The 54,919-nt window shown below is 63.3% G+C and carries 60 protein-coding genes and 1 pseudogene (2 of these 61 only partly in view); 36 read left to right on the top strand and 25 right to left on the bottom strand.

Annotated features, from left to right (window positions below):
• The 7 genes from kdpA to NKI19_RS23870 all read left to right on the top strand — a co-directional run.
• On the top strand, positions 1–392 hold the 3' end of the coding sequence (gene kdpA, locus NKI19_RS23900) for a potassium-transporting ATPase subunit KdpA (RefSeq protein WP_352488663.1). Its footprint begins 1,312 nt before the window's first position; only the last 392 of its 1,704 coding nucleotides appear in the window; the start codon falls outside the window, past its left edge; its stop codon occupies positions 390–392.
• 213 nt (positions 393–605) lie between these two features.
• Positions 606–2,699: a potassium-transporting ATPase subunit KdpB gene (gene kdpB, locus NKI19_RS23895; RefSeq protein ID WP_352488662.1), complete on the top strand. Its 2,094-nt coding sequence runs from the start codon at positions 606–608 to the stop codon at positions 2,697–2,699.
• A 12-nt stretch (positions 2,700–2,711) separates the two neighbouring features.
• Positions 2,712–3,281 (top strand): potassium-transporting ATPase subunit KdpC, encoded by a 570-nt coding sequence (gene kdpC / locus NKI19_RS23890; RefSeq protein WP_352565611.1) that lies wholly within the window; start codon positions 2,712–2,714, stop codon positions 3,279–3,281.
• 52 nt (positions 3,282–3,333) lie between these two features.
• The gene (locus NKI19_RS23885) at positions 3,334–6,075 is read left to right on the top strand and encodes a DUF4118 domain-containing protein (protein ID WP_352488659.1); all 2,742 of its coding nucleotides are present in this window, start codon (positions 3,334–3,336) and stop codon (positions 6,073–6,075) included.
• A complete protein-coding gene (locus NKI19_RS23880; protein WP_352488658.1) occupies positions 6,072–6,764 on the top strand; it encodes a response regulator transcription factor in 693 nt (230 codons plus the stop codon). Before NKI19_RS23885 ends, NKI19_RS23880 begins: the two co-directional genes overlap by 4 nt.
• Before the next feature lie 119 nt (positions 6,765–6,883).
• The gene (locus NKI19_RS23875) at positions 6,884–7,189 is read left to right on the top strand and encodes a hypothetical protein (RefSeq protein WP_352488657.1); all 306 of its coding nucleotides are present in this window, start codon (positions 6,884–6,886) and stop codon (positions 7,187–7,189) included.
• Between the two features lie 130 nt (positions 7,190–7,319).
• Positions 7,320–7,829, top strand: coding sequence for an NUDIX hydrolase (locus NKI19_RS23870; protein ID WP_352488655.1), 510 nt, complete (start codon positions 7,320–7,322; stop codon positions 7,827–7,829).
• Positions 7,830–7,904: 75 nt separating this feature from the next.
• Here the strand turns inward: NKI19_RS23870 and NKI19_RS23865 are convergent, their stop codons facing one another.
• From NKI19_RS23865 to NKI19_RS23840, 6 genes are all read right to left on the bottom strand, one after another.
• A complete protein-coding gene (locus NKI19_RS23865) occupies positions 7,905–8,756 on the bottom strand; it encodes a citryl-CoA lyase (protein ID WP_352488654.1) in 852 nt (283 codons plus the stop codon).
• A gap of 19 nt (positions 8,757–8,775) precedes the next feature.
• Positions 8,776–9,960: a CaiB/BaiF CoA transferase family protein gene (locus NKI19_RS23860; protein ID WP_352488653.1), complete on the bottom strand. Its 1,185-nt coding sequence runs from the start codon at positions 9,958–9,960 to the stop codon at positions 8,776–8,778.
• Between the two features lie 15 nt (positions 9,961–9,975).
• Positions 9,976–11,499, bottom strand: a complete 1,524-nt coding sequence (locus tag NKI19_RS23855; RefSeq protein ID WP_352565610.1) for a tripartite tricarboxylate transporter permease — start codon at positions 11,497–11,499, stop codon at positions 9,976–9,978.
• Positions 11,500–11,503: 4 nt separating this feature from the next.
• Positions 11,504–12,037: a tripartite tricarboxylate transporter TctB family protein gene (locus tag NKI19_RS23850; protein WP_352488650.1), complete on the bottom strand. Its 534-nt coding sequence runs from the start codon at positions 12,035–12,037 to the stop codon at positions 11,504–11,506.
• A gap of 152 nt (positions 12,038–12,189) precedes the next feature.
• Positions 12,190–13,167: a Bug family tripartite tricarboxylate transporter substrate binding protein gene (locus NKI19_RS23845; RefSeq protein ID WP_352488649.1), complete on the bottom strand. Its 978-nt coding sequence runs from the start codon at positions 13,165–13,167 to the stop codon at positions 12,190–12,192.
• A gap of 207 nt (positions 13,168–13,374) precedes the next feature.
• Positions 13,375–13,914 carry a GNAT family N-acetyltransferase gene (locus NKI19_RS23840; protein ID WP_352565608.1) on the bottom strand — a complete coding sequence of 180 codons (540 nt, stop codon included), beginning with the start codon at positions 13,912–13,914 and terminating at the stop codon, positions 13,375–13,377.
• A 227-nt stretch (positions 13,915–14,141) separates the two neighbouring features.
• Here NKI19_RS23840 and NKI19_RS23835 point away from each other — a divergent pair, with 227 nt between their 5' ends.
• The 4 genes from NKI19_RS23835 to NKI19_RS23820 all read left to right on the top strand — a co-directional run bounded on the left by NKI19_RS23835 (position 14,142) and on the right by NKI19_RS23820 (position 17,818).
• Positions 14,142–14,597, top strand: coding sequence for a DUF2214 family protein (locus NKI19_RS23835; protein WP_352488648.1), 456 nt, complete (start codon positions 14,142–14,144; stop codon positions 14,595–14,597).
• Positions 14,598–14,774: 177 nt separating this feature from the next.
• On the top strand, positions 14,775–15,752 hold the full coding sequence (locus tag NKI19_RS23830) for a tripartite tricarboxylate transporter substrate-binding protein (RefSeq protein WP_352488646.1): 978 nt from the start codon (positions 14,775–14,777) through the stop codon (positions 15,750–15,752).
• Positions 15,753–15,829: 77 nt separating this feature from the next.
• Entirely contained in the window at positions 15,830–16,297 is a 468-nt protein-coding gene (locus NKI19_RS23825) for a tripartite tricarboxylate transporter TctB family protein (protein ID WP_292663247.1), read from the top strand.
• Between the two features lie 9 nt (positions 16,298–16,306).
• Positions 16,307–17,818, top strand: a complete 1,512-nt coding sequence (locus NKI19_RS23820; RefSeq protein WP_352488645.1) for a tripartite tricarboxylate transporter permease — start codon at positions 16,307–16,309, stop codon at positions 17,816–17,818.
• Positions 17,819–17,852: 34 nt separating this feature from the next.
• Here NKI19_RS23820 and nth read toward each other — a convergent pair whose 3' ends face one another.
• Complete coding sequence (gene nth, locus NKI19_RS23815) at positions 17,853–18,674, bottom strand: endonuclease III (RefSeq protein ID WP_352488643.1); 822 nt, start codon at positions 18,672–18,674, stop codon at positions 17,853–17,855.
• A 22-nt stretch (positions 18,675–18,696) separates the two neighbouring features.
• On the opposite strand from nth, the gene NKI19_RS23810 reads away from it, so the two are divergent.
• Entirely contained in the window at positions 18,697–19,191 is a 495-nt protein-coding gene (locus NKI19_RS23810) for a DUF2244 domain-containing protein (protein ID WP_352488641.1), read from the top strand.
• Between the two features lie 9 nt (positions 19,192–19,200).
• On the opposite strand, the gene NKI19_RS23805 is transcribed toward NKI19_RS23810, so the two are convergent.
• On the bottom strand, positions 19,201–20,016 hold the full coding sequence (locus NKI19_RS23805; RefSeq protein WP_352488640.1) for a class I SAM-dependent methyltransferase: 816 nt from the start codon (positions 20,014–20,016) through the stop codon (positions 19,201–19,203).
• A gap of 114 nt (positions 20,017–20,130) precedes the next feature.
• On the opposite strand from NKI19_RS23805, the gene NKI19_RS23800 reads away from it, so the two are divergent.
• From NKI19_RS23800 to NKI19_RS23775, 6 genes are all read left to right on the top strand, one after another.
• A complete protein-coding gene (locus tag NKI19_RS23800; protein ID WP_031211349.1) occupies positions 20,131–21,021 on the top strand; it encodes a methylated-DNA--[protein]-cysteine S-methyltransferase in 891 nt (296 codons plus the stop codon).
• 109 nt (positions 21,022–21,130) lie between these two features.
• Positions 21,131–22,039, top strand: a complete 909-nt coding sequence (locus tag NKI19_RS23795) for a ribokinase (RefSeq protein ID WP_352488639.1) — start codon at positions 21,131–21,133, stop codon at positions 22,037–22,039.
• 6 nt (positions 22,040–22,045) lie between these two features.
• Positions 22,046–23,506, top strand: coding sequence for an amidase (locus tag NKI19_RS23790; protein ID WP_352488638.1), 1,461 nt, complete (start codon positions 22,046–22,048; stop codon positions 23,504–23,506).
• A gap of 103 nt (positions 23,507–23,609) precedes the next feature.
• Positions 23,610–24,224: a LysE family translocator gene (locus NKI19_RS23785; protein WP_023675274.1), complete on the top strand. Its 615-nt coding sequence runs from the start codon at positions 23,610–23,612 to the stop codon at positions 24,222–24,224.
• A gap of 52 nt (positions 24,225–24,276) precedes the next feature.
• The gene (locus NKI19_RS23780; RefSeq protein ID WP_352488637.1) at positions 24,277–24,429 is read left to right on the top strand and encodes a hypothetical protein; all 153 of its coding nucleotides are present in this window, start codon (positions 24,277–24,279) and stop codon (positions 24,427–24,429) included.
• 304 nt (positions 24,430–24,733) lie between these two features.
• The gene (locus NKI19_RS23775) at positions 24,734–25,012 is read left to right on the top strand and encodes a hypothetical protein (RefSeq protein WP_352488636.1); all 279 of its coding nucleotides are present in this window, start codon (positions 24,734–24,736) and stop codon (positions 25,010–25,012) included.
• A gap of 9 nt (positions 25,013–25,021) precedes the next feature.
• Here NKI19_RS23775 and NKI19_RS23770 read toward each other — a convergent pair whose 3' ends face one another.
• The gene (locus NKI19_RS23770) at positions 25,022–25,963 is read right to left on the bottom strand and encodes a nucleoside hydrolase (RefSeq protein WP_352469434.1); all 942 of its coding nucleotides are present in this window, start codon (positions 25,961–25,963) and stop codon (positions 25,022–25,024) included.
• Between the two features lie 144 nt (positions 25,964–26,107).
• Between NKI19_RS23770 and NKI19_RS23765 the strand changes: the two genes are divergently transcribed.
• Both NKI19_RS23765 and NKI19_RS23760 read left to right on the top strand, forming a co-directional pair.
• A complete protein-coding gene (locus NKI19_RS23765) occupies positions 26,108–26,533 on the top strand; it encodes an Hsp20 family protein (RefSeq protein WP_023675270.1) in 426 nt (141 codons plus the stop codon).
• A 63-nt stretch (positions 26,534–26,596) separates the two neighbouring features.
• Positions 26,597–26,854, top strand: coding sequence for a BQ00720 family protein (locus tag NKI19_RS23760; protein WP_023675269.1), 258 nt, complete (start codon positions 26,597–26,599; stop codon positions 26,852–26,854).
• Positions 26,855–26,946: 92 nt separating this feature from the next.
• On the opposite strand, the gene ptsN is transcribed toward NKI19_RS23760, so the two are convergent.
• The 6 genes from ptsN to lptC form a co-directional block, all read right to left on the bottom strand.
• Positions 26,947–27,411 (bottom strand): PTS IIA-like nitrogen regulatory protein PtsN, encoded by a 465-nt coding sequence (gene ptsN / locus NKI19_RS23755; protein ID WP_023675268.1) that lies wholly within the window; start codon positions 27,409–27,411, stop codon positions 26,947–26,949.
• Between the two features lie 59 nt (positions 27,412–27,470).
• On the bottom strand, positions 27,471–28,055 hold the full coding sequence (hpf, locus tag NKI19_RS23750) for a ribosome hibernation-promoting factor, HPF/YfiA family (RefSeq protein ID WP_352565606.1): 585 nt from the start codon (positions 28,053–28,055) through the stop codon (positions 27,471–27,473).
• 291 nt (positions 28,056–28,346) lie between these two features.
• A complete protein-coding gene (gene rpoN, locus NKI19_RS23745; protein ID WP_352488635.1) occupies positions 28,347–29,873 on the bottom strand; it encodes an RNA polymerase factor sigma-54 in 1,527 nt (508 codons plus the stop codon).
• A 197-nt stretch (positions 29,874–30,070) separates the two neighbouring features.
• Positions 30,071–30,889 carry an LPS export ABC transporter ATP-binding protein gene (gene lptB, locus NKI19_RS23740; RefSeq protein ID WP_292664962.1) on the bottom strand — a complete coding sequence of 273 codons (819 nt, stop codon included), beginning with the start codon at positions 30,887–30,889 and terminating at the stop codon, positions 30,071–30,073.
• On the bottom strand, positions 30,889–31,497 hold the full coding sequence (locus NKI19_RS23735; RefSeq protein WP_292664963.1) for an LptA/OstA family protein: 609 nt from the start codon (positions 31,495–31,497) through the stop codon (positions 30,889–30,891). Before NKI19_RS23735 ends, lptB begins: the two co-directional genes overlap by 1 nt.
• On the bottom strand, positions 31,484–32,197 hold the full coding sequence (gene lptC / locus NKI19_RS23730; protein ID WP_352488633.1) for an LPS export ABC transporter periplasmic protein LptC: 714 nt from the start codon (positions 32,195–32,197) through the stop codon (positions 31,484–31,486). Before lptC ends, NKI19_RS23735 begins: the two co-directional genes overlap by 14 nt.
• Before the next feature lie 308 nt (positions 32,198–32,505).
• Here lptC and sppA point away from each other — a divergent pair, with 308 nt between their 5' ends.
• From sppA to lhpI, 4 genes are all read left to right on the top strand, one after another.
• A complete protein-coding gene (gene sppA, locus NKI19_RS23725) occupies positions 32,506–33,462 on the top strand; it encodes a signal peptide peptidase SppA (RefSeq protein WP_352488632.1) in 957 nt (318 codons plus the stop codon).
• An 81-nt stretch (positions 33,463–33,543) separates the two neighbouring features.
• Positions 33,544–33,828 (top strand): integration host factor subunit beta, encoded by a 285-nt coding sequence (locus NKI19_RS23720; RefSeq protein ID WP_023675261.1) that lies wholly within the window; start codon positions 33,544–33,546, stop codon positions 33,826–33,828.
• A gap of 47 nt (positions 33,829–33,875) precedes the next feature.
• On the top strand, positions 33,876–34,208 hold the full coding sequence (locus NKI19_RS23715; protein WP_352488631.1) for a LapA family protein: 333 nt from the start codon (positions 33,876–33,878) through the stop codon (positions 34,206–34,208).
• Positions 34,209–34,260: 52 nt separating this feature from the next.
• Positions 34,261–35,229, top strand: coding sequence for a bifunctional Delta(1)-pyrroline-2-carboxylate/Delta(1)-piperideine-2-carboxylate reductase (gene lhpI / locus NKI19_RS23710; protein WP_352488630.1), 969 nt, complete (start codon positions 34,261–34,263; stop codon positions 35,227–35,229).
• 98 nt (positions 35,230–35,327) lie between these two features.
• On the opposite strand, the gene NKI19_RS23705 is transcribed toward lhpI, so the two are convergent.
• On the bottom strand, positions 35,328–35,696 hold the full coding sequence (locus tag NKI19_RS23705) for a VOC family protein (RefSeq protein WP_352488629.1): 369 nt from the start codon (positions 35,694–35,696) through the stop codon (positions 35,328–35,330).
• Between the two features lie 86 nt (positions 35,697–35,782).
• Positions 35,783–36,455, bottom strand: a pseudogene (locus NKI19_RS23700) (helix-turn-helix transcriptional regulator).
• Positions 36,456–36,578: 123 nt separating this feature from the next.
• Here NKI19_RS23700 and NKI19_RS23695 point away from each other — a divergent pair.
• The 7 genes from NKI19_RS23695 (at position 36,579) to olsB (ending at position 44,025) form a co-directional block, all read left to right on the top strand.
• Positions 36,579–37,064: an anthrone oxygenase family protein gene (locus NKI19_RS23695; protein WP_352488626.1), complete on the top strand. Its 486-nt coding sequence runs from the start codon at positions 36,579–36,581 to the stop codon at positions 37,062–37,064.
• 89 nt (positions 37,065–37,153) lie between these two features.
• Entirely contained in the window at positions 37,154–38,215 is a 1,062-nt protein-coding gene (locus tag NKI19_RS23690; protein WP_352488625.1) for an RsmD family RNA methyltransferase, read from the top strand.
• Positions 38,216–39,079, top strand: a complete 864-nt coding sequence (locus tag NKI19_RS23685) for a TrmH family RNA methyltransferase (protein ID WP_352488623.1) — start codon at positions 38,216–38,218, stop codon at positions 39,077–39,079.
• Between the two features lie 26 nt (positions 39,080–39,105).
• A complete protein-coding gene (lspA, locus tag NKI19_RS23680; protein WP_352489105.1) occupies positions 39,106–39,582 on the top strand; it encodes a signal peptidase II in 477 nt (158 codons plus the stop codon).
• A gap of 51 nt (positions 39,583–39,633) precedes the next feature.
• Positions 39,634–40,623: an acrylyl-CoA reductase (NADPH) gene (gene acuI, locus NKI19_RS23675; RefSeq protein WP_352488622.1), complete on the top strand. Its 990-nt coding sequence runs from the start codon at positions 39,634–39,636 to the stop codon at positions 40,621–40,623.
• Positions 40,624–40,711: 88 nt separating this feature from the next.
• Entirely contained in the window at positions 40,712–43,000 is a 2,289-nt protein-coding gene (locus tag NKI19_RS23670) for a hybrid sensor histidine kinase/response regulator (protein ID WP_352488620.1), read from the top strand.
• Positions 43,001–43,149: 149 nt separating this feature from the next.
• Complete coding sequence (gene olsB / locus NKI19_RS23665; RefSeq protein WP_292664606.1) at positions 43,150–44,025, top strand: l-ornithine N(alpha)-acyltransferase; 876 nt, start codon at positions 43,150–43,152, stop codon at positions 44,023–44,025.
• Between the two features lie 9 nt (positions 44,026–44,034).
• On the opposite strand, the gene NKI19_RS23660 is transcribed toward olsB, so the two are convergent.
• Entirely contained in the window at positions 44,035–44,667 is a 633-nt protein-coding gene (locus NKI19_RS23660; RefSeq protein WP_352488618.1) for a trimeric intracellular cation channel family protein, read from the bottom strand.
• A 110-nt stretch (positions 44,668–44,777) separates the two neighbouring features.
• On the opposite strand from NKI19_RS23660, the gene NKI19_RS23655 reads away from it, so the two are divergent.
• Together NKI19_RS23655 and NKI19_RS23650 are read left to right on the top strand one after the other, a co-directional pair.
• The gene (locus NKI19_RS23655; protein WP_352488616.1) at positions 44,778–45,389 is read left to right on the top strand and encodes a TetR/AcrR family transcriptional regulator; all 612 of its coding nucleotides are present in this window, start codon (positions 44,778–44,780) and stop codon (positions 45,387–45,389) included.
• Between the two features lie 53 nt (positions 45,390–45,442).
• Complete coding sequence (locus tag NKI19_RS23650) at positions 45,443–46,222, top strand: cupin domain-containing protein (RefSeq protein ID WP_352488614.1); 780 nt, start codon at positions 45,443–45,445, stop codon at positions 46,220–46,222.
• A gap of 124 nt (positions 46,223–46,346) precedes the next feature.
• On the opposite strand, the gene grpE is transcribed toward NKI19_RS23650, so the two are convergent.
• The gene (gene grpE / locus NKI19_RS23645) at positions 46,347–46,982 is read right to left on the bottom strand and encodes a nucleotide exchange factor GrpE (protein ID WP_352488613.1); all 636 of its coding nucleotides are present in this window, start codon (positions 46,980–46,982) and stop codon (positions 46,347–46,349) included.
• Positions 46,983–47,220: 238 nt separating this feature from the next.
• On the opposite strand from grpE, the gene NKI19_RS23640 reads away from it, so the two are divergent.
• Together NKI19_RS23640 and NKI19_RS23635 are read left to right on the top strand one after the other, a co-directional pair.
• Positions 47,221–47,424, top strand: coding sequence for a hypothetical protein (locus NKI19_RS23640; protein ID WP_023675249.1), 204 nt, complete (start codon positions 47,221–47,223; stop codon positions 47,422–47,424).
• Positions 47,425–47,550: 126 nt separating this feature from the next.
• A complete protein-coding gene (locus NKI19_RS23635; protein WP_023675248.1) occupies positions 47,551–48,573 on the top strand; it encodes a fatty acid desaturase in 1,023 nt (340 codons plus the stop codon).
• A 44-nt stretch (positions 48,574–48,617) separates the two neighbouring features.
• Here NKI19_RS23635 and NKI19_RS23630 read toward each other — a convergent pair whose 3' ends face one another.
• From NKI19_RS23630 to cysG, 6 genes are all read right to left on the bottom strand, one after another.
• Positions 48,618–49,238, bottom strand: a complete 621-nt coding sequence (locus NKI19_RS23630) for a DJ-1/PfpI family protein (RefSeq protein ID WP_352565603.1) — start codon at positions 49,236–49,238, stop codon at positions 48,618–48,620.
• Between the two features lie 136 nt (positions 49,239–49,374).
• Positions 49,375–49,911 (bottom strand): DUF934 domain-containing protein, encoded by a 537-nt coding sequence (locus tag NKI19_RS23625; protein ID WP_352488612.1) that lies wholly within the window; start codon positions 49,909–49,911, stop codon positions 49,375–49,377.
• Between the two features lie 189 nt (positions 49,912–50,100).
• On the bottom strand, positions 50,101–50,865 hold the full coding sequence (locus NKI19_RS23620) for a phosphoadenylyl-sulfate reductase (RefSeq protein WP_352565601.1): 765 nt from the start codon (positions 50,863–50,865) through the stop codon (positions 50,101–50,103).
• Positions 50,840–52,510 carry a nitrite/sulfite reductase gene (locus tag NKI19_RS23615; protein WP_352488610.1) on the bottom strand — a complete coding sequence of 557 codons (1,671 nt, stop codon included), beginning with the start codon at positions 52,508–52,510 and terminating at the stop codon, positions 50,840–50,842. The genes NKI19_RS23620 and NKI19_RS23615 overlap by 26 nt, the downstream gene beginning before the upstream one ends.
• A 73-nt stretch (positions 52,511–52,583) precedes the next feature.
• Positions 52,584–52,889, bottom strand: a complete 306-nt coding sequence (locus NKI19_RS23610) for a DUF2849 domain-containing protein (protein ID WP_352488609.1) — start codon at positions 52,887–52,889, stop codon at positions 52,584–52,586.
• Positions 52,886–54,337 carry a siroheme synthase CysG gene (gene cysG, locus NKI19_RS23605; protein WP_352488608.1) on the bottom strand — a complete coding sequence of 484 codons (1,452 nt, stop codon included), beginning with the start codon at positions 54,335–54,337 and terminating at the stop codon, positions 52,886–52,888. The genes NKI19_RS23610 and cysG overlap by 4 nt, the downstream gene beginning before the upstream one ends.
• A 440-nt stretch (positions 54,338–54,777) precedes the next feature.
• Here cysG and NKI19_RS23600 point away from each other — a divergent pair, with 440 nt between their 5' ends.
• Positions 54,778–54,919 carry the 5' end (the start) of a baeRF12 domain-containing protein gene (locus tag NKI19_RS23600; RefSeq protein WP_352488606.1) on the top strand. The gene runs 308 nt beyond the window's last position, so the window shows 142 of its 450 coding nt (coding positions 1–142); the start codon lies at positions 54,778–54,780; the stop codon falls past the right edge of the window.

Genomic DNA, 54,919 nt, shown 5'->3' with positions numbered 1-54,919 from the left:
CGGTGGTGCTGCCGACCGGCGTTGCTTCCATCGCCAATACCGGTCCACATGGCTTCTCCGAAGTTCTCTATGCCTACACCTCGGCCGCGGCGAACAATGGCTCCGCCTTTGGCGGTCTCAGCGGAAACACGCCCTGGTACAACATAACGCTCGGCATCGGCATGCTGATGGGCCGCTTCCTGGTCATCATTCCAGCGTTGGCGATTGCTGGCTCGCTGGTTGCGAAGAAGACGGTCCCTGCCTCCGCCGGCACCTTCCCGACCGACGGTCCACTGTTCGTCGGGCTGCTGGTCGGGGTCATCCTGATCGTCGGTGGCCTGACCTTCTTCCCGGCCCTGGCGGTCGGACCGATCGTCGAGCACCTGGCGATGATTCACGGTCAGACATTCTGAAACGGCCATGCCCTGGTTCAAGATCATACCTCGAAAGGTCCGGCATCGCCCCGAGCCGGAGGGGGAGAAAACGCCCCCTCCTTTCCCGACGTTGTCCACATTCCTCGCTATTGCGGCAGCCTTGATCGTGATCTGGCTGCTGGCTTACGGGCCGCCGCACCTTCGTTCGGCACACGATCGACCGGTCAACAACATCGACACTGGAGCCACCAAATGAGCCCGTCGAAATCCGTGAGCATCATGGATACCCGCATTCTGTGGCCCGCTATCGCCGGTTCCTTCAGAAAACTGAACCCGCGCACCTTGATGCGGAACCCGGTGATGTTCGTCGTCGCCGTCGTCTCGGCGCTAACCACCGTGCTGTTCGTCAAGGATCTCGTTACCGGCGGCGGCGATCTTGGCTTCACGCTGCAGATCATCATCTGGCTGTGGTTCACCGTGCTCTTCGCCAATTTCGCCGAAGCGGTGGCCGAAGGCCGCGGCAAGGCGCAAGCTGACTCGCTGCGTCGGGCGCGCACCGAGACGCAGGCCAAGCTGTTGAACGGCGGCGACCGCCGCAAGTTCAAACTGGTGCCCGGCACCAGCCTGAAGGTCGGCGACATCGTGCTTGTCGAAGCCGGCGACATCATCCCCTCGGACGGCGAGGTGGTCGAAGGCGTAGCATCGGTCAACGAGGCGGCCATCACCGGCGAATCCGCACCGGTCATCCGCGAATCCGGAGGCGATCGTTCGGCGGTGACTGGCGGCACGCAGGTCTTGTCCGACTGGATCCGCGTGCGCATCACTGCGGCTGCCGGCCATACATTCCTCGACCGCATGATCTCGTTGGTCGAGGGCGCCGAGCGCCAGAAGACACCCAACGAGATCGCGCTCAACATCCTGCTCGTCGGCATGACGCTGATCTTCGTGCTGGCGACGGCGACGATCCCGAGCTTCGCCTCGTATTCGGGCGGCTATATCTCGGTGACCGTGCTGGTCGCCCTGTTCGTCACGCTGATCCCGACCACGATCGGCGCCCTGCTGTCAGCGATCGGCATTGCCGGCATGGACCGCCTGGTGCGCTTCAACGTGCTCGCCATGTCGGGCCGCGCCGTCGAGGCGGCCGGCGACGTCGACACGCTGCTGCTCGACAAGACCGGAACCATCACGCTGGGCAACCGCCAGGCGACGGCATTCCGTCCGGTCAAGGGCGTCACCGAACAGGAACTGGCCGACGCGGCCCAGCTTGCCTCGCTTGCCGACGAAACGCCGGAAGGCCGCTCGATCGTCGTCCTGGCGAAGGAAAAATACGCCATCCGCGCCCGCGACATGGCAAGCCTTCACGCGACGTTCGTGCCCTTCACCGCGCAAACCCGCATGAGCGGCGTCGATCTGGAAGGCTCCACGGTTCGCAAGGGCGCAGTCGATGCGGTGCTTGCCCACGTCAACCTCTCGACCGTTGCCACAGGCAGTACGCGCCCCGGCAGCGACACCGTCCGCGACCTCCAGGGGATCGCCGACGAGATCGCCAAATCCGGCGGCACCCCACTGGCCGTCGAGCGCGACGGGCGCCTGCTCGGCGTCGTCCACCTGAAGGACATCGTCAAGGGCGGCATCGCAGAACGCTTTGCCGAATTGCGCCGCATGGGGATCCGCACGGTGATGATAACCGGCGATAATCCGATGACCGCGGCGGCGATAGCGGCGGAAGCCGGCGTCGACGACTTCCTTGCCCAGGCGACGCCCGAGGACAAGCTGAAGCTAATCCGCGACGAACAGGCCAAGGGAAAGCTGGTCGCGATGTGCGGCGACGGCACCAACGATGCGCCGGCCCTTGCCCAGGCCGATGTCGGCGTTGCCATGAACACCGGCACGGTTGCGGCGCGCGAGGCCGGCAACATGGTCGACCTCGACAGCGATCCGACCAAGCTGATCGAGGTCGTCGAAATCGGCAAGGCGCTGCTGATGACGCGGGGGTCGCTGACCACCTTCTCCATCGCCAACGACGTGGCCAAGTATTTTGCCATTATCCCGGCAATATTCGCAGTCTTCTACATCGCCCCGGGCCAGACTGCCGGGCCACTGCAAGCGCTCAACGTCATGCATCTGGCGACGCCGCAGAGCGCTATCCTCTCGGCCATCATCTTCAACGCGCTGATCATCATTGCGCTGATCCCGCTGTCGCTGAGGGGCGTCAAATACCGCGCGGTCGGCGCCGGTGCCCTGCTCAGCCGCAATCTCATTGTCTATGGCCTCGGCGGCGTCGTCGTCCCCTTCGTCGGCATCAAGGTGATCGACATGGCCATCACTGCTCTCGGTCTCGCATAAGGAACCACGTCGATGCTCAATCAAATCAGGCCCGCGATCGTCATGATCGTCTTCTTCACCGTTCTGACGGGTTTGGTCTATCCGATCGGCATGACCGGCATTGCCCAGGCGCTGTTTTCGTGCCAGGCCAATGGCAGCCTGATCGAGAAGGATGGCAAGCTCGTCGGTTCCGAGCTGATCGGCCAGGCTTTCGCCAGCGACCGCTATTTCCATGGCCGCCCGTCGGCTGCCGGCGACGGCTACAATGCCGCCGCCTCCGGCGGCTCGAATCTCGGCCCAACCAACCCGAGGCTCATCGACCGTATCAAGAGCGACGCCGAACAGTTGAGAGCAGAAAACCCGAACCAGCCGGTGCCGATGGATCTGGTCACCACGTCCGGCAGCGGGCTCGATCCGCATATCAGCCCCGATGCGGCCTATTTTCAGGTTGCCAGGGTGGCCAAGGCCAGGGGCGTCGATGAATCCAGGATCAAATCGGTTGTCGACAGCCAAGTCGAGGACCGCGAGTTGGGCTTCATCGGCGAGCCGGTGGTCAATGTGCTGGCCCTCAACCTTGCACTGGACGATGCGATGAAACAATGAAAGGCGGCGCCGGGATCGACACCGAAGCCGGCGCCGTTCATGATTGACCCTTATGCCAGACGACAGCCGCACCGCCGAAACCAGGCCGTCTCCCGACGCGCTGCTCGCGCATGCCGAGCGGGAGGAGCGCGGTCGCCTGAGGATATTTCTCGGCGCCGCCCCCGGTGTCGGCAAGACCTACGAGATGCTGATGTCGGGCCGCGCCAGGCTGGCCGACGGAGTCGACGTGGTGATCGGCATCGTCGAGACGCACGGCCGCAAGGAAACCCAGACGCTGGTCGAAGGCTACGAGGTCATTCCTCGCCTTGAGATCGACTACAAGGGGCGGGTCCTCGAGGAGATGAACCTCGACGCCATCCTCGCCCGGCGCCCGGCGCTGGTACTGGTCGACGAACTCGCCCATACCAACGCGCCAGGCAGCCGTCATCCCAAGCGCTACCTCGACGTCCAGGAAATCCTGACGCACGGCATCGACGTCTACACGACTCTCAACATCCAGCACGTCGAGAGCCTGAACGATGTCGTGGCGCAGATCACCCGCATCAGGGTGCGGGAAACTATCCCCGACTCCATCATCGACCAGGCCGACGACATCGAGATCGTCGACCTCACCCCCGACGACCTGATCAAGCGGCTTGAGGAAGGCAAGGTCTACATCCCCAGCACCGCCCAGCGCGCCATCGAGAACTACTTCTCGCCGGGTAACCTGACGGCGCTTAGGGAACTGGCGCTGCGCCGCACCGCCCAGCGTGTCGACGAGCAGTTGCTCAACCATATGCAGGCCCACGCCATTCCGGGACCGTGGGCGGCGGGGGAAAGGGTACTCGTCTGCGTCGATGCGCGTCCGGGCGGGGCGGCCCGTGTACGCTATGCGCGGAGGTTGGCCGACCGGCTCCGCGCCCCCTGGACGGCGCTTCATGTCGATACCCCTCGTTCAGCTGCCATGCCCGAGGAGGACAAGGATCGGCTGGCGACGCAACTGCGCCTTGCCGAGCAGCTCGGTGCCGAGGTGACGACCATTCCGGGTCAGAACGTCGCGCAAGACATCGTTCGCCACGCGACGGCGAACAACTTCACCCATATCGTGATCGGCAGGCCGACCCGATCGCGCTGGCGCGAATTGATCGAAGGCTCGCTCACCTATGATCTCATCCGCGACGCCGGCAACATCAGCGTCCATGTAATTTCGGGAACCGACAAGGGCACCGACGCACCCTCGAAAAATGTCAGCGCGGCAACCGAGCAGAAGCAGTTTCAGGTTAGGCCCTACCTGCTAGCCACAGCCTATGTCATGGGCTCCCTCGCCTTCAGCACTGTTCTCGACCAGTTTCTCGACGTTCGCAATCTGGCCATTGTCTTTCTACTGGCGGTGCTCACATCGGCTGTAACGAGCGGGCTCTGGCCAGCCTTGTACGCCTGTGTCGTCAGCGCCCTTGCATTCAATTACTTTTTCCTAGAGCCGCGCTACACACTGACGATCAGGGAGCCGGAGAGCATCGTTGCGCTTGCCGTGTTCCTTGTTGTCGCCGTTATCGCCAGCAATCTGACGGCGCGGGTGCAGCGTCAGGCGATCGCCGCCAGCTCACGGGCGCGCGCCACGGAAGACATCTATAAGTTTTCAAAGAAGCTCGCCGGCGCCGGCACCTTGGACGACGTGCTATGGGCCACTGCCTTCCAGATCGCCTTGATGCTGAAGCTGCGCGTGGTGCTGCTTTTGCCTGAGGACGGCACAATCGCGGTCAAAGCCGGCTACCCGCCCGACGACACGCTGGCCGAGGCCGATATCGCAGCAGCCCGCTGGGCGTGGGAGCATAACCGCGCCGCCGGGCGCGGCGCCGACACCCTGCCCGGAGCAAAACGCCTCTATCTGCCCCTGCGGACCGGACGCACGGCAGTGGGCGTTGTCGGCCTCGACAACGACAAGCAAGGTCCGCTGCTAACACCCGAGCAGCAGCGTCTGCTCGATGCGCTCGCCGACCAGGCGGCGGTCGCCATCGAGCGCATCCAGCTCGTTGCCGATGTTGACCGGGCCCAGCTTGCGGCCGAGGCAGATCGTCTGCGCTCGGCCTTGCTCACTTCCATTTCCCACGATTTAAAAACGCCGCTTGCCGCCATCATGGGCGCGGCCGGAACACTCAGGCACTTCGAGGCCGCACTTCCCGAGCAGGACCGGGCGGAACTGCTGTCGACCGTGCTTGATGAATCGGAAAGGCTGAACCGCTTCATCGCCAACCTGCTCGACATGACCAAAATCGAATCCGGCACGATGCAGCCGAATTATGCGTTTCACTATCTCGGCGACATTGTCGGCTCAGCCCTGCATCGGGCCCGCAAAATCGTCGGCGAGCACAAGACCGAGATCGATATTCCATCGGATCTGCCGATGTTGCGGGTTGACCCCGTTCTGTTCGAACAGGTGCTGTTCAACCTCCTCGACAATGCTGCAAAATACGCGCCCCCAGGTTCGACGATCCGCCTGCAGGCCTGGGCCGACAACGGCTTCGTCATCCTGCAGATAATGGATGAGGGACCAGGCATTCCGCCGGCAGACCTGGAGCGCGTCTTCGACACGTTCTACCGTGTGCGCAAGGGCGACCAGGTGCGTGCCGGCACCGGGCTCGGATTGTCGATTTGCCGTGGCTTCATTGAAGCGATGGGCGGGACTCTCTCGGCGGCAAACAGAACCGACCGCTCTGGTGCGGTTTTCACCATCAAGATGCAGGTGGTGCCGACAGAGCTGCCCAACCTCGGCGAACCCGATGCAGGCCATCAGAATATGGACGATCTGGCATGACGAGCCTGGACGTCAGGATATTGGTGGTCGACGACGAACCGCCGATCCGAAAACTGCTTCGCGTCGGGCTCGGCAGCCAGGGCTATGCGATCAGCGAGGCGCCGAACGCCAACGTGGCGATCGAATTTATGGCGGCGGAAAAACCGGACCTGATCCTGCTCGATCTCGGCCTGCCCGGCATGAGCGGTCATGATTTGCTGCGCAAATGGCGCGACGACGGCCTCGATATTCCCGTGGTCATCCTTTCCAGCCGCACCGACGAGGCCGGCATCGTCTCGGCCCTCGAACTCGGCGCCGACGATTATATCACCAAGCCGTTCGGTATGAACGAGCTTGTGGCACGCATCCGCGTAGCGCTTCGCCACAAGTTCCAGAAGCAGGGTGAGAGACCGGTGTTCCAAACCGGCGACCTCTCCGTCGATCTGGTGAAGCGCATCGTCAAGGTCGAGGACAGGGAGATAAAGCTCTCGCCGAAGGAGTACGACATTCTTCGCACCTTGGTGCAGCACGCCGGCAAGGTTCTCACCCACCAGTTCCTGCTGAAGCAGGTCTGGGGCGACTCCACCGACGTTCAATATCTCAGGGTCTACGTCCGGCAGATCAGGCAAAAGATCGAAAAAATGCCCGACCAGCCCCGCTATATCACCACCGAGACCGGCGTCGGATACCGGCTGCGCGAAGTCGATTGACGCGACGAGCATCCGAAGCCGCAATGCCTCTCCCAATCCACTTCAGATCAGCGGCGGCCATGGCGTCGTCGGACAAAAGCCCTATATTAAGGGAGATTGGTTTGTGCGGGAATGAACGAATGCCGCGGCTCCGTCAATTGCAGTTTTTTGGGTCGGCAGTGCTGACTGCAGCGATGCTGTCGGGCGTAAATCCTGCTGCATCGGCACAGGTCGTCAGTCCGGCCGACCGCAACGTGTTAATCCAGCAAGACCAGTTGCAGATGTTGGAGAACAGGCTGCGGCGGCAGCAATACCAGCAGCAGCAACAGCAGTACCGTGCCCAGGATCGCCAAATCCCAATACCGCAACGGCAGGAGGTGCCGCAGATGAGGCCAACTTGCCAGTTGCTGCCGTCGGGGAGCGGCTTTGTCAGCACTTGTCGCTGACGACCGGTCCCTTTCATTTATTTAGCCGACTTATATACTGGGGAAACCGCTCCGCTTGCGCCCCATTGAAAGCGGGCGACTTTGCAACGCTGCCCTTGCCGTCTGGGCACCGCCTCGACTGGATTATCGAATGGCAGCCAGCAAGAAGAAGGTCGTACGCAAGGCAAGGAAGGGCGACGGGGTTCGTCAGGTCGCGGCGATTCCCTTTCGGCTGAACGAGCACGGCGATGTCGAGGTCATGCTGGTCACATCGCGAACGACGAGGCGCTTCATCGTACCGAAGGGCTGGCCGATGAAGGGCAAGAGCGGCCGCAAGGCAGCCACCATCGAAGCACAGGAAGAAGCCGGTGTTCTCGGCAAAACACTGAAACAGCCGGCCGGCACCTACCACTACTGGAAGCGGCTGACGAACCGCTTCGTTCGCGTCGATGTCGTCGTCTATTTGCTTGAGGTAACCGAGGAACTTGCCAATTGGCAGGAAGCCGAGAGACGGCAGCGGGCATGGCTGACACCGACCGACGCAGCGTTGCTGATCGACGAGCCGGATCTTTCGACGCTGGTGAGGAACATCGGGATTCCCGAGCTGGAGCATAATCCCGAAAAGCAGAATCCGGTTCTCGGAAAAGATCACGCCCAATAGAAGATGGAGCCCCGCCCCGGCTGTGTCGGGATGGAATTGGTTCCAGCGCCCGCCGCCGTCTCTTGAACCGATGCCTCACTGATTGCCATCGTCTTCCTCGGCCAGAGGCCGCACCGGCGTGCCGGTATAGGCCCACAGCCATTCGCGCGGCAGTGGCCCCTTGTTGCGGTCGCTTTCCTGCGACTGTTCCCATGCATGGGCGAGGATGCCGACCGAGCGCGACAGCACGAAGAGGCCCCGCGTCAGCGGCGGCGGGAAGCCGAGCTCGCCGTAGATGACGGCCGTGGCGCCATCGATATTGAGCGGGATTTTTTTGCCCTTGCGCCGCGCAACCTCGGCCTCGACCCTCTCGGCGATGTCGGCGAAGCGCCCGCTGACGACGCCGCGCGCAGCAAAGTCGCGGGTCAGTTCGATAAGGCGAGGGGCTCGCGGGTCGACCGGGTGGAAACGATGGCCGAGTCCCGGCACATAGCCGTTTTCACCAACAAGGAAACGATCAAGCCGCGCCGACACGGCCTCGGCAAGCGGCACACCGGCGTCCAGTTGGGCGGCGATGTCTCCGTAGAAGGACAGCGCCTGTTCGCCGGCGCCGCCATGCACGTCCCCAAGCACGTTGATGGCCGACGCCATGGCGCTGTTGATGCCGACGCCGCACGTGATCGCCATGCGGGCGATGGCGATCGACGGCGCCTGCGGCCCATGGTCGACGGCAGCACCCAGCGCGATGCCAAGCAGCGCCGCCTGCTCCTCGCTCGGCAGTTCGCCGCGCAGCATCAGCCAGATCATTGCCGGAAAGCTGACGCGGCCGATCAGATCCTGGATTTCATAGCCGCGCAGCCGGATGACGCCGGGGCGCATCTCGATGATGCCGGTCTGCCACCATTCCTCGCCGCGCGCACGGCCAGTCTTGTTTTCCGTGTCGCTCATGCCTTCTTTTCCTCGCCGCTCATGCCTTCGCTCTTTTCTTGGCGCGTGGCGGCAGGCCGGCAAAGACCTCGTCCATATGCTCGCCCAGCCCCGGCGGCGGCCTGCTCGGCAAAGGTGCCTCGCCATCGACCATGAAGCCGCCGCGCACCACGGTGAGCGGCCTGTCCATCCCGGACACAGCCTGGAAGCGCGCCGTCATGCCGCGCTCGATCACCTGTTGCTCTTGCAGGACCTGCGGGATTGTCAGCACCCGGCCTGCCGGCACGCCGGCGCGATTGAACGTCTCCTCCCAGGCGGCGGCAGAGCCGTTCGCCAGGGCGTCCTCGATCAGCGCCTTCAATGCGATCCGGTTCTGCTTGCGCGTTTCGCGCTCGGCAAAGCGGACATCCGAGGCCAGCTCCGGCCGACCGATCAATCGGCACAGTATGACGAACTGCTCTTGCTTGTTGGCGGCGATGTTGAGCAAGCCGTCGCCGGTGCGAAACGCGCCAGACGGTGCGGCCGTCATGTTTTCATTGCCCATCGGCTGTGGCTCGACGTCCGTCGTCAGATAGTTCGACACCGGCCAGCCGAGCGCAGAAAGCGTGCATTCGAGCATTGAGACATCAAGGAACGCGCCCTCGCCTGTCGTCTTCTGCTTGACCAATGCGGCGGTAATGGCGAACGCCCCGACCAGCCCGCCAAGCGTATCGGCGGCGGGATAGCCGACACGCAGCGGCGCCGTTTGCGGTGTACCGGTGATGCTCATAATGCCGGAAAGACCCTGGATGATCTGGTCGTAGGCTGGATTGTCGCGCATCGGCCCGGTCTGGCCGAAGCCCGATATCGCACAATAGACAAGGCTTGGCCGGACCTCTTTCAGCCTGGCATGGCCAAGCCCCAGCCGGTCCATTACGCCGGGGCGGAAATTCTCGACCAGCGCGTCGGCCGAAGCGACCAGATCGAGGAAGCGTTCGCGGTCGGCCTCCTGCTTGAGATCGAGCGCCACCGAGCGTTTGCCGGCATTCTGCGCCAGGAACGAAGCGCCCATGCCCGCCCGGTTGAGCTCCGGAGAGGCACCGAGCTGGCGCGCCAGGTCGCCGCCTTGCGGCGTTTCGACCTTGATGACGTCGGCGCCGAGCAACGCCAGCTGGTAGGCGCAATACGGGCCGGCCAGCACATTTGTCAGGTCAAGGATGCGGATGCCGGAAAGCAGGTCTGTCATGACGTCACGAACAGCTCAGGCATCGCCCGGCACGTGCTCCGGTCCACGCATGCGCCTGTGCTCGATGTAGGCCCAGATATGCGGTCCGACCAGCCCGATGAAGGCCAGCGTCAGCAGCGTCAGCGATAGTGGATGCTTGTAGAACACCGTCCAATCGCCGTTGGAGATGGTCATCGCGCGGCGGAACTGCGTTTCGGCAAGCGGCCCGAGAATCATGCCGATGATGACCGGCGCGGTCGGGAAATCGAAACGCCGCATTAGGAAACCGGCGGCACCGAGCAGATAGAGGATGACGAGGTCGATCGGCGATTGCGAGATGCCGTAGGTGCCGACCGTGGCGAACACCAGGATGCCGGCATAGAGCTGCGGCGCCGGGATCTTCAGCAATCGCACCCAAAGCCCGATCAGCGGCAGGTTCAGGACGACCAGGATGACATTGGCGATGAACAGGCTGGCGATCAGCCCCCACACCAGGTCGGCCTGCGTCGTCAAAAGCAGCGGCCCCGGATTGATGCCGTAGCTCTGAAATGCCGACAGCATGATCGCGGCCGTCGCCGAGGTCGGCAGGCCGAGCGTCAGCATCGGCACCAGCACGCCGGCCGCGGATGCATTGTTGGCCGCTTCCGGCCCGGCAACGCCCTCGATGGCGCCGACCGTGCCGAACTCCTCCTTGTGTCTGGAGAGTTTCTTCTCGATGGCATAGGAGAGGAAGGTCGGGATTTCGGCGCCGCCGGCCGGCATGGCGCCGATCGGGAAGCCGATCAGGGAGCCGCGCAGCCATGGCCTCCACGAGCGCGACCATTCGGCCGCGGTCATGTAGAGCGACCCTTTCAACGGCACGATGTCGTCCTTGCCGGCATAGCGGCGCGAGGCCATGTAAAGCGTCTCGCCAACGGCGAACAGGCCAACCGCGACGACGATGACGTCGACGCCGTCCAACAATTCGCTCATGCCGAAGGTGAAGCGCGGCTGCCCCGTCTGCAGATCGACGCCTATCATGCCGACGACGAAGCCGACGAACAGGCTGGTCAGGCCGCGCACCGACGACGAGCCGAGCACCGCCGAAACCGTGATGAAGGCCAGCACCATCAGCGAGAAATATTCGGCCGGGCCGAAGGCCAGCGCGAATTTGACGACGATGGGCGCCAGAAAGGCAACGCCGATCGTGCCCAGCGTGCCGGCGACGAAGGAGCCGATCGCCGAGGTCGCCAGGGCCGCACCGCCACGGCCGGAGCGGGCCATCCTGTTGCCTTCCAGCGCGGTGACGATGGTGGCGCTTTCGCCAGGCGTGTTGAGCAGGATCGATGTCGTCGAGCCGCCATACATGGCGCCGTAGTAGATGCCGGCAAACAGGATGAAGGATGCCTCTGGCGCCACCTGATAGGTGATCGGCAACAGCAGCGCGATGGTCAGTGCCGGCCCGAGGCCGGGCAGCACGCCGATCGCAGTCCCCAGAGTGGTGCCGACCAGGCACCATATGAGGTTGATCGGTGAGAAGGCGACGGAAAATCCGTGCGCGAGATGGCCGAGCGTTTCCATGGCGTCAGCCCCTCAGCATGGCGACGACCGAATCGACGATCGCGTTCAGCTGGTTTTCGATGAAGCCGGCGCCGATATTGACGCCGAGCGCTCTGGCGAAGCCGAAATAGGCGGCCAGCGCCAGGATCAGCCCCAGCAGCACATCACGCAGCGGACGCCGGCTGCCGAAACCGTGGCAGATGAGAACGAACATGATGACAGATGCGGCGGTAAAGCCGAGCGGCTGGATCAGCGCCAGATTGGCGATCAGTCCGAGGGCGACGATGCCCATCGCCTTCCAGTCGGTCGGCGTCTCCTTTTCGTCGTCCGGCTGCCAGCCGCCCCGCAAGGCGGCAATGATGAGCAGCAGCGACAGGATCACCATCCCGGTCATGGTGATGTAGGGAAAGACGGTCGGACCGACCTTGGAATAGAGCGGTGACACCGGGATTGCCAGTGTCTGCCAGGCAACCGCACCCGCACAGGCGAGGAGCCCGACGCCGATCAGCAGTTCGGGCACTGCAAGGCGCGGCGGCGCCCGCTGGTCGCTGGTGCTCATCATCGTCCTCCCAATGTCGGTCCCTTGGGGCCGGTTCTCCTTGGACCGGTCTCACTCGGCCGATCTCGTAGTTTCACCTCCGGCGCCGCGTATGTCCATGCGGCTGGCGAAAGTCGGCAAGGGTTGGCGCAGGCCGCTCCTTGCCGAGAGCATCACGCCAGGCCGAGGTCCTTGAGGATCGTCCCGATGCGGGCCGTGTCTTCGGCGACGAATTTCGCATAATCGTCACCGGTAAGCAGGATCTGCGTCCAGTTGCGGTTCTTGCATTCGGTGGCCCAGGCGTCGCTCTTGGCCATGGTCTCGATCAGCTTGATCATTGCTGCCTTGTCAGCGTCTGAGACGCCGGGCGGTGCGAAGACGCCGCGCCAATTGAACAACTCGACATCGATGCCGGCTTCCTTCATCGTCGGCGCATCGATGCCCTCCTGGCGTTTGTCGGCGGAGATGGCCAGCAGCCGCAGCGCACCCGCCTTGATCTGTTCGGCGAACTCGCCATAGCCGGAGATGCCGGCCGCGACCTGGTTGCCGAGCAGCGCCGAAAGCGCCTCGCCGCCGCCGGCAAACGGCACATAGGAGAGATTGGTAGCCGGAACACCGACGGTCTTGGCGATGAGGCCGAACAAGATGTGGTCCGAGCCGCCGGCCGAACCGCCAGCGACCGGAACCTGCGTCGGGTCAGCTTTGAGGGCAGCGACAAAGTCCGCGGCCGTCTTGAACGGCGAGGCGGCCGGCACCACAAGCGCCTCGAACTCGCCGGTGAGGCGGGCGATCGGCGTGACTTCGGTAAGGTTGTTGGCCGCCTTGTTGGCGATGATGGCGCCAACCATGACCATGCCGGCCACCATCAGCGCATTGCCCTTGCCTTTCCACTGGTTGACGAACTGCGGCAGGCCGACAGTGCCGCCTGCACCGCCGACATTGGTGATCTGCGAGCCGGAGATCAGTTTTTCGCTGCGCAGCACCTGGTCCATGGCGCGCGCCGTCTGGTCCCAGCCGCCGCCCGGCGCCGCTGGCACGAAAATCTGCAGCTGCGGCGCGTCCTGCGCGAAGGCGGGGATAAAATGCGATGCCGCGAGTCCGGCAGCACCTGCTGCCGCGGTGCTCATCAAGAATCGGCGTCTGTTCAGCATGGGATTCCTCCAAATCGCGACACCTCCTCCGGTGCCTGCCAGAAACGTGGCCTGACTTAAGACCCGCTCGATAAAATTCATGCAGAGTTTGCGTCTTCCTGTCAAAGACAGAACACTCCGCATGCGGCACAATCGGCCTGTGCGATTTTCAGGCAGGCGAACTCGATGCCCGACGACGACGTGGCAGGCAGTGCCAAACAGCATCCGTCAGGGTTGGCGCTCCAGCAGGATGGTCGGCTTGCCTTGGTAGACGGTTCGCAGCACTTCGCCATAACCACATTTTGCCGCGACGTTCAGCGATCCGGTGTTTTCCGGATCGATGATGCAGACGGTCTTCGCGGCGCCGAACATCTCGTCGCCCCAGGCAAGCACCCGTGCGACGACTTCGCTGGCCAACCCCTGGCCATGCGCGCCCGAAACCAGAGCCCAGCCGGCCTCCGGAATGCCCTCGAGCGACGGCGTCATGTCGCGTTTCAGATCGTGAAAGCCGGCCTCGCCGATGAAGCGGCCGGTCGCCTTTTCCTCGATCGCCCAGAAGCCGTAGCCCAGAAGCGACCACAGGCCGGCGTGGCGTAGGAAGCGCATCCAGCTTTCCTCCCGCGTGCGCGGCTTGCCGCCGATAAACCGGGTGACAACGGGATCGGCCCACATGGCGACATAGGCGTCGAAATCGTCAAGCCGGTGCGGCCGCAGGACCGTGCGCGAGGTTTCAATCACTGGAGCGCCAATTGTCTGCGGACTGGCCATGGTCATGTCTCGGTTGTGTTGCCGGTGCCTAATGCAGGTCTTCCAAAAGTGGGGACAGCGACACGCACGAGACGGGAAATCCAAATCCGTTGCGAAAAACAAGAGCCAAGGCTGTGTAGATCATCTTCCAGGCTGATGTGAATCCTGCCAGGCAGTGTTAGTTTTTCTCCAGTATTGGTTCAGGCGCGTTGGGTTTCGGCGCTGCCGTCCGACAGAGGGGAAACAGCATGGACACCACCGACCTTGTGCTTGCCATCTTCCATCATCTGCTGGTGTTTTCGCTGGCGGGCATCATCGGCGCCGAATTCGTCCTGATCCGCAGCGACTTGTCCGTCGCGACGCTGAAGCGGCTCGTCGGCATCGACCGCCACTACGGCATCATTGCCATGCTGATCATCGTCATTGGCATCGGCCGCGTCGTCTATGGTCTGAAAGGCTGGGAATTCTACGTCTACAATTGGATGTTCTGGGCAAAGATGGCCGCTTTCGCCATTGTCGGCCTGTTGTCGATTATCCCGACCATCCGTTTCCTGTCCTGGAACAGGCAGGCGAGCGCCAGTCCCGGCTTCCAGGTGCCTGCGGCGGAGCTAGCGTCCGTTCGCACCTATGTCCGCACCGAGGCATCGATCTTCCTGTTGATCCCGGTGTTCGCGGCGGCGATGGCGCGCGGCTATGGCTACTAGTTTGGAGGAAGGGTATCGCACGGCCCAACCTTCCCACTCATTTGCGCGGACAAACGTGCAGTTTGCCGTTTGAGCCCGATTGTCATTTGTCGGGTTGCGCTAGTTATTGCTCCATCTACAGTCGGTTTTAGAGGAACCCGCGCAGCGGTTGGCAATCATATCCCGGGAGGAAACACGATGCGAAAATTCATCGCCGCGCTGGCTGTCGCTGCGGCCGCCATGATTTACCCGTCGGGCGCTGGCGCGCAGACCTACCCCGAACGCACCATCACCATTGTCGTGCCGTTTTCGGCCGGCGGCCCTACCGATACCGTCACGCGTCTTGTCGCGGAAGCTATGTCGAAAGACCTCGGCCAGCAGGTCATCGTCGAGAATGTCGGCGGCGCCGGCGGCACGCTCGGCGCTGGCCGCGTCGCAAATGCCGAGCCTGACGGCTACACGCTGCTCCTCCACCACATCGGCATGGCGACAAGTGCTACGCTTTACAGAAAGCTCGCCTACGACACGCTGAACGGCTTCGAATATGTCGGCCTCGTCACCGAGGTGCCCATGACTATCGTCGGCCGCAAGGATCTCGAGCCGACCGATCTGAAGGGGCTGGTCGACTATGCCAAGGCCAACAAGGACAGCATCACCGTTGCCAATGCCGGGATCGGTGCCGCCTCGCATCTGTGCGGCATGCTGTTCATGAGCGCCATCGGCACGCCGCTGGTCACTGTGCCCTACAAGGGCACCGGCCCGGCCATGACCGATCTTCTCGGCGGCCAGGTCGATATCATGTGCGACCAGACGACCAATACCACCAAGCAGATCAAGGGCGGCACGATCAAGGCCTATGCCGTAACGTCGCCGCAACGCCTGGACGTGCTGCCGGAATTGCCGACGACGATAGAAGCCGGCCTTCCCCAGGTGCAGGTCGGCATCTGGCACGGCATCTATGCACCCAAGGGCACGCCGGCCGAGATCACCGAACGCCTGTCGAAATCTCTGCAGGTGGCGCTGAAGGACCAGAACGTCGTCGCCCGATTTGCCGAACTCGGCACCAAGCCATCGCCCGAGGCCGATGCCACGCCGGCCGCGCTCAAGGCCAAGCTCGAAAGTGAGATCGCGCGCTGGAAGCCGATCATCGAAGCGGCCGGCCAGTACGCCGACTAAAGGTTTTGACGGGGCGCCGCCGGCGCCCGTTTTTACACCGGCATCGGCACGCCCTTGAGGCAGGCCGGGAGGACGCCATGAAACCTTTCGCGATCGACAGAACCAACGGCATATGCGCCGCGCTGTTGATCTTTATTGGCGCCTTTTTCGCGCTGCAGTCGCTGGGCCTCGAAATCGGCACCGCCTTTCGCATGGGGCCGGGCTATTTCCCGCTGGTGCTGGCGATCGTGCTGATCCTGCTTGGCGCTGCCATCCTCGTCCAAGCGGTGCGTTTCGAAAGCGAGCCGATCGGTTACATTGCGTGGCGAGGGATGCTGTTTATCCTGCCTGCTCCGATCTTCTTCGGCCTGACGGTGCGCGGCCTCGGCTTCATCCCGTCGATCTTCCTGACGGCGCTGATCGCATCGTTCGGCAGCGGCCGTATGAAGCCGCTGACTGCACTCGTGCTGTCAGCCGGCCTGACGCTGTTCGCATTCGTCGTCTTCAGCTACGCACTCGGCCTGCCGTTCCGGCGTTTCGGCCCATGGCTGCCACTATCGTTGTGAGGAGATGAAATGGAACTCCTCAACAACCTCGCACTCGGCTTTTCGACAGCCACATCTTTGGCAAACCTCGGTTTCTGCCTGATCGGCGTCCTTCTCGGCACGCTGATTGGCGTCCTGCCCGGCATCGGCGCCACCGCAACCATCGCCATGCTGTTGCCGGTCACCTTCCAGATCGGCGACCCGGTTTCCTCTCTCATCATGCTCGCCGGTATCTATTACGGCGCGCAGTATGGCGGCTCGACCACCGCCATTCTCATCAACATGCCCGGCGAATCCTCGTCGGCCGTCACCGCAATCGACGGCTATCAGATGGCCAGGAACGGCCGCGCCGGAGCAGCCCTGGCGACCGCGGCGATAGGCTCGTTCTTTGCCGGCACGGTGTCGACCTTCCTCGTCGCCATCTTTGCCCCGCCGCTGACGGCGATTGCGCTGAGATTCGGCGCGGCCGAGTATTTTTCGCTGATGATCGTCGGCCTGGTCTCGTCCGTCGCGCTCGCCCACGGCTCGATCGTCAAGGCACTGGCCATGGTCGTGCTCGGCCTGCTGCTGGGACTTGCCGGCACGGATATTTACACCGGTACGCCCCGCTTCACGCTCGGCATCCGGGAATATGCCGACGGGCTGAATTTCGTCGCAGTGGCGGTCGGCGTCTTCGGCGTCGCCGAGATACTGCGCAACCTCGAAAACGAGCATGAGCGTTCCGTGCTGATCCGAAAGATCTCAGGCCTTATGCCGACCCGCGAAGATTTTCGGCGCATGGCGGCTCCCATCGTGCGCGGAACGATCATCGGTTCGGCGCTCGGCATCCTGCCGGGAGGCGGCGCGATCCTTGCCGCCTTTGCCTCCTACACCGTCGAGAAACGTGTCTCGAACAATCCGGGGGAATTCGGCAAGGGCGCCATCGAAGGCGTCGCCGGGCCGGAATCGGCCAACAATGCCGGCGCTCAGACCTCCTTCATCCCGATGCTGACGCTCGGCATTCCGGCTAACCCGGTAATGGCGCTGATGATCGGCGCGATGATCATCCAGGGCATCGTGCCCGGCCCCAATGTCGCCATCGAACAGCCTGCGCTGTTTTGGGGTATCATCACCTCGATGTGGATCGGCAATCTGATGTTGATTGTCTTGAACCTGCCGCTGATCGGGCTCTGGGTGAAGCTGCTTACGATCCCGTATTACGTGCTCTTCCCGATCATCATGGCGTTCTGCTCGATCGGCGTTTACAGCGTCAACACCAACGTCTACGACCTCTATGCCGTCGCCTTCTTCGGCTTGCTTGGCTATCTCCTGACCAAGCTGCGCTGCGAACCCGCGCCGCTGCTACTCGGCTTCGTGCTCGGCCCGCTGCTCGAGGAAAACCTGCGCCGCGCCATGATCCTCTCGCGCGGCGATCCGAGCACCTTCGTAACGCGTCCGATCAGCGCCAGCCTGCTCCTCATCGCGCTTGCGGTGCTCGTCATCGTGTTTCTCCCCGCGGTCAGGAAGAAGCGCGAGGAAGTGTTTGTCGAAGAGAGCTCCTGAACGTGGACGGCGCCACATAGGAGAAACTTCAGAGTCACTTGGCTGGCACTGATTCAGTAGCCGCCTCTACTGGCCCGAGCGGCGCGATCTCGACCAGCGGTGCAGGCACGCTGGTCGTCTTTTCCTTGGCCTTGCAGATATCGGCGATGACGCAGGCCGGGCAATCCGGCTTGCGCGCCTTGCAGACATAGCGGCCGTGCAGAATCAGCCAATGATGCGCATGCCGCATATATTCATCCGGAATGATCTTCAGGAAACCTTGCTCGACCTGTTCCGGCGTCTTGCCCGGCGCCAGGCCGAGCCTGTTGCCGATGCGGAAGATGTGCGTGTCGACCGCCATCGTATGCTGGCCGAATGCCACGTTGAGCACGACGTTGGCGGTCTTGCGCCCGACACCCGGCAGCTCGACCAGCTGATCGCGATCCTCGGGTACCTCGCCGCCATGGTCGCGGATCAGCGCCTCGGACAGCGCGATGACGTTCTTGGCCTTGTTGCGCCACAGCCCGATCGTGCGGATATGGTCGCCGAGCCTGGCCTCGCCCAGCGCCAGCATCTTTTGCGGCGTGTCGGCAATTTTGAACAGCGCCCGCGTCGCCTTGTTGACGCCGGCATCCGTCGCCTGCGCCGAAAGCACCACCGCCACCAACAGCGTGAAGGCGTTGATATGTTCGAGCTCGCCTTTCGGCTCCGGCCGCTGAACGGAAAAGCGCCGGAAAATCTCATGCACCTCGGCCGCGCTGTAAAGCGCCCGGGATCTTGCGGGCCGCGGACGCGGCTTGGCGTTCGAGCCATCGCGGCGGCCGGGCAACAGTTCTTTTTTGAGCGCCGAAGAGCTTTTGGGCTTGGGGCTTGTCATTGCCTTCCTATAATATTCTGTAATGAGCGACACAAACGCCTCATTTCAGGCCGACGAGCCATTCTTCCAGGCGCTGCTGACACCGCACCGGTCGCTGGGCAAGACCGGCTTTGCCATACTGATGGGCGCGCTGCTGTTCCTGTGGCTGGTGACCGGAGCGTTTTTTCTGTCGCGCGGCGCCTGGCCGGTGTTCGGCTTCTTCGGCCTTGACGTGATCGCCGTCTACATCGCCTTCCGAGCCAATTATCGTGCCGCCCGGGCTCGCGAGGAGGTATCGGTGTCGCGCACCAGCCTCGACATCCGCAAGACTGCCCCGTCAGGCAAATCGGAAGCACACCGCTTCAATCCGTTCTGGGCGCGCTTTTCGATCGCCCGCCATGCCGAGATCGGCATCACCAGAATGGCGGTCGAGGCGCAAGGAAAAACCGTTTCGATCGGCGGCTTTCTCAACCCCGACGACCGCGAAAGTTTTGCCACCGCATTTTCGCGCGCTCTGGCGACCGCCAAGGCGCGCTGAGCCAGCGTTTCAGAACCGATAGCGCAACAGCCTGCCGATCTTGCGCAATGCCGGAACGTATTTCCAAAGGCGAACAAACAGTTTCGCGAACCAGCGCATGCGAGTGGCATGTTCCGGCTTATAGGCGGGGATGTCCTCGACGAACCGCAGCTTCGGAACGGCTCGCTCCAATTCATGCGGGTTCTCGATGCTCCAATGGACCTCGGCGCCGGTGGCGCGGAAGGAGGAATTGAGGCGAATGATCTTCAGGCCCAGGCGACTATAGGCATCGAAAACCAGTTCGCCGCTCGAGAGATGTCCCACCAAACGAGAAAACAGTTGCCGCCCCTCCTCGGCGCCCAGGTAGGGAGTCAGGCCTTCCGCCACGACTATGGCCGGGCGATGCCGAGGTACTTCGTTCAGCCATCCCGGTTCGGTGACCGACGAAGCGATCAGGTGGTAGTGATCCCGCACGGGATAGAGCTTGCGCCTGAGCTTGATGACTTCGGGATAGTCGACGTCGAACCAGTCCACGCCGGCTGGCGGGTCGATACGGAATATGCGCGTATCGAGCCCACACCCCAGATGCAGTACGATGGCGTCAGGATTTCGGGCGACAAAGTCCTGAACGCAGACGTCCAGCGTCTTTGCCCTGATTGCTAGACCGATGCCGAGATTGTTGTCGACCTTGAGCCGTGAGAAATCATAGTCGATGTTGCGCACCGCCTCGTCGGCAAAGTAGTCCCTGAGCAGCGAATTGGGCAGCCGGCTCTCCAGCGCCTTGCCGTAAAGTGTCAAAAGCAAAGTCTCCTTTGCCCCGGTCAGGTTTACTTTTTCACCAGCCACGACCGTCCTCCCCATTCAAGCCCAGCTCTATCTGGGTACATGCCGCGGGAAAGCAAGTTTCGGGTGGTGATCGGCGCCGCGAAGGACGATATTCGCACTCAAGGAGATACTGCCATGAACGCCCAAATGCCTCTCAAAACGACAGCAATCCTTCAGAAGGACATCACGCCTGAAGGTGGAGACTACGAAATCGTCCGTCGTGCCATCGAAAAGATCAGCCTCGACTATCGCGACCAGCCTTCGTTGGAAGTGCTGGCCGAGGAGGTCGGCGAGACGCCGACCGGGCTGCAGAAGCTGTTCACCCGCTGGGCCGGCCTGTCGCCCAAGGCTTTTCTGCAGGCCGTCACCCTCGATCATGCGCGCAAACTGCTCGATGCCGGCATGCCGCTGCTGGAAACTTCGTTCGAACTCGGCATGTCCGGCCCAGGCCGGCTGCACGATCTGTTCGTCACTCACGAAGCGATGTCGCCGGGCGACTACAAGACCCGCGGCGCCGGGCTCACCATCCGCTACGGCTATCATATCTCACCTTTCGGCATCGCGCTGATCATGGTGACGGACCGCGGCCTCGCCGGCCTCGCCTTCAACGACCCCGGCGGCGAGCGTGCGGCCTTTGCCGACATGTCCAGCCGCTGGCCGAATGCGACCTATGTCGAGGACATGGCGGCAACGGCGCCCTATGCCGCGCGCATCTTCGATCCGTCGCTGTGGCGCGCCGACCAGCCGCTGCGCGTTGTCATGATCGGCACAGACTTCCAGGTCCGTGTCTGGGAGGCCTTGCTGCGCATTCCGATGGGCCAGGCCTGCACCTATTCCTCGATCGCCGCGCGTATCGGCGCACCGAGCGCCAGCCGGGCTGTCGGTGCCGCGGTCGGTGCCAATCCGATGTCCTTCGTCGTGCCGTGCCACCGGGCTCTCGGCAAGTCCGGCGCGCTCACCGGCTATCATTGGGGTCTGACCCGCAAACGCGCGATCCTCGGCTGGGAGGCGGGACAGGTCTCTTGAAGCCAACGAATGGAACGACAGGAGCGAAGACCGCTAGGGTGACAAGCAGCGATCTTACGGAGTAGCTTCCCGCGCAATTAGAGTGATATGCGCTAGCGGGAGGCACTTCTTGATCGTCGTCATCGGCTCCATCAATCTCGACCTCATCGCCAGTGTCGACCGCTTGCCCGATCCCGGCGAGACCGTGCGCGGCTCCGGTTTCGCCACTGCCCCCGGCGGCAAAGGCGCCAACCAGGCGCTGGCCGCCGCCCGCGCCGGCGCCAAGGTGCGCATGGTCGGCGCCGTCGGCAAGGACAGCTTCGCCAGCGACGCTCTGGCGCTGCTGCGCGACGGCAAGATCGACCTGTCCGGCGTCGGCGAGACCTTTGCCTCGACCGGTACCGCGTTGATCATGGTCGGCGCCGACGGCGAGAACGTGATCGCTGTCGTGCCGGGCGCCAATGATTCGGTCGTGCCGGGTGACCTTTCCAAAGCTTTCCTGAAAAACGGCGATGTCGTGCTGTTGCAGTTGGAAGTCCCGCTGCAAACGGTCGAGACGGCGCTTGACGCGGCAAGGACGGCCGGCGCGGTCACCGTGCTCAACACCGCCCCTTTCCATAGCGACGCGGCCGGCTTCCTCGGCAAGGCCGACTATCTCGTCGCCAACGAAACCGAGTTCGACCTCTATGGCGAGGCGCTGTCGTTGAGCGGCCGCGACCGCCCGGCACGGATGCGCGACTATGCCGCGAGAACCGGCCGCACCATCGTCGTCACGCTTGGCCCGGACGGCGTTCTGGCGGCAACACCGGACGATCTCCTGATGGTTCCGGCGCTGAAGATCACCCCGCTCGACACGGTCGGCGCCGGCGACACGTTCTGCGGCTATTTCGCCGCCGGGCTGGCAGCCGGCCTGTCGCTCGACCAGGCATTAGCACGCGCTGCCGCAGCCGGCTCGCTGGCCTGCCTGAAAGCCGGTGCACAGCCGGCCATCCCGCTGGCCAGGGACGTCGATGCCGCCCTGCAGAAATCTGCAGGCTAAAGCGGGATGACAGCCGCGCGCCCGACCACGAAGCATTCGGCGCCGCCCGCCGGCGACATCTGCCGCCTGTCTGCCGTGGAGCTTGCCGAGAAGATCAGGCGCCGGCAACTTTCGGTGCGCGAAGTGATCGCGGCATTCCTCGACAGGATCGAGGCGGTGAACCCGCTGGTCAACGCTATCGTTTCATTGCGTGAGCATGCCGACATCCTGCGCGAGGCCGACAGCGCTGACGCCCATCTGGCGCGAGGAGGAGATACCGGATCGCTGTTCGGCCTGCCGATCGCGATTAAGGATCTTGCGCTGACAAAAGGCCTGAGAACCACCTTCGGCTCGCCGATCTTCGTCGATTTCGTGCCTGAGGAAGACGATTTCTTCGTCGAGCGCGTCCGCAAGGCCGGCGCGATCATCATCGGCAAGACCAACGTTCCCGAATTCGGGCTCGGCTCCAACACCTACAACACCGTGTTCGGACAGACGCTCAACGCATTCGACCCGGCGCTGACCGCCGGCGGCTCGAGCGGCGGTGCGGCGGTCGCGCTGGCGCTCGACATGGTTCCCGTTGCCGATGGCAGCGATTTTGGCGGCTCGCTGCGCAATCCCGCTGCCTACAACAATGTCTATGGCTTCCGCCCGTCGCAGGGATTGGTGCCGGCTGGCCCTGACCTTGATGTGTTTCATGCGCAGATGGGCGTCGAAGGGCCTATGGGGCGTAACGTGCGCGACATGGCGCTGCTGCTCGACGTGCAGGCCGGCTATCATCCTCGCGCGCCGCTGTCGCATGATAAGCCAGGCTCGTTTCTCGAAGGGGTGGAAACGCCGGCGGCCGGCGGGCGTATCGCCTGGCTCGGCGATCTCGACGGTCATCTGCCGGTTGAAGCAGGCATTCTACAGCTTTGCGAGGCAGCACTCGGCCGGTTCGCGGGTGTATCCTTCGAGGCCGAGCCACTGATGCCGGAATTCGACTTCGAAGCGCTGTGGCAAGCCTTTGTAACGCTTCGCCAGGCGAGCAGTGGTTGTGCGCTCAAGGCGCATTACGATGATCCCTTGAAACGCAGTCTGCTGAAGCCGGAGGCTGTTTGGGAGGTGGAACAAGCGATGCGCCTCACCGCGCCGCAGATCCATGCCGCCACGGTGAGGCGCTCGTCCTGGCACGGAATGCTGCTATCGCTCTTCGAGCGTTTCGACCTGATTGCGCTGCCAGCCGCACAGGTCTTTCCCTTCGATGTCCTCACCCACTGGCCAAGGGAAGTGGCTGGGCGTGCCATGGACAGCTATCACCGCTGGATGCAGGTCTCAGCGCTCGCCACGCTGGGCGGCTGCCCGGCGGTCAACGTACCGGCGGGCTTCGACGCCAGGGGCAGGCCAATGGGCATGCAATTGATCGGGCGACCGCGCGGTGACCTCTCCGTGCTGAGGGCGGCTGCCGCCTATGAGGCAAGGCTGCCATGGCAGGCAGGTGCCTGCTGAAATCAGCTCCGCATTGTCGGCGCCTCGCCGACTTGCTCGCAACTCATCGCCATGCATTGATCGCGACAGCGCGCCGCACGAGCGGCATTCTGCGGAGGGAAAAATGTCGCTGGAACTCTACGCCACCTACGTCGTCGCCTGCATCGTCATCATCCTGGTGCCGGGGCCGACGGTGACGCTGATCATCGCCAACAGCATTCGCCACGGCTCGCGCGCCGGGCTCGCCAATGTCGCCGGCACCCAGGCCGGGCTAGCCATCATGATCGCCATTGTCGGCATCGGGCTGACATCGCTGATCGCCGGCATGGGCCACTGGTTCGAATGGGTCCGGCTGATCGGCGCCGCTTACCTGATCTGGATGGGCGTGCAAATGTTCCGCTCGAAAGGCAAGCTTAACGCCGACGGATCGGCAAAAAAGCCGCGTGGCGGCTTCTTCCTGCAGGGGCTGCTGGTGGCGATCAGCAATCCGAAGACGCTGGTGTTCTTCGGCGCCTTCTTTCCGCAGTTCATCGCGCCTGAAGGCAATTACGCATTACAGATCGGCGTCATGGGTCTCACCGCCATGATCTTCGCCGCAGTGTCGGATTCGACCTACGCGCTGGCCGCCGGCCGCGCCGGACGCCTGCTGTCGGCCGGCCGCGTCAAGCTGCTGTCGCGAATCAGCGGCAGCTTCCTCGTCGGAGGCGGCCTATGGCTGGCGTTTTCCAAGGCGAAGTAACTGCCGCGAGCCCGGCGACGCCAACAGCAACATCCTGGAATAGGAAGGCCGATTGAAAGTCGGCCTTCAGGCCACCACATGGATCAACAGTTGGGGATTCATGTCTATGCCGTGGACTTACGCGGATTTGAAAAGGAACGCGTTTGGCGTGATCCTGATCGGTGCTTTGTTCGCTTTGATGGTTCCGTCGGCTCTGGGCAAATGACGCGAGCCCGATCCGGTCGGTCGACCCGGTCGATGCAACGATCAAAAGTGGACAGGGTAAAGGCAGAATATCCAATATCTACTGGTCCTTGAGAACGGTTCGATGGTCCTGGTTTACGACGACCTCCCGCATCTGATCGGCTCGCGCGTCGGCATCGAGCGCGTAACGCGCGACAATGGCTTCGTCTTTTACCGGTTTGCAAGTTGAACCATGGCAAGAACGCGGCTGGCCTTCACCTTGCTGATACTGCGGGAGAACCTCCGGGGCGTCATTATCACCAGCGTTGTGGTGGGCGTCTGCATTTTTGGCAATCGGCGCACTGATTGCAAGGCGGAGCAGCCCCATCGTCGATGTGGAGCGCGTGCCAGGCACTGTGGTCAACGTCCTCAACGCTTCCCCAAATCCCGAAAGTGCGGTCGGTGACGGGTTCCGCTATCTTTACGGAATCCGCCTCGAAGAAAATAACCTGTTGGTGTTCGTATATGGCGACCCGAGCGCGCCGCGCGCCATCGGCTCGCAAGTTTTGATCGAGCGACAGCGTCGCGTGAACGACACCGAAACGTATCGTCTGCTTCGGAAATGAACGACGGCGCTAAAGCCGCCCCAGCCTTTCCAGCAACAGCGCGAAAAACGCATCGTGGTCGATGTCACGCATCACCATGGCGTTCTTCGGCCGCTTGGTCACTCCCCACCAGTCGATCACCGTCATGCCCATAGTGAGCTCCGAGGCGGTTTCCACGCTGACATTGCAGTTGCGACCCTTGAACAGCTTCGGCTTCAACAGATAGGCGATGACGCAAGGATCGTGCAGCGGGCCGCCATCGGTGCCGTATTTTTCCTCGTCGAAACGTTCGAAGAATTCCAGCATGTCGGCGGTGGCCGTGCCGACCCTGGTGCCGAGCTTGCGGAAGGCCTTCGTGCGCTTGGCGGTGGTCAGCGCCTTGTGGGTGACATCGAGCGGCATCATCACGATCGGAATGCCGGACTTGAACACGACATCGGCGGCATGCGGGTCGACATAGATGTTGAACTCGGCGGTCGGCGTGACGTTGCCGCCCTCGAAGAAGCCGCCGCCCATCAGCACGATCTCCTTGATGCGCGGCGCGATTTTCGGCTCGCGGATCAGCGCCAGCGCAACATTGGTGAGCGGCCCGAGCGCGCACAGCGTGATCGTGCCGCTCTCCTCGTTCATCAGCGTCTCGACGATGAAATCGACCGCATACTCGTCCTGCAGCTTCATCTTTGGTTCGGGCAGTTGCGGTCCGTTGAGGCCGGTCTTGCCATGCACTTCTTCGGCGGTGACCAATTCGCGCGCCAGCGGCCGGATGGCGCCTGCATAGACCTTGACGTCCGGCCGGCCGGCCAGCTCACAGATCTTGCGGGCGTTTTTTTCGGTAAGTTTCAGCGGCACGTTGCCGGCCACCGCGGTGATGCCGACGATCTCCAGCTCGGCGCTGCCGAGCGCCAGCAATATGGCGACGGCATCGTCCTGGCCGGGGTCAGTGTCGATGATGATCCTGCGGGATTGGGGCATTTCAATTCCTTGTTTTGGCAAGTCTTTTTGGGCGGGACGAGTGACGGCTTGAAGTCTGCCGGGCGACGGACCATATCAAGACCATCGGGAAAAATGCCATCCGGGTTTTTCCACTTTATGTCGCTCTTGAGAGGACACTGTAACATGAGCCGAATGACGCCTTTTTCCAGCCCGCTTCTCCTCGGTTTCGATTCCATGGAAAAGACGCTGGAGCGCTTGGCAAAGTCCGGTGACAGCTATCCCCCCTACAACATCGAGCGCCTCAGCGGTGCCGACGGCAAAACCGAAAGGCTGCGTATCACGCTCGCCGTCGCCGGTTTCGCGGAGAGCGATCTCGATGTCACAACGGAGGAGAACCAGTTGGTCGTGCGCGGCCGTCAGAACGACGACACCGAGCGCGAATTTCTCCACCGCGGCATCGCCGCGCGCCAGTTCCAGCGCTGTTTCGTGCTGGCCGACGGCATGCGGGTGATTGCGGCGGAATTGAAGAACGGCCTTCTGTCGATCGATCTCGATCGGCCGGAATCCGAACGGCTGGTACGAAAAATAAACATATCGGTGAAAGACTGATTTTTGCCGATAGCTCTCATGCGGGATGGCCTTGAGCGGCGTCTCGCGGCAAGGAGGCTTGAAATGACCAGAACTAACGAAAATATTATCATGACCAGCGGCGAATTCGCCCATCTCGGCGAAGGTTCGGTCGCCTATCTCAGGAAAGTGTCGAGCGACGATCTGCGCGGCCGTTTCCCGGGTCTCGGCGAAATCGCCCCCGGGCTGGAACTGTGGGCCCTGTTTGCCGCCAATGGCCAGCCGATCCTGCTTTCGGACGCTCGCGACCGGGCGCTGGCTGGCGCGCTGGAAAACGATCTGACCCCGGTCGCTATCCACTAACGTCGCTATCCACTGACAAATACGGCGCAGCGATCTGGTTGGAAACGGACAGGGCCGCTCACGGCGGCCCTCCAACGGATTTAATCAAAACCTCAGGCGGCGTGCGAGGCCTGCGTGTCCGACAGCAGCGCATGGATGGCCACGGCGTCGCGCGTGCCCCTGATCTTGGCAACCGTGTCGGCATCGCGCAGCACCCGCGCGATGCGCGACAGCGCCTTGAGGTGGTCGGCGCCGGCACCTTCGGGAGCCAAAAGCAGAAACACCAGGTCGACCGGCTGATCATCGAGGGCCTCGAAGTCGACCGGTGTCTCCAGCCGGGCAAAAACGCCGGCGATCCGCTTCACCCCGGCCAGCTTGCCGTGCGGAATGGCGATGCCGTTGCCGACGCCGGTCGAGCCGAGGCGCTCGCGTTGCAGGATGGTATCGAACACCTCTCGCTCCGGAATGCCGGAAATCGCCGCCGCCCTTTCGGACAGCAATTGCAGCAGCTGCTTTTTGGAGTTCGCCTTCAACGCCGGCATGATTGCCGGAACGCTGACGAGATCGCTCAGATCCATGCTTGAAATCCCTTGTTCGCCTGCCGTCGCCAGTCCCCACGCTCGCGTGCGGCTGGTCTTTACCCCTGCGCGACCTTGGCCGTGGACGGGTCGATCCAGCCGATATTCCCGTCCGGCCGGCGATAGACGATGTTGAGATGGTCGTTTCCGGCATTGCGGAAGACCAGGACCGGGCTGTCCTTGGTGTCGAGTTCGATCACCGCTGACGCCACCGACATGGTCCGCAGCGTCATGGTCGATTCGGCGACGATGGCCGGCGCGAAATTCTCCGATATGTCCTCCTCGTCGTCGGCAAGCGGCGCCATCACCGTATAGGCGACGTCCGTGAGCTCGCCGTTGCTATTGCCTGAATTGTGCGACTTCAGCCGGCGCTTGTAGCGCCTGAGGCGCGTTTCCAGACGGTCTGCCGCGGTATCGAAGGCAAGCGTTGGATCCTGGGCATCGCCGGTCGCCTGCAGCGAAGCGCCGGAGTCCAGCCGGATCATGCAATCGGCCGTGTAGCGCGACCCCGATTTGACGACTACGATTTGCCCTGAAAAGCCCCGATCGAAATATTTCCCGATCACTTCCCCGACACGGTCGTTGATGCGCGTACGGAACGCATCGCCGATATCCATGTGTTTTCCCGATATGCGCAGTGTCATCTGAAAACTGACCTTCCTTGCTCAGGCTTCAAACTGTCCCGAGTTTATACTCGTGGTCCGCGCGCACAAGCTTTTGCGGCGTCACTTGCGCCGATTTTAGATCCGAACTTTCCGGTTGATCACAAGCCGCCTTCTTGGCCGTCCCGTGGCCTACGTCGTGACGGACCATCTCTCGTGCGGGCATCAGCGAACTCAAATCCAGTCGCCAGCCCGTCTCATGCGGGCGGGCTTCTAGCCACTTCGTTGCCGCTTGTCAATGAAGGGCGAAAGCTGTGGAAATTCCGCCGGAGATCAACGGCCGGCGCTGGCCAAAGCGCGTTTTTCGCGCCGCCGCTGCACCGACGAGGGTATGTTCATGCCTTCCCGGTACTTGGCCACCGTGCGCCTAGCGATGTCGACGCCGCTTTCCCGCAGCATGTCCACGATAGCATCGTCGGAAAGCACATCGACGGCTTTCTCCTCGTCGATCAGCTGCTTTATGCGGTCGCGCACCGCTTCCGACGAATGCGCATCGCCGCCACCTGACGAAGCGATCGAGGCGGTGAAGAAATAGCGCAGTTCGAACACACCGCGCGGCGTCAGCATGTATTTGTTTGCCGTGACCCGGCTGACCGTTGATTCGTGCATGCCGATGGCGTCCGCCACCGTGCGCAGGTTGAGCGGCTTCAGGTGCCGCACGCCGTGGACGAGAAAAGCGTCCTGCTGGCGCACGATCTCGGAGGCCACCTTGAGAATGGTCTTCGCCCGCTGGTCGAGGCTGCGTGTGAGCCAGTTGGCGTTCTGCAGGCATTCGGCGAGAAAATCCTTTTCCGCCTGGTTTTTCGCATGTGGCGTGACCTGGGCGAAATAGATGTGATCGACCAGCACGCGCGGCAGCGTCTCGGCATTGAGCTCGACCGTCCAGCTGCCGTCATTGGCTGCGCGCACCTCGACGTCGGCCACGATCGCATCGCTGGCACCGCGCGAAAACGCCATTCCCGGCCGCGGGTCGAGCGCCCGGATCTCGGCCAGCATGTCGAGCAGATCCTCCTCGTCGACGCCGCAAATCCGCTTCAGCGTCTGGAAATCGCGCCGTGCCAACAGTTCCAGATTGGCGATCAGCGCCTTCATCGCCGGATCGAGCCGGTCGCGCACCGCAAGCTGCAGCAACAGGCATTCGGCGAGGTCGCGGGCGAAGATGCCGGCGGGCTCAAATGTCTGGCAGACCGCCAGGACCTTTGCCACCGCCGTGGCGTCCGTGCCGAGGCGGGCCGCGATCTCGGCCATGTCGGCACGCATGTAGCCGGCCTCGTCGAGGCCGTCGGCAAGCTCGCCGGCGATCAGGCGCGCCGCCGGATCGGCAAACGCGAGCGCCACCTGCTCGCCGACATGGTCGCGCAGCGTGATGGCAGCCGCCGCCATATCCGCGACGTCGAAGCCGTCGGAGGAAGAGGTGGAACCGTTGCCGGACGCCGATTTCCATTGTGCCGTCAGGTCGGGCCCGAGCCGCTCGCTCGTACCCGGATCGTCAGGAAACAGGTTTTCCAGCGACGTATCGAGCTTTTCCGAGATCGCCTCGGCGCTCCACGCCGTCTCCGCCTCGAACCAGTCGCCGTCGGCGGCTGGTTCCGGTGCGGCGTCGCCCTTCTGCGCCTGGTCGCTGGCGGCGTCCTCCTGCGGTTCGGCGCGTTCCAGCAGGGGATTGCGTTCGATCTCGTCGTCGATGAAGCGTTCCAGCTCGAGATGGGTGAACTGGAGCAGGCGGATCGACTGCATCAGCTGCGGCGTCATCACCAGCGACTGCGACTGTCGTAGCTGTAGTTTTGCCGCCAACGCCATGGTTCGGTTTCAAACGCTCCGTCTACGCACCCGCACTGCTGGAAGGACTTTTGCAGGCCAGCATAGAAACTGGCCCGGCTTTTGCTTGTCAAGGCGAGGAGCGGTAAAACTCGCCTGCCGGCGCATTTTCAGGCAGAAAATTGAAGAAAAAGCTGCTGGACTACGCCGGAAATCCCGCTCGAACCGGAATTTCGCATTTAGAGCGTAAATCCCTCGCCGAGATAAAGCCGCCGCACATCGGCATTTGCGACCACCTCGTCGGCCCGGCCATGGGTCAGCACCTGGCCGGCATGGATGATGTAGGCGCGGTCGATCAGGCCAAGTGTCTCGCGGACATTATGGTCGGTGATCAGCACGCCGATGCCACGTGCCGTCAGGTGGCGCACGAGCTGCTGGATGTCGGCGACGGCGATCGGGTCGATGCCGGCGAAAGGTTCGTCGAGCAGCATGTAGGCGGGGCGGGTTGCCAACGCACGGGCAATTTCGAGGCGTCGCCGCTCACCGCCGGAGAGCGACAGCGACGGAGCCTTGCGCAGATGGCTGATATGGAATTCCTCGAGCAATTCGTCGAGCAGGCGCTCACGTTCCTTGCGGCTCTTTTCGACCACTTCGAGCACGGCCCGGATGTTTTGCTCGACATTCAGGCCGCGAAAAATCGAGGCTTCCTGCGGTAGATAGCCGATGCCGAGACGGGCGCGGCGATACATCGGCATCGACGTGACGTCGAAACCGTCGATTTCGATGGTGCCTTCATCGACCGGCACCAGGCCGGTTACCATGTAGAAACAGGTCGTCTTGCCGGCGCCGTTGGGGCCAAGCAGCCCAACCGCCTCGCCGGCGCGCACGCCCAGCGTCACGCCGCTGACGACTTTGCGGCCCTTGTAGCTTTTGGTCAGCCCCTTGGCGATCAAAGTTCCCTTGAACTTTGCCGCTTCGACGGTGACCCTGGCCGGTGCCGCAAGTTTGCTGGCGGCGCGCCCTGGAAGACGCGCCAGCAACGACGATATGCCGGTCATCAGGGTTTCGCTGCTCCGGACTTCGCCGGCGGCGTGATCGACATCATGACGCGGCCGCCGCAAGCGTCGACCTGGGCAAGGCCACTCTTCATCTGCACGGTAAGCTTGCAGCCGACAAGCACGTTGTCGCCTTGCGAGAGCACGACCTTGCTGCCCGAAAGCACCAGCACTTCGGTCTTCATGTCGAAGGTGCCGCGATCGCCGGTGGCAACCTGATTGTCCGATTTGATGTAGACCTTATCGTCGACCTCGAGATGGTCGATGTTGGCGGATCCGGTCATTGCCGCGGCACCCGCGGGCTGGGCGCCTTTGGCGGCGCCTGCGTCCCTGACGTAATAGACCGTCATTTTGCCGGCCTTGAGCACGGTTGGACCCTGGACGACGTTGACGTTGCCGGTGAAGACGGCGACGCTTTCCGCCTGGCGCACCTCGAGCTTGTCGCTTTCGATCTGGATCGGCTTGTCGCCCGACAGCCTGAGACCAGACATTTGGCTGGTGGCACTGGATTGCGCCAGAGACGGCGCCGTCCCGAAGGTCAGCCCCAAGGGCAACCCAAGCGTCAACGCCGAAATCGCGGCGAGGCGCCGTGCCGAACTACTGAACCGCATTGGTCTCTCCGCTCTTTGCCTCTGCCGCCTTCAAACTGGCGGGATCGATGTCGACGCGCACCTTGTTCTCGAAAACCAGGACCTTGCCATTGTCCTGGACCGACATCGAATCCGCCCTGATCCGCGACCCGCCGCGGCTGACATCGACGGGCTCGCTTGTCTTCATAGTGCCTTCGCCCATATCGAGATAGACTGATTTGAATTTTGCCACCACACCATCCGTGGTCGACACGGTCACGTCGCTGGTCAGGCTGAGCGTGTTGCCGTCGCGATCGTAGGTGCCGTGCGTGGCATCGATGGCGGCCGTGTTGTCGGCCGCAATCGGCAGCTTGGCCTTGATGCCTTCCAGATCGATGATGCCTTGTTTGCTGACGTCCTGTATGGCGCGCAGGGCCGTCATCGAATAGGGCAGGTCCTGCTTGGTGAAGCCGTTGAGCTTGGGATTGGCCATCACCAGCTTGCCATTGGCAAAGGCGCCGCCATCAGCCTGCACCTCGATTGCAGCGGGAGCCATGAGATAGGAATAGACCGGAAACGCGACCGCGATCACGGCAGCGACCAGCGGCACGGCCAGCTTGAGGATCCGGACCCGGCGCGAATGACGCTGCGCAATGTCAAACGCGTCGACCCGCGCCCGGCCTGCGGCCTTGGGAGCCAACTCCGTCTCGGTGTTGGTCGGTTCGATTGGTCCCGCTAACATGACTGCTTCTTCTAAACCCCTGCCCGCCAGGCCGCCCTATAGGTGGGGTGCCGGCGCCCTCAAGCAAGCACAAGCCGAGGAAAACCGCAAAAATGTGACAGCCGCCCCTGTACAATGAAAATGGCCCCAGCGCAGCCTGTACCTCATACCAGATATGGGCGCACAGTGTTAGAGCCTGTGCAACGTGACAGGTTGAGGCTTGCCGCGAATGCCTAAGACGGCCTTTGGCGCAAGGTCGTCAGGAAACGGTAGCCGGGCGCGAATGGTTGCTTTAAAAGCATCTGCTCCCACCGACTACGAGGCTGACCATGGCATTGAAAGCCGACGACCTGATCGACCGCCGCCGCTTGCGCCGCAAGCTGACATTCTGGCGTGTTGCGGCGATTATCGTCGCCGCAGCCGGGCTGATCGCCTTTTCGGCGTGGATCTATGGTGACGACTTCACCGGCGCGGCTGTCGACCACATCGCCAAGGTCAAGATCGAAGGCACCATCACCGAAGACGAAGAACTGATCAAGCGGCTGGAGGCCATCCGTCAGTCGCCGCGCGTCAAGGCTGTGATCCTGTCGATCGATTCACCCGGCGGCACCACGGTCGGTGGCGAGTCGATCTATGAGGCAGTGCGCAAGCTCGCCGCCGACAAGCCGGTGGTGGCCGAGGTCGGCACGCTCGCGGCTTCGGCCGGCTACATGATCGCCACTGCGGCCGACCATATTGTCGCACGCAAATCCTCGATCGTCGGCTCGATCGGCGTGCTGATCCAGTACCCGGACGTCAGCGGCCTCATGGACAAGCTCGGCGTCAAGCTGGAGGAGGTGAAATCCTCGCCCTTGAAGGCCTCGCCTTCTCCCTTCAAGCCGACCAATGACGATGAGCGCGCCATGGTCCGCAAGCTCATCCTCGACAGCTACGACTGGTTCGTCGGCATCGTCGCCGAGCGCCGCAATATGACCAAGCCGGAGGCGCTGGCGCTCGCAGACGGGTCGATCTTCACCGGCCGGCAGGCGGTCACCAACAAATTGATCGACGCGGTCGGCGGCGAGGCCGAAGCGATCGACTGGCTTGCAGGCAAGGGTGTCGATGCCAAGCTCAAGGTGGTGGAATGGAAGGACACGGAAAAACACGGGGGTTTCCTGTTCTCCAAGACGATGGCGCAGACCGTCGGTGCTGCGCTTGGCCTGCCCGGCCATGGCGGCGACGTCCTTCACGAAATTGGAGCGGACCGCTTGTTTCTTGACGGTCTCGTTTCCGTCTGGCACCCTTGAGGAACCGCTTGGGACGAGTGAAAAACCAAATAAAATCATTCTGATAATTTCGGCGGCACTGCTTTTACGGGGAGCCTTTTCATGATCAAATCCGAACTTGTGCAGATCATCGCCACGCGTAATCCGCATCTTTTCCTGCGCGACGTCGAAAACATTGTCAGCGCCATCTTCGATGAAATCACCGACGCGCTTGCCGAGGGCAACCGGGTCGAGTTGCGCGGCTTCGGCGCGTTTTCGGTGAAAAACCGCCCTGCCCGCACCGGCCGCAACCCGCGCACCGGCGAATCCGTAGAGGTCGAGGAGAAATGGGTACCGTTCTTCAAGACCGGCAAGGAATTGCGTGAAAGGCTGAACGGAGGCAAATAGGCGAGGCGCCCGCCACCGCTCCTGCCTTTTCTTCCGAACGGAAAAACATGTTCAATCGCTTCATTCTCATCGTGGTTTTCGTGCCGCTGGCCGTCATCCTGATTGCGCTGGCCGTCGCCAACCGCGAACCGGTGGCCTTCACACTCGATCCGTTCAATCCCGGCAATCCGGCGCTGACGTTGACCGTGCCGCTCTTCATTTTCCTGTTCCTGGCGCTGGCCATCGGCATGATCGTCGGCAGCCTGGCGACCTGGATCAAGCAGGGCCGCTACCGCAAGCTGGCGCGCCAGCGCGGCGCCGAGGCCGAGAACCTGCGCCAGGCGGTCAGCCGCGCGCCCACCGCGTCGCGGGGCCCAGCCTTGCCGAAGCCGACGAACTGAGCCGCGGCTCGGGCCTGAAGCACAACCGGCCTAGTTCTCCACGGAGCCTTTCATGCTGACCATTTCCGCCGCCGAGGTCGATCGCGCGCTGACCTTTTCCGGGCTGGTCGAGACGTTGCGTGCCGCTTTTCGCGATGGCGCCGTGCAGCCGGTAAGGCACCATCACACGGTCGAGCGGCCCGATGGCGCCGCCTCGACGCTGCTCTTGATGCCGGCCTGGACCGACTTCAACGCAGCCGGCACCTCGGCCGATGGCCATATCGGCGTCAAGATCGTCACCGTGTCGCCCGACAACAATGCCGTCGGCAAGCCGGCGGTGATGGGGCTTTACCTCTTGCTCGACGGCGCCACCGGCGAGCCGCAGGCCTTGATCGATGGCCAGAGGCTGACACAGTGGCGCACTGCCTGTGCCTCGGCGCTGGCCGCCTCCTATCTGGCCCGCGAGGACGCATCGCGGCTGCTGGTGGTCGGCGCCGGCGCGCTGTCGCCATTCCTTGCAAAGGCGCATTCGGCGGTGCGGCCAATCAAGAACATCCGCATCTGGAACCGTACGCCGGCCAATGCCGAAAAGGTCGCGGCAAAATTGCGTGCCGAGGGTTTTGCGGCCGAAGCAGCAGGCGATCTCGACGCCGAACTCGGAAAGGCCGATATCGTGTCGTCAGCGACCATCACCACCATGCCACTGATCAAGGGGGCACTGTTGAAGCCCGGCGCCCATGTCGATCTGGTCGGCGGCTTCACACCGGCGATGCGCGAAAGCGACGACGACGCGATTGCACGCGCCCGCGTCTATGTCGACACCCGCGCCGGCGCCACCAAGGAAGCAGGCGATATCGTCCAGCCGCTGGCCTCCGGGGTTCTGAAGCCGGAAGCCATCGTCGCCGACCTCTATGAACTGGCGCGCGGCCAGAAAGAAGGTCGGCAGAGCGACGACGAGATCACGTTGTTCAAGTCGGTCGGCGCGGCCCTCGAGGACCTCGCCGCCGGCATTGCCGTGTATCGGGCAAGAGTAGGGGAGTAGGGCAGTAGGAAACCGTGCTAATCGTGCGGCGCCGCGCCTAGTGCTACTTTGCTCTCGCCTACTGCCCTATTGCCCTACTGCCCTACTGCCCTACTGCCTTACTCCCTTTGCCAATAAACCCGCAGCCGGTGGTTGTCCGGATCGAGCGCGACAAACGTGCGCCCGAAATCCATGTCGGTCGGGCTCTGCAGGATGGTCAGACCCCGTCCAGACCAGTCGGCGTGAGTGGCATCGACCTCGTCAGGCGTGTCCAGCGCAAAGACGATCTCGGCGCCGCCGCCTGCTGCCGCGGCGGCCGGCTCCACGGTGTGACGCGACCAGAGGCCGAGCTTAAAGCCGCTGTCGAGCACGAACAGCACGAAGGTCGGTGAGGTCTCGACCGGCTGCCGCCCAAGCAGCGCGCTGTAGAAGGCGCCGCTTTGCTCAGGCTTGTCGACATAGAGGATGACGAAATTGGGCGGTGTCATGAATTGCTCTCCAGATGGTTTCGATTGGCGGAGCATAGCGTACGCCACTGCCAGATTCTGGCAGCAGTCTTAAGTGAGCAGCAGCCTCAGTTTGGCGTGTCGAGCGTCGCCCGCCATTCTTTGAGCAGTACCTGACGGCGGCGCGGATAGCGCATCTCGGTGGCGTTGAGGCCGGATATCCGATCGGCGCGAAAGTGCCTGAAATCCTGGCGCATCTCGCACCAGGCCGCGACGACGCGCACCTTGTCGAAGAAGCCGAGTGCGAACGGCCAGACGGTGCGCTCGGAGGCAGCACCGCCGGCGTCGCGATAGACAAAGCTCAGCTTGCGCTCCTCCCGGATGGCCTGCCGCACCACGCCGAGATCGATGCCTTCGGTGACCTCGGTGCGCGACCCGACCAGCAGCGTCGAGGCGTCGAGCTCTTCGCGCAAATCGTCCGGCAGCACCGCCGCGATCTTGGCCAGTGCGTCGGTGGCGGCGTTCGCAAGCCGCCAGTCCGGCTGCTTGGCCACCCAGCGCGAACCGAGAACGATCGCCTCGATCTCCTCATCGGTGAACATCAAGGGCGGCAGCATGAAACACGTAACCCAGCCCCGCCTCGCCCTCGATCGGCGCGCCCTGCCCCTGCAGCGTGGCGATATCGCGATAGAGCGTGCGGATCGACACGCCCATTTCGCCCGCAAGGCTGCGGCCGCTGACCGGCCGGCGATGCCGGCGCAGGATCTGGATCAGGTCGAGCAGGCGTTCGGCGCGGGACATGGATCGCAACCCGGTTGATAGATGCCCAATTTGAATGGACGATAGTGCGCCTGCGCTTTCGGCGGCAAGCAAGATGATCGCCGACCCGGAACGTCTGCGCCGTGACGCCGTTGTCTGGCCATTATGGATATACGCGGTTTTCTGTTGTTCTGGTCGGTTTTGACCGCCATCGTCGCTGCGCTCAGCCTTGGGCCGTCCTTTGCCCATGTGCTGGAATCGGTGCCGCGGCTGACCAGATGGTCGCCTTCGCTCTGGCGTGACACCACTGTCTTCAACGCTCAGTTCCAATTCTTCGCGATTATCGGCGCACCGCTGGACGTGGCGGCGATCGTCTGTCCGGGCCTCCTCGCCTGGATACTGCGCAGCGATCGCCCGGCATTCTGGTGGGTCTTGGCCGCCACCGTGCTTTATCTGACGGCCCTGGTGGCGTGGTTTACCCTGGTAAAACCGGCAAACGATGTCCTGGCCACCTGGGTGCCCGGACCGATCCCGGACAATTTCGAAACGATCCGGAGCCGCTGGGAAAGCGGCCATATGGTCGTCACCGGCTTCAAGGCCGTTGGTTTCATAGCGCTCGCAATCGGCCTGCTGTCGATCAGGCGCGGCTGATCCGGTTGCACACGTCGGCAGCCCTTTTGTTGCGCCGGTCAATACGCTGTGGCAGAAGCGGCCAAGCCGCCGTCCGGAGATGCGCCTTCTTGAAACCTTTTCGCGACAGACGCCGCGACAGCCGCCCGCCCACGAAGGGCGGGGCGGAGCAGCCGCGGCGGCGCGATGCCGGCCTGACCGTCGGCTCGGAGCCTAAACCGCAGAACCGGTCCGAGCCGAAAGCCGCGCCGCGACCTCTATCCCGCCGCGATGGCGCGCTGCCTGCCGAACATCTGCCGCTGATCCTCGAGGTCGGCCCCAATCAGGACTACGCGCTGCTCGACAGCGGCGCCGGAGAAAAACTCGAGCAATACGGCCCTTACCGCATCGTTCGGCCGGAGGGCCAGGCGATCTGGCAAAAGGCTTTGCCGGCCAGGGACTGGGAGCGCGCCGACGCCATTTTCACCGGCGATACCGACGAGGAAGGCATCGGCCGCTGGCGCTTCCCCAAGACGCCGCTCGGCGAGACCTGGCCGATGAAGCACGACGGCATCGACTATCTCGGCCGCTTCACGTCGTTTCGCCATGTCGGCGTCTTTCCCGAGCAGGCCTCGCATTGGGACCACATGGCCGAACTGATCGCGGCGGCAAAACGGCCGGTGAAGGTGTTGAACCTGTTCGGTTACACCGGCCTTGCCTCGCTGGCGGCGGCGCGTGCCGGCGCCGAGGTCACCCATGTCGATGCTTCCAAGAAGGCGATCGGCTGGGCGCGCGAAAACCAGGAGATGGCGGGCCTGTCGCAAAAGCCGATCCGCTGGATCGTCGACGATGCCGTGAAATTCGCCGAACGCGAGGAGCGCCGCGGCAGCCGCTACGACATCATCCTGTTCGACCCGCCGGCCTATGGCCGCGGACCGAAAGGCGAGGTCTGGCAGCTGTTTGAGGACCTGCCGGCGCTGACCGACATCTGCCGCGCGATCCTGACGCCGAAGCCGCTCGCCGTGGTGCTGACCGCCTATTCGATCCGCGCCTCCTTCTTCGCCATCCATGCCCTGATGCGCGACACCTTCGCCGGCATGGGTGGCACGGTCGAATCGGGCGAATTGATCATCCGCGAGAAATCTGCCGGTCGGGCGCTTTCGACATCGTTGTTCTCACGCTGGGTGGCTTGAATGAGTGCGTACGAACGGCACGCGGGCGCGCCAGGGCAGGTGAAGGAAGTCACCAGCCTCGCCAACCCGCTGGTCAAGGACATCAAGGCGCTCGCGTTGAAGAAATTCCGTGACCAGCAGAATGCCTTCATTGCCGAAGGCCTGAAGCTGGTCATCGACGCGCTTGATCTTGGCTGGTCGATCAGGACATTGGTCTTCGCCAAGGCCGGACGTGGCAATGCGGCAGTCGAAAAGGTCGCGGCGCGCACGGTCGCAGCCGGCGGCACCGTACTTGAAGTCTCGGAAAAGGTGCTGGTCGCCATCACCCGTCGCGACAATCCGCAAATGGTCGTCGGCGTGTTCTCGCAGAAATTCTTGCCGCTGAAGGACATCCGCGCCCGTGACGGCGACATCTGGGTGGCGCTCGATCGTGTGCGCGACCCCGGCAATCTCGGCACCGTCATCCGCACCGTCGACGCTGTCGGAGCCAGGGGCGTTATTCTGGTCGGCGAGACCACCGATCCCTTTTCGGTCGAAACGGTGCGCGCCACCATGGGCTCGATCTTCGCCGTGCCGGTCGCCAAGGCGACGCCCGAGGCTTTTCTCGCCTGGCGAAAGAGCTTCCCCGGCCTTGTCGCCGGCACCCATCTGAAGGGTGCGGTCGACTACCGCTCTGTCGATTTTTCAAAAGGCCCGGTGCTTTTGATGATGGGCAACGAGCAGCAAGGCCTGCCTGACGAGCTTGCCGCAAGCTGCGACAAGCTGCTGCGGATACCGCAGGCCGGCCGCGCCGATTCGCTCAACCTTGCGGTGGCCACCGGCGTCATGCTGTTCGAGATCCGGCGCGGCGCACTGAAGCTCGGCCCTGAGGACGCCGGATCATGACATCCCAAGCCGTGAAACTGCAGACCATGAAATCCTGGAGCCCCTACGCTTTTCTGGTGGTCGCCGCGATAGCGCTCGACCAGTGGCTGAAATATCTGGTCGAAACCGGCCTTGCCTTTCAGGAACGGCTCGAGTTGCTGCCGTTCCTGGCGCTGTACCGCACCTACAACACCGGCATCGCGTTCTCGCTGTTTTCGTCCTTCGGCGACACCGGCCTGGTGGTCGTCGCGGTTCTGGTGGTCGCCTTCGTGCTCTATCTTGCGGCCCGCACGCCGCCCGGCCACCTGCTCGCCCGCATCGGTTTCGCGCTGATCGTCGGCGGCGCACTCGGCAACCTGATCGACCGCGCTGCCTATGGTCATGTCATCGACTATGTCCTGTTCCATACGCCGGTCTGGTCCTTCGCCGTCTTCAACCTGGCCGACGCCTTCATTTCGGTCGGTGCCGTGCTGGTCGTCTTCGACGAACTCATTGGCTGGCGGCGCGGAACGTCGGGCGATTGACCTCACTCGCCTGGCGCCGCACATTCTGATCTGCAAGCCCGAGGAGAAAAAATGCCCGAAACCTTCAAAGCCATCCTCGTTTCGCGCGACGCCGAGAAAAACCAGTCGGTCGCGGTGACCGAGCTTACCGAAGCAGACCTGATGGAAGGCGATGTCACCGTCGCGGTCGAGGCGACGACGGTGAACTACAAGGACGGCCTTGCAATCACCGGCAAGGCGCCGGTGATCCGCCGCTGGCCGCTGGTGCCGGGCGTCGATTTCGCCGGCACCGTCATCTCGTCTTCCAGTCCCGACTGGCGCAAGGGTGACAAGGTCATATTGAACGGCTGGGGTGTCGGCGAGACGCATTTCGGCGCCTTTGCCGGACGCGCCCGCGTCAAGGGCGACTGGCTGGTGCCGCTGCCGGACGGCATGAGTTCGCATGATGCGATGGCGGTCGGCACCGCCGGCTACACCGCAATGCTTTGCGTCATCGCGCTGGAGCGCCACGGCATCGTGCCCGACCGCGGCCCGGTGGTGGTGACCGGCGCTGCCGGTGGCGTCGGCTCGGTCGCGGTCTCGATCCTGTCCAGCCTCGGCTATCACGTCATTGCCTCGACCGGCCGCGCTGCCGAAAGCCCGTATCTGATAGACCTTGGCGCCGCGGAAGTAATTTCACGCGACGAGCTTGCCCAGCCTGCAAAACCGCTCGCCAAGGAACGCTGGGCCGGCGGCGTCGATGCGGTCGGCAGCCACACGCTGGCCAACGTTCTGTCGATGACTTCCTATGGCGGCGCCGTCGCCGCTTGCGGCCTTGCCGGCGGCATGGACCTGCCGGCAAGCGTCGCCCCCTTCATCCTGCGCGGCGTCTCGCTACTCGGCATCGATTCGGTGATGGCGCCCAAGGCGGTCCGCCTCGAGGCCTGGCGCCGCATCGGCACCGATCTCGACCACACAAAGCTTGCCAGCCTGTCGACGAGCATCGGCTTCGACGGCATCATCGGCGCCGCGCATGACATCGTCGAGGGCAAGATCCGCGGCCGCGTGGTGGTGGATATGTGAGCCCAAAAGGGACAAAAAAGAGCGCGACCGCTAAAATTCGAACGATCAACCACAACCTTCGATAAGCTCTGTCTGGCAGGAGTTCCGTATGATTGCGGAACCCGGCATCAGAGAGGCGGAACCAGCCGAACGGGCCGACGGGACGGCCCCCGAGGCGCCAGGACGGCAGCTTATCGCCGCGCCGCCGCTGGCGCCGGAACTGCCGGCCTCCAACCGCGAAGGCCTGCCCTTCCTGACGCTCGTCGCCATCGTCGTGCTGGCGGGCCTTTCGCATCTGACCGGAGCGCCGATCTTCATCACCATCGGCCTTTTGGCGACAGCCATCGCCGGGCTCGCCATGCATCTGCGCAACAGGCGCACCGAGCGCCGCGCGGTGGCCCTGCTCGATGCCACGACCGCCCGCAGCCGCGCCGAAATCGAGACGCTTGCCGACCGCATGTGGGAGATGCAGGAGAGCGAGGAGCGCTTTCGCGGTCTGATCGATGCACTCGGCGATCTCGTCGTCCACCGCGACCGCGACGGCCACATCGTCTACGCCAACAAGGTCTTCGCCGACCTTGTCGAAACCGACCAGCGCGACCTTGCCGGCAAGACCCTGGCCGAACTGGGCATCGATGTCGGCATCGTCCCCGACGCCGCGTTTTCCGACCATGAATGCCTGAGTTCCACCGACGTCGCCATTCGCACGCCGGACGGCCCACGCTGGTTCTCTTGGATCGAGCTGTCGGTCCGCGACAAGGACAGCGGCGCCGTCTCGCATCGCGCCATCGCCCGCGACATCACTGCCCGCAAGCGCGCCGAATCCTCGCTGATCACCGCCCGCGAGCGGGCCGAATATGCGAGCCAGGCCAAATCGCGCTTCCTCGCCACAGTCAGCCACGAGATCCGCACGCCGATGAACGGCATCATGGGCATGGCCCGGCTTCTCGCCGACACCAGCCTTTCGCCCGAGCAGCGGACCTATGTCGGCGCCATCTCGACCTCGGCCAGCGCGCTGCTGGCGCTGATCGAGGACCTGCTCGACTACTCCAAGATCGAGGCCGGCCGCTTCGATCCCGAACCGCAGCCGATGTCGGTGCGCGAGATCGCCGACAATGTCGTCGAGCTTTTGGCGGCGCGGGCTTTTGCCAAGGATATCGGCCTCGGCTGTCATGTCGAACCCGACGTGCCGCAGTTGATCACCGCCGACCCCGGCAGGGTCAGGCAGGTGCTGCTCAACCTCATCGGCAACGCCGTCAAGTTCACCGACAGCGGCGGTGTCCTGGCAAGCATCGCCCGCGTCCGCACCGAAACCACCGACCGCATCCGCTTCACCATCTCAGACACCGGCCCCGGTCTGCGCGAGCAGGACATGGAGCGCATCTTCGAGGACTTCGAACAGGCTGACGGCACCTCGACCCGTGCGCATGGCGGTGCCGGCCTCGGTCTTGCCATTTCCAAGCGCCTGGTGACCGCCATGGGCGGCACCATCTCCGTGTCGAGCCGGCTTGGCCAGGGGTCCGAGTTCGTCTTCGATATTCCCGCTATTTCCGCCGTCGAGGCGGCGCAGATCCGGCAGGACCCGCTGTCGGGCCGGCATGCGGTGATCGTGTCGAAGAACCTGGTCGAGGCCGAAGCCATTGCCCGCACCATTCGCGCCAATGGCGGCACGGTCGATCTGGCCACCGCCGCCGCCCAGGCCACCCCTTTCGCCGAGGGCTGCGACGTGCTTCTGATCGATGCTGCCATGGAGCAAAGCGACGGCAGGCTGCTCAGGCGCCTGCGCCAGAGCGGATTTGCCGATTGCGAGGCAGTGACGCTGATCGCGCCCACCGACCGCGGCATGCTTGGCGAGTTCCGTGCCAACGGTTACGCCACCTTCCTGGCGAGGCCGGTGCGCGGCGAGACACTGCTGCGCGTGCTTTTGACCAGCCATGCGCCGGTCATCGCCGAGCCGCAATTGCAAAAGCGCGGCGCGCAGGCTGGGCACGCCATTGGCGCCCGCCAGCAGGGCCTGTCGGTGCTGATCGCCGAGGACAACGACATCAACGCCATGCTGGCTCGCGCCACGCTGCTGAAGGCCGGGCATCGCGTGAAGGTGGTCGGCAACGGCAAGGCCGCGGTCGAGGCGGTCATCAGCACCGGCCACAAGCACCGCTACGACGTGGTGCTGATGGACTTGCACATGCCTGTCATGGACGGGCTGGACGCCATCGCCGCCATCCGCCGCCATGAGGAGGAGACCGCGGTGCCGCCGGTGCCGATTATGGTGCTGTCGGCCGACAGCCAGGAAAAGACCCGCCACGCCGTGCTCGCTCACGGTGCCAGCGGCTTCGTCACCAAGCCGCTCGACCCCGATGCCCTGGTTCATGCGGTCGAAGGGCAAGTGGCCGCCTGAGGCACAACATAGACGGTCGATAGATTACCCAGCCGACGAAGTATTGCCCGCAGAGCCGTATCACGGTACTGTCACAATCCTGTTGCACCTACACCGTATCCCCGTGCCAAGAGGGATGGCTCGAAGGAGAATCACTCGTGCATACAGTCATGCCGGAATGTGATGCTCGGCCGAACGCCAGCGGGCCTTTGCTCGTCGGCCGGAACGCCGATGCCGTCATAAAAGGCGCATCGCTCGGCCGCATCGGCAATCTCGAAGTGCGGCTCGCCCGCAACGAGGCCGAGATCGCTGCCGCGCAGGAGGTGCGCTACCGGGTGTTCTACGACGAGCTTGGCGCCAGGAAGGACCTGTTCCAGATGCAGGACCGTCGCGACGCCGATCGCTTCGATCCCCTCTGCGACCATCTGCTGGTCTTCGATACTTCGCTTTCCGGCCCCGAGCATCGCCGCATCGTCGGCACCTACCGCCTGCTGCGGCAGGAGATTGCCGCGGCGGCCGGCGGCTTCTATTCCGAAGGCGAATTCGAGCTGACCAAGCTGATCGCGCGGCATCCCGGCCAGCGCTTCCTCGAGCTCGGCCGCTCCTGCGTTCTGCCGGAATACCGCTCGAAGCGCACCATCGAGGCGCTGTGGCAAGGCATCTGGGCCTATATCAACCATTACGGCATCGGCGTGATGACCGGTTGCGCGTCGTTCCACGGCACCGTGCCGGCGGCACATGCCGAGGCGCTGACCTATCTTGCCCACCACTGCCGGACGAATTCATCGTGGGACGTGCGTGCCGTCGCCGGGCGCTATTGTTCCATGGATCTGATGCCGATCGAGGCCGTCAATGCCAAGGCGGCGATCGCCGCGATGCCGCCGCTGGTCAAGGGCTATCTGCGCGTCGGCGCGCGCATCGGCGACGGCTGCGTCATCGACCGTGAATTCTCGACGGTCGACGTGTTCGTGGTGATGCCCGTCAAGGAGATCGGCGCCCGCTACGTCAATTATTATGGCGGGGAAGCGCAGCGGTTTGCGGCCTGACACCTTAATTCAGGGAATATCTTCCGGACGCCGGCCAGGCTTGCTTTTGTAGGACGGAAAGGCCCAGCCGAATTTGAGCGCGCCGCCGCGCACGCAGAAAGCCGCCATGAAACCTGCCAGGCCCGACGCAAGCGGCGGCAGTCCGGCGAAATCGCCAAGTGTGTAGAGGCCGGCGCCGGCAAGCGCTGCGGTAACGTAGATCTCCGGTCTCAGGAGCACCGAAGGCTCACCTGTCAACAGATCGCGCAGAATGCCGCCAAGGGTTCCGGTGAGCATGCCGGTGACGATCGAAACTACAGGTGAGCCGGTGATCGTCAGCCCCTTGGCCGCGCCCATCACCGAAAAGGCCGCAAGACCTATGGCATCGAGCCAGAGCAGCAATTTGTAGCGGGACTCCAAACGATGTGCGCTGAAGAAGACGACGACCGCCACCGCCGCACAGATTAGCACATAGTCGCGGTTTCCCACCCAGAACACGGGTACGTTGAGGATGACGTCGCGAACCGTGCCGCCCCCGATGCCGGCAACGCTAGCCAGAAACAGGTAACCGATAATGTCGAGCTGTTTGCGCGAGGCGGCCAGCGCACCGGTCGCCGCGAAAACGGCGACGCCGGTGTAGTCGAGAAGCTCAATGGGGTTCATGGAGTGAATAATGAAACAGTGAGTAGGGAATAGCGAGTGGCTCCCGAGAAAGCGGATTGACCCCAAATGAATTAAATGGTTGAATTGTTCATTCAATTAGGTGGACGCCTGTGTCCCCTCGCCGCTACAGCATGGGTTCCCGGACTGCCGCCTCCGCTAAGACGAGGCAGCGCATCCTCGACGCGACAATCAAGCTGCACACCCAGAACGGCATCTTCGGCACGACTTGGAAGGACATCGCTACGGAAGCCGATGTCGCCGTTGGCACCGTCTACAAGCATTTTCCTACTCTGGACGACCTAGTTCCGGCGTGCGGCGAAGTGCTGATGGAGCGCCTGCGTCCTCCGTCGCCCGAATCGGTGACGGAGATAATCGGCGGGGCGACGGACTCTAAAGAACGGTTGCACCGGGTCGCCAACGAGCTGTTCGCCTTCTACCACCGTGGCGGACGGCATCTCGAAAGCGACCTGCGCGAGCGCCAGCTTCCAGCCATGCGGGAATGGGAGGAATACCTGCGACACATGGTGGCCGGATTCGTGCGCGAGGCACTGGCGCACGACAGTCCCGGCGATGATGTCGTGCAGGCAATCAGCTTTCTATTCGACTTTCCGACGTTCAACGCGATGCGGATACGCGGCATGGCGGTGGACCTCGCCGTCGAAACGGCAACAGAAATGGCGCTCTGCTGGCTCAAAGGCCAAGGCAGAACGAGCACGTCTTGAGCGAACAGAATGCGGGAGGCGAAACAAAGGTCAGATAGCAAAGGGAGGAAGTCATGGACACGAATGTCGTTGAAATCACCGAATTTGCATTGAAGCCCGGATTCACCGAGCAGATGTTCCTGCAGACCAGGGATGAAGTGAATGACGAGGTGCGAAAGCTCAAGGGTTTCCTCAACCGTCGCCTGCTCAAATCCGAAGGCGGCTGGACGGAGATATTCGAATGGGCGGACATAGACAGCGCCAAGGCGGCTGGCGAAGTCTGGTCTACTTTGCCCGGCATCAAAAACTATTGCTCGATGGTGAACACCGCCTCGCTGAAGGTCGGCTACCACTCTGTGGCGGCCGTGGCTAGTGGCAAAGCCGGCGGGAGCACCCCTCGCGCCTTTTGCAGTCACCCCTTGGAAGGAGAGGCACGCTGGTGGCTTGGCTCGCTGGCGGTGATCAAGGCGACAGCGGCCCAGACGGCGGGCCAGTTCACGCTGATCGAAGTGCTCGAGAATGAAGGCGAGGCGCCGCTGCATGTGCACCATCGCGAGGACGAGTCATTCCAGGTGATGGAAGGCGAGATCGAGTTCGAGATCGGCGGCAGGAAGATAATGGCTGGACCCGGTTCGTTTCTCTTTGGGCCACGCGACGTGCCGCACCGCTATACGGTCAAGCGTGGGCCGGCCCGCATGCTGTTCTTCTTCACGCCTGGCGGTTTCGAGGAACTTCTGAGGGCGACCAGTGTGCCCACCGACGACAGGCGCATCCCTCCGGACGGAGAAGGAATGCCGGACATGGAGACATTCCCCGACGTGGTTCGCCGCTATGGCTGTGAACTGCTGGGCTGAGGGGCAGGAAAGCCCTGCACGGCGACCTGTTTGATCGCCCCCTGAAATCGGACAGGTTGGGGGGCGGTCGATCATCCCTCACGCTTTGGTGACGGTTGCTGCAGAACGGTGCACTATTCCCAGTTCACGCATCCTTCTCAGCCTGCTCGTTGACCGGCCCCGGCTCGACCGGCGCTTCGCTTGCCACATGCTTGGGACCGCCCTTGGCGACGCCGACCATGGCCGGCCGCAACACGCGCTCGCCGATCGAATAGCCGGGCTGCACGACCTGCACGACCGTGTTGGCCGGGACGTCGGGATTGGGCACCTCGAACATCGCCTGGTGGAAATTCGGATCGAATTTCTCGCCCTCGGGTTCGAGCTTCTTCACGCCGTGACGTTCCAGCGCCGACAGCATGGCGCGCTCGGTGATCTCAACGCCGTCGATCAGCGCTTTGAACCCGGCATCGCCCGAAGCTTTGGCCTCCTCCGGGATGGCATCCAGGGCACGGCGCAGATTGTCTGACACCGAAAGCATGTCGCGGGCAAAGTTGGCGACCGCATAGGCGCGCGCATCGTGGACGTCGCGGGCGGTACGGCGGCGCAAATTCTCCATGTCGGCCGCGACGCGCAGTGCGCGATCCTTCAGCTCTTCGTTTTCCTTCAGAAGCCGCACAAGCGCTTCATAGTCGCCGTCGACGCCGCCTTCCCTTGGCTCCGCGGCAGCCTCGGTCTTCTCGGCTGCATCGGGCGCGCGTTCGTCTTTTGCCTGGTCGCTCATCGCCGTTTCCCGTCATTTTTCGAATGGTGTGGATTTGCGCCCGATATCGAGGTTTAGCGGCCAAAAATCAAGGGGCAAGCGCTACTGCAGCCGCTGCCGCGGCCTGATGGCGGGCCGCGCAAACCTTTCGATTTTAATTCAAACTTTACCGTAACCGACGGCTTTGCTTGCCAGGCTACTACAATGCGGGAACCATTCCTCCCTTGGAAGAGTTTCGAAGCCGACACAGGATTTTGAGATGATGCCCCGCAGGAACGGCGAAAAACGCGACGGGCTCGCCGCCGATATCCGGCGCCAGCTCGGCACCGAGGCGACCAAGCGCTTTCTGCGCACCTTGCCGGCCTTCCGCACGGAGTCCGATATTCCCGACCGTCTGAAGGAATTGCTCGACCGCCTGGACGGCGTGGAAGCCAAGGTGGTCGCAGGCGGGCGCCGTCGGTAGACACCGCCGCCAACGACGCGACCTGCAATTGCGGCCGCAATTCCTCGCCATCGCGCGACATTTACGCGCAGTAACTTTGCGTGATCTTCGTCTTGCGGCAGCGCCCTGCTCCGCCTATGTTTCATGATGAACATGATTTCCCCCGAAGCTGTGGCAAACAGCAAGCGCGCCTGGTTGAAAATCCTGTCGCGCTATAAAAAGCCCGACAGGCGTCGCAGCGCCGTCGAACTCGCCATCACCCTCATTCCCTTCGCCACGCTGTGGGCACTGTCCTCGGCCGCCTATGCCTATGGCCATTGGTGGGGTCTGGTCCTCATCCTTCCGGCAGCCGGCTTTCTGGTGCGGATCTTCATGATCCAGCACGATTGCGGCCACGGGTCCTTCTTTGCCAACCGCTATGCCGACGACTGGATCGGCCGCGTGCTTGGCGTGCTGACGCTGACGCCCTACGATTGCTGGCGCCGCGCCCACGCAACCCATCACGCCAGCGCCGGCAATCTCGACGAGCGCGGCACCGGCGACATCAAGACACTGACCGTCGCCGAATACCGGCAACTGTCGTGGCGGGGCCGGCTCGCCTATCGCCTCTATCGCCATCCGCTGGTGATGTTCGGCCTTGGCCCGATATGGATCTTCATTTTCGAGCAGAGACTGCCGTTGGGCATGATGCGGGGCGGCCTCACCCCCTGGGTGTCGTCGATGTCGACCAATCTCGCCATCGCGGTCATCGCCGCGCTGCTCATCTGGTTCGTTGGCCCCGGCGCGTTCCTGGTCGTGCATTTGCCGATCGTCATCCTCGCCGGATCGGCCGGCATCTGGCTGTTTTATGTTCAGCACCAGTTCGAGGAGACGGAGTGGACAAAGGACTCCGAGTGGGAATTCCAGCACGCAGCCCTGCACGGTTCGTCCTATTACGACCTGCCGCCGGTGCTGAACTGGATCACCGGCAATATCGGCGTCCACCACGTGCACCACCTCTCGGCCAAGGTGCCATGCTACCGGCTTCCGGAAGTGCTGAGGGACTATCCGGAATTGCGTGAGATCGGCCGCGTCACGCTTCTCGACAGCCTGCGCTGCGTCAAGCTGGCGCTGTGGGACGAGAGCCGCAGCAAGCTGGTATCATTCCGCGAAGCGCGGATGGCCGTGTAGACGCACCGCCGCACGAAGAGTGCGGCGGCTCCAAATTCCGAGCCTCAAGCCGCCTGGCGTTGGTCGCGCATCAGGATTTCGCCCTGGCGGATCTCGGTGCCCAGCACTTTCAGGCATTCGCGCATGAAGGCGGCAAGGCCCGGCCAGCCCTTGGCCGACACAAGATTGCCGTCGACATGGGCGCCGGTCGGCGCAACATCGATATAGATGCCGCCGGCCAGCGTGACTTCCGGCTCGCAATATTGCAGCGCCGCAACCTCGCGGCCGCGCACCACGCCGTCGACCGCAATCAGGATCTGCACGCCGTGGCAGATGGTGAAGATCGGTTTTCCCGTCTCATGGAAATGCCGCACCAGCGCCTGCACGCGCTTGTCGATACGGATATATTCCGGCCCGCGCCCGCCCGCCGCGTAGACGGCGTCGTAATCGGCCGGATTGACCTCGGAAAACGTCTTGTTGAGGGTGTAGTCGTGGCCGAGCTTTTCCGTATAAGTCTGGTGGCCCTCGAAGTCGTGCAGCGAGGTCTTCAGGATGTCGCCGGCCTTCTTGTCGGGACAGACGACATGGACGGTATGGCCTACCGCGTGCATGGCCTGTTCAAAGACGAAAATCTCGTATTCCTCGCTGAACTCGCCAACGAGCATCAATATCTTCTTGCCAGCCATATCCGGTTCCTCCCTTGTGGCCACATTTATTCGGATCGCGAAATAATGGGCCTATCGTAAGGCGGAGAGGCGCAAAATAAAAGGCTGAATCGGGAATGTGGTCCGACCAGATAGGGCTTCTGACCCCTGGAGCGGATCAGCCGGCGCGCACCCGCCGCCAGGAATATTTCGGGCCTTTGGCCTCCGGCTTCACCGCCGGCTGGTAGAAAAGCGGCAGTCCGCCGGTGCGGCCTTGCTCGAGCCGCTTCAGCAGCACCGGGTGCGAGATCTCGAATTCGTCGAAGCCGAGGCGCAGCATATGCGGCAGTTGGTCGACCAGCACTTGCCCGGTGGCGCGCATGGCGCCGGTGAAGTGGTAACGGCTGCGCAGCAATTCGCCCTTGGAGAACGAGCGGCCGTCATTGAACGCCGGGAAGGCCAGCGCCACCAGCGACAGCTGATCGAGCAGGCCGGCGATCTTTTCGAGCTGGTCGCCGGGCTGCAGCAGCACGCCGATGCGTTCCTTCGCCGACCGCCGCACCTCCGGATCGAGGCCGAGAAACGCCTGCAGCGGCAGGATGACGCGGCCATTGCCGACCAGCGCCTCGGCGCTTTCGGCATGAACCCACTCGTCCTCGCGGAACCCATCCGGTGTCCACAGCCGCGTAGCGTTTTCGGCTATCAAGTCGCTCATCAAGAAAATTCCCAAGTCCACAAGGTTCTAAAGTGCAAAAACACCTCAGGGTGTGTTGAGATTCAGGTCAGGCCGAGCCGAAAATGGTGGCTTCCGAGAACCGGAGCGGAGCGTACGTTGGGTACGTGAGCACCGGAAGCGCAGGAAGCCGCCGTTTGCAGGCCGGCATCACCTGAATATCAATATACCCTAAAGTGAGGCGTCGGTCAGCGACCTTTCCAGCCCCGACAAATGGATGCCGCATTCGGTCTTGGCATGCCCGGCCCAGCGGCCGCTGCGCGCGTCATCGCCCGGCTGCACCGGCTGCGTGCATGGGAAGCAGCCGATCGACAGATAGCCATAGGCGACCAGCGGGTTTTCACGCAGCGCATGTGCGCGCATGTAGCCGGCCTGGTCCGATGTGGTCCAGTGCGCCAGCGGATTGATACGGATGCGCGAGCCGACCGCCTCGAACACCGGGAGCGCTGCCCGGGTCGCCGCCTGGAAGCGCTTGCGGCCGGTGAACCAGGCGCGGAACGGCTCGACGCCGCGCGCCAGGGGCTCGACCTTGCGCACGTCGCAACAGGCGTCGGTATCGGTCTCGTTCAGATTGCCGGTCGGGTCGATCCTTGCCAGCGCCGCATCGTCGGGCCTGATCACCCGGATATCGGTCAGCCCGAAATCGGCGACCAGCGCGTCACGATAGCCGAGCGTTTCCTCGAAATGCTTGCCGGTGTCGAGAAAGATCACCGGCAGCGTGCGATCGATTTTGGCGATCATGTGCAGCAGCACCGCCGAATCCGCGCCGAAGGACGAGACGGCGGCGATTTCGCCGTGAAAGAATTCCCGGGCCGACCGCTCGATGATCTCCAGCGGCTTCAGGTGGCCATAGAGCGCGTCGAGGCCCGCCGCTTGCGCGGCGATGCCGGCCTCGACGTCGACGATACGGTCAAGCGGCCTTGGTTTCGCCAGCATAGAGCGCCTCCTTGAACGGCGCGGGACCGACTCGGCGGTAGGCGTCGATGAATCGTTCGTTTCTGTCCAGCCGAAGCCCGAGATAGGTCTCGACGATCTGCTCGATGGCATCGGTGATCTCTTCCGAACTGAAGCCGCGACCGATGATCTCGCCGACCGAGGTGTTCTCGTCGGCCGAGCCGCCGAGCGTCACCTGGTAGAGCTCGGCGCCTTTCTTCTCGACGCCGAGGATGCCGATATGGCCGACATGGTGATGGCCGCACGCATTGATGCAGCCGGAAATCTTCAGCTTCAATTCGCCGATCTCGCGCTGGCGCTCCAGCGACGCGAAGCGCCGCGAAATTTCCTGCGCCACGGGAATCGAGCGCGCCGTCGCCAGAGCGCAATAATCGAGGCCGGGGCAGGAGATGATGTCGCTAATCAGGTTGGAATTGGCCGTCGCCAGCCCGATATCGACAAGCGCGTCATAGACCGCCTTGAGGTCGGCACGCGCCACATGCGGCAGGATCAGGTTCTGCTCGTGACTGACGCGCAACTCATCGAATGAATATTTTTCGGCAATGTCGGCGACCGCTTCCATCTGGCTGTCGGAGGCGTCGCCCGGCGTCTCGCCGATGCCCTTGAGCGAGATGGTCACCGCCGCGTAGTCGGGATAGCGATGGGTGACCACATTCTGGTCCAGCCATTCGGAAAAGCTCTTGGAGTCGAGGCGGGCAAGCTTGACCGCCTCGTCGCCTTCCGGCCGGTCGACAAGCGCCGGCGGCGCGAAATAGGCGTCGATGGCGCGGATGTCTTCTTCCGGCAGCCTCAGCTCGGCGTCCTTCAATTCCTGCCATTCGGCCTCGACCTGGCGGGTGATCTCCTCGACGCCGGTCTCATGGACCAGGATCTTGATGCGCGCCTTGAACTTGTTGTCGCGACGGCCGTAGAGGTTGTAAACGCGCAGGATCGCCGTGCAGTAGGACAACAGATCCGCTTCGGGCAGGAAGTCGCGGATCTTCTTGGCCACCATCGGCGTGCGGCCCTGGCCGCCGCCGACATAGACGGCGAAACCAAGCTCGCCGGCGGCGTTCTTCTTCAAATGCAGGCCGATGTCGTGCGTCTGGATGGCGGCACGGTCGCGCTCGGCGCCGGTCACCGCGATCTTGAACTTGCGCGGCAGGAACGAGAATTCCGGATGCACCGACGACCATTGCCGCAGGATTTCGGCATAGGGGCGCGGATCGGCAACCTCGTCGGCGGCGGCGCCGGCGAAGTGGTCGGCGGTGACGTTGCGAATGCAGTTGCCACTGGTCTGGATGGCGTGCATCTCGACGCTTGCCAGGTCGGCCAGGATCGCCGGAATGTCCGACAGCGCCGGCCAGTTGAACTGGATGTTCTGGCGCGTCGTGAAATGGCCATAACCCTTGTCGTATTTGCGGGCGATATGGCCGAGCATGCGCAGCTGCTTGCTGTTCAGCGTGCCGTAGGGCACCGCGATGCGCAGCATATAGGCATGCAGCTGCAGATAGACGCCATTCATCAGCCGCAGCGGCCGGAACTGGTCTTCGGTGATCTCGCCGGCAAGCCGCCGCGCGACCTGGTCGCTGAACTCGGCGACGCGGGCCTTGACGAAATCGTGGTCGAACTCATCGTAACGGTACATATTCAGGTCTTTCCGGGCGCGTCCGCCCGTTATTTTTTTCGTTCGAGCATGATCGGGATCATGCTTGTGTCATCTATGCCGCGCGTGCGGCTTGCGGACGGGCCTGCTTGCCCAGATCGTTGCGGGTGGTCGGGCCGGCGGCACGGATCTTTTCACGCAGCCGGACCGCCTCGACCTTGCCGTTGACCACGGTCACGTCGATCAGATTGACGTCGACCACTTCGTTGTTGGCGGAGGCCTTGGCGCCGATCGCCTCCAGCCGGTCCTCGGCCGCCTTGTCATGGGCGATGTCGGCATGGTCGATGGTCTCGGCCCAGCCGCCATTGGCGTACCAGACGGCTATGCCGTCGGCGAGGCGGTTCGCGGTCAGGACTTTCATTGGTTCACTCCTTGCGCGGCAGCACGGGCCACGCTTTCCTGCCTGTGTGCCGCCAGCGGCTCGGACCGTTCGAAATTGGCGCCGGCGACGGCGTCGCCGATGATGGTCATCACCGGGCCGCTGAGGTCGGCACGCGCCTCCAGCGACGGCAGGTCGGCCAGCGTGCCGTGGAAACGGCGGCGGTTGGGAAGGCTGGCATTCTCAACCACGGCGACGGCCGTATCCGGCGACAGGCCGGCTTCGATCAGCCGGCCGGCCACCTCGGCGGCGACCGAGCGGCCCATATAGACGGCGACTGTCGCGCCGGAAATGGCGAGCTTTGCCCAGTCGGGCAGCGAATTTCCCTTGAGGTCATGGCCGGTGGTGAACACCATCGACGACGACACGCCGCGCAGCGTCAGCGGCAGTTCGAAATCGGCGGCGGCGGCAAACGCCGCGGTGACGCCCGGAACCACCTCGTAGGCGACGCCTGCATCGCGAAGGGCCGCCATCTCCTCGCCGGCCCGGCCGAACACCAGCGGGTCGCCGGACTTCAGCCGCACGACGCGCTTGCCGGCGTGACCAAGCTCGACCAGCAGCGCATTGATCTCGGCCTGGCTCTTGGAATGGCAGCCCTTGCGCTTGCCGACCGGCAGGCGCTCGGCATCGCGGCGGCCCATGGCGACGATCGCCTCCGGCACCAGAGCGTCATGGACGATCACGTCGGCTTCCATCAGCAGGCGATGGGCGCGCAGCGTCAAAAGGTCCTCGGCGCCGGGACCGGCGCCTACAAGCGCGATATGGCCCGATGCCGGTTCGTTCGAAAGCAACAGGCCGACCGCTGCATCATGCGCCTCGGAAAGCCGGCCAGCCTCCACGGCACAGGCCGGTGCGCCGCCAAAGAAATCGCTCCAGAAGCGGCGACGGGCATTGCCTTTCGGCAGCAGTTTTTCGGCGGCCTCGCGAAACGACGCGGCAAGGGCTGCGAGCGGACCGAGCGACGGCGACAGCATGCGGTCGATGCGGCTGCGCAGCATCTGCGCCAGGACCGGGCCGGCGCCTTCCGTGCCGATGGCAATGGCGACCGGCGCGCGGTTGACCAGTGCCGGCGTGAAGAAATCACATAGCTCCGGCCGGTCGACGGCATTGACCGGAATGCCCAGCCGGCGCGCATCCCCGGCAACGCGGCGGTCGAGCGCCTCGTCGCCGCTGGCGGCAAACACCATCACCGCACCGGCGAGATGTGCTGCATCGTAGGCGTCGGCAATGTGGGTGGCCCCCGTCTCGGCGATAAAGGCCAGCAGATCGGCGCTTGCGGCATCGCTGACGATGCGCAGCACAGCGCTCGACTGCGCGAGCAGCCGCGCCTTGGCCAGCGCCTCCTCGCCGCCGCCGACGATGGCTACGGCTTCGCCCTCGACCCGCATGAAGACGGGAAACGCATTGAGCTTGGGCGTAGCTTGCGGCATGACGAGCGGAATCCTGGAACCGTTTGTCAGTTCTACGCGAGGGCGCGAAAAACCAGAAGGCACCCACTCGCGCATCGCTTGGTAGCAGGCAATCTCTTTTCTGCAAGCATGAACGCCAAGAGAAAAATATTCCACATTCAAATGCGGAGCGGATTGAAGCTGCTGTTGCGGCCCTTGATCCGCCGCCTTTTTAGCGGCTGGAGGAGCTAGGCACAAAACAGATTTTTCTAAATTCTATCAATTTAGTAGATTAAGCCGCCGGATGCCGACCGAGCCATCGACGGCAGCCCCGCACCCTTGCCGGCCCTTGTCGGAGCACCGGGTCCGAATACCGGAACATTCCCGCCTCGGCACGCGTTTGCCTTATGGGCCTAGGCTTGGCCACACCCCTGCGGCAAAGGCCCGGCGATGGGCTCGAAAAATCAAAAAAGGAGCGCCCCATGAGCAACGTCAGACTAAAACGCGGACTATGGATCGTGGTGGCAGATGGCGAAAAGGCGCTGTTCCTCGAGAACCGTGGAGACGTCCAATATCCCGACCTTCAGGTCGTGCACGAGATGGAGCAGGAAAATCCGGCAACCC

The organism is Mesorhizobium sp. M0751 (assembly GCF_040320265.1).
Lineage (GTDB): Bacteria > Pseudomonadota > Alphaproteobacteria > Rhizobiales > Rhizobiaceae > Mesorhizobium.
This window is presented reverse-complemented; position numbering and strand designations above follow the sequence as displayed.

Excerpts from the sequence above, each read along its gene's own strand:
- kdpB (WP_352488662.1), top strand. The coding sequence starts at position 606 with ATGAGCCCGTCGAAATCCGTGAGCATCATGGATACCCGCATTCTGTGG.
- kdpC (WP_352565611.1), top strand. The coding sequence starts at position 2,712 with ATGCTCAATCAAATCAGGCCCGCGATCGTCATGATCGTCTTCTTCACC.
- NKI19_RS23885 (WP_352488659.1), top strand. The coding sequence starts at position 3,334 with ATGCCAGACGACAGCCGCACCGCCGAAACCAGGCCGTCTCCCGACGCG.
- NKI19_RS23880 (WP_352488658.1), top strand. The coding sequence starts at position 6,072 with ATGACGAGCCTGGACGTCAGGATATTGGTGGTCGACGACGAACCGCCG.
- NKI19_RS23875 (WP_352488657.1), top strand. The coding sequence starts at position 6,884 with ATGCCGCGGCTCCGTCAATTGCAGTTTTTTGGGTCGGCAGTGCTGACT.
- NKI19_RS23870 (WP_352488655.1), top strand. The coding sequence starts at position 7,320 with ATGGCAGCCAGCAAGAAGAAGGTCGTACGCAAGGCAAGGAAGGGCGAC.
- NKI19_RS23865 (WP_352488654.1), bottom strand. The coding sequence starts at position 8,756 with ATGAGCGACACGGAAAACAAGACTGGCCGTGCGCGCGGCGAGGAATGG.
- NKI19_RS23860 (WP_352488653.1), bottom strand. The coding sequence starts at position 9,960 with ATGACAGACCTGCTTTCCGGCATCCGCATCCTTGACCTGACAAATGTG.
- NKI19_RS23855 (WP_352565610.1), bottom strand. The coding sequence starts at position 11,499 with ATGGAAACGCTCGGCCATCTCGCGCACGGATTTTCCGTCGCCTTCTCA.
- NKI19_RS23850 (WP_352488650.1), bottom strand. The coding sequence starts at position 12,037 with ATGAGCACCAGCGACCAGCGGGCGCCGCCGCGCCTTGCAGTGCCCGAA.
- NKI19_RS23845 (WP_352488649.1), bottom strand. The coding sequence starts at position 13,167 with ATGCTGAACAGACGCCGATTCTTGATGAGCACCGCGGCAGCAGGTGCT.
- NKI19_RS23840 (WP_352565608.1), bottom strand. The coding sequence starts at position 13,914 with ATGGCCAGTCCGCAGACAATTGGCGCTCCAGTGATTGAAACCTCGCGC.
- NKI19_RS23835 (WP_352488648.1), top strand. The coding sequence starts at position 14,142 with ATGGACACCACCGACCTTGTGCTTGCCATCTTCCATCATCTGCTGGTG.
- NKI19_RS23830 (WP_352488646.1), top strand. The coding sequence starts at position 14,775 with ATGCGAAAATTCATCGCCGCGCTGGCTGTCGCTGCGGCCGCCATGATT.
- NKI19_RS23825 (WP_292663247.1), top strand. The coding sequence starts at position 15,830 with ATGAAACCTTTCGCGATCGACAGAACCAACGGCATATGCGCCGCGCTG.
- NKI19_RS23820 (WP_352488645.1), top strand. The coding sequence starts at position 16,307 with ATGGAACTCCTCAACAACCTCGCACTCGGCTTTTCGACAGCCACATCT.
- nth (WP_352488643.1), bottom strand. The coding sequence starts at position 18,674 with ATGACAAGCCCCAAGCCCAAAAGCTCTTCGGCGCTCAAAAAAGAACTG.
- NKI19_RS23810 (WP_352488641.1), top strand. The coding sequence starts at position 18,697 with ATGAGCGACACAAACGCCTCATTTCAGGCCGACGAGCCATTCTTCCAG.
- NKI19_RS23800 (WP_031211349.1), top strand. The coding sequence starts at position 20,131 with ATGAACGCCCAAATGCCTCTCAAAACGACAGCAATCCTTCAGAAGGAC.
- NKI19_RS23790 (WP_352488638.1), top strand. The coding sequence starts at position 22,046 with ATGACAGCCGCGCGCCCGACCACGAAGCATTCGGCGCCGCCCGCCGGC.
- NKI19_RS23785 (WP_023675274.1), top strand. The coding sequence starts at position 23,610 with ATGTCGCTGGAACTCTACGCCACCTACGTCGTCGCCTGCATCGTCATC.
- NKI19_RS23770 (WP_352469434.1), bottom strand. The coding sequence starts at position 25,963 with ATGCCCCAATCCCGCAGGATCATCATCGACACTGACCCCGGCCAGGAC.
- NKI19_RS23765 (WP_023675270.1), top strand. The coding sequence starts at position 26,108 with ATGAGCCGAATGACGCCTTTTTCCAGCCCGCTTCTCCTCGGTTTCGAT.
- NKI19_RS23760 (WP_023675269.1), top strand. The coding sequence starts at position 26,597 with ATGACCAGAACTAACGAAAATATTATCATGACCAGCGGCGAATTCGCC.
- ptsN (WP_023675268.1), bottom strand. The coding sequence starts at position 27,411 with ATGGATCTGAGCGATCTCGTCAGCGTTCCGGCAATCATGCCGGCGTTG.
- hpf (WP_352565606.1), bottom strand. The coding sequence starts at position 28,055 with ATGACACTGCGCATATCGGGAAAACACATGGATATCGGCGATGCGTTC.
- rpoN (WP_352488635.1), bottom strand. The coding sequence starts at position 29,873 with ATGGCGTTGGCGGCAAAACTACAGCTACGACAGTCGCAGTCGCTGGTG.
- lptB (WP_292664962.1), bottom strand. The coding sequence starts at position 30,889 with ATGACCGGCATATCGTCGTTGCTGGCGCGTCTTCCAGGGCGCGCCGCC.
- NKI19_RS23735 (WP_292664963.1), bottom strand. The coding sequence starts at position 31,497 with ATGCGGTTCAGTAGTTCGGCACGGCGCCTCGCCGCGATTTCGGCGTTG.
- lptC (WP_352488633.1), bottom strand. The coding sequence starts at position 32,197 with ATGTTAGCGGGACCAATCGAACCGACCAACACCGAGACGGAGTTGGCT.
- sppA (WP_352488632.1), top strand. The coding sequence starts at position 32,506 with ATGGCATTGAAAGCCGACGACCTGATCGACCGCCGCCGCTTGCGCCGC.
- NKI19_RS23720 (WP_023675261.1), top strand. The coding sequence starts at position 33,544 with ATGATCAAATCCGAACTTGTGCAGATCATCGCCACGCGTAATCCGCAT.
- NKI19_RS23715 (WP_352488631.1), top strand. The coding sequence starts at position 33,876 with ATGTTCAATCGCTTCATTCTCATCGTGGTTTTCGTGCCGCTGGCCGTC.
- lhpI (WP_352488630.1), top strand. The coding sequence starts at position 34,261 with ATGCTGACCATTTCCGCCGCCGAGGTCGATCGCGCGCTGACCTTTTCC.
- NKI19_RS23705 (WP_352488629.1), bottom strand. The coding sequence starts at position 35,696 with ATGACACCGCCCAATTTCGTCATCCTCTATGTCGACAAGCCTGAGCAA.
- NKI19_RS23695 (WP_352488626.1), top strand. The coding sequence starts at position 36,579 with ATGGATATACGCGGTTTTCTGTTGTTCTGGTCGGTTTTGACCGCCATC.
- NKI19_RS23685 (WP_352488623.1), top strand. The coding sequence starts at position 38,216 with ATGAGTGCGTACGAACGGCACGCGGGCGCGCCAGGGCAGGTGAAGGAA.
- lspA (WP_352489105.1), top strand. The coding sequence starts at position 39,106 with ATGAAATCCTGGAGCCCCTACGCTTTTCTGGTGGTCGCCGCGATAGCG.
- acuI (WP_352488622.1), top strand. The coding sequence starts at position 39,634 with ATGCCCGAAACCTTCAAAGCCATCCTCGTTTCGCGCGACGCCGAGAAA.
- NKI19_RS23670 (WP_352488620.1), top strand. The coding sequence starts at position 40,712 with ATGATTGCGGAACCCGGCATCAGAGAGGCGGAACCAGCCGAACGGGCC.
- olsB (WP_292664606.1), top strand. The coding sequence starts at position 43,150 with ATGCCGGAATGTGATGCTCGGCCGAACGCCAGCGGGCCTTTGCTCGTC.
- NKI19_RS23660 (WP_352488618.1), bottom strand. The coding sequence starts at position 44,667 with ATGAACCCCATTGAGCTTCTCGACTACACCGGCGTCGCCGTTTTCGCG.
- NKI19_RS23650 (WP_352488614.1), top strand. The coding sequence starts at position 45,443 with ATGGACACGAATGTCGTTGAAATCACCGAATTTGCATTGAAGCCCGGA.
- grpE (WP_352488613.1), bottom strand. The coding sequence starts at position 46,982 with ATGAGCGACCAGGCAAAAGACGAACGCGCGCCCGATGCAGCCGAGAAG.
- NKI19_RS23640 (WP_023675249.1), top strand. The coding sequence starts at position 47,221 with ATGATGCCCCGCAGGAACGGCGAAAAACGCGACGGGCTCGCCGCCGAT.
- NKI19_RS23635 (WP_023675248.1), top strand. The coding sequence starts at position 47,551 with ATGAACATGATTTCCCCCGAAGCTGTGGCAAACAGCAAGCGCGCCTGG.
- NKI19_RS23630 (WP_352565603.1), bottom strand. The coding sequence starts at position 49,238 with ATGGCTGGCAAGAAGATATTGATGCTCGTTGGCGAGTTCAGCGAGGAA.
- NKI19_RS23625 (WP_352488612.1), bottom strand. The coding sequence starts at position 49,911 with ATGAGCGACTTGATAGCCGAAAACGCTACGCGGCTGTGGACACCGGAT.
- NKI19_RS23620 (WP_352565601.1), bottom strand. The coding sequence starts at position 50,865 with ATGCTGGCGAAACCAAGGCCGCTTGACCGTATCGTCGACGTCGAGGCC.
- NKI19_RS23615 (WP_352488610.1), bottom strand. The coding sequence starts at position 52,510 with ATGTACCGTTACGATGAGTTCGACCACGATTTCGTCAAGGCCCGCGTC.
- NKI19_RS23610 (WP_352488609.1), bottom strand. The coding sequence starts at position 52,889 with ATGAAAGTCCTGACCGCGAACCGCCTCGCCGACGGCATAGCCGTCTGG.
- cysG (WP_352488608.1), bottom strand. The coding sequence starts at position 54,337 with ATGCCGCAAGCTACGCCCAAGCTCAATGCGTTTCCCGTCTTCATGCGG.